The sequence below is a fragment of the Paenibacillus sp. OK060 genome, from assembly GCF_900101205.1.
Lineage (GTDB): Bacteria > Bacillota > Bacilli > Paenibacillales > Paenibacillaceae > Paenibacillus > Paenibacillus marchantiae.
In genome coordinates, this window is sequence record NZ_FNFR01000001.1 from 403,483 (window position 1) to 461,153 (window position 57,671).

Sequence of the window (57,671 nt, forward strand, 5' to 3'; positions counted from 1 at the left end):
TGGGTTACTTGTGGACTTTTTGGGTGAAGTATTTAAGAGGGAAGGCAATCAAGTCATTGGTTTGCGTGGAATGCCGCGTGTAGGCAAAACGGAATCCATTATTGCGGGCAGCGTATGTGCGATGAAGCGCTGGACGTTTGTTTCCTCCACACTTCTTCGTCAGACCATAAGAAGCCAGATGTCCGAGGACGAATTGAATCCAAACAATGTGTTTATCATTGACGGAATTGTCAGTACGATTCGTTCAAGCGAACGGCATTATAATCTGTTACAGGACATCATGACGATGCCAAGCACCAAGGTTATTGAACATCCGGATATTTTTGTGCAGGAGTCTGAATATGATTTTAATGATTTTGACATTATTATTGAACTGCGCAACAATCCGAATGAAGAAATTATTTATGATACGTTTACGGCCAGCTACACCGACGAACTGTAACGCTCCGTACGGGATCATGAAATAGATAAGCAACAACCATAGAGATAAACATAAGGAGGAGATGGCATGTCTGAACTGGGTCAGCAGTTAAGAGAGGCCCGGCTGCAAAAAGGGATGAGTCTTGACGATGTACAGGAAATGACTAAAATTCGCAAGAGGTATTTGGAGGCAATAGAGGCAGGAGACTACAAAGTGCTGCCTGGTAGCTTCTATGTGCGTGCATTTATCAAAACCTATGCGGAAACGGTGGGACTAAATCCTGATGAGCTGCTGGAGGGACATAAGAAAGATGTACCTGCAGAAGAAACGGAAGCAACCATGGAGCCGGTTATTCAAAAGCGTTCAAGCCGCCCGGTAGAGCGCAGTAACCGCTGGATGTCTGTTGCGCTGATGTGGACTTTTCCGGTATTAATTCTTGTGCTGTTGTACGTGTATGTAGTGATGAACAGGGATGATTCGGATACACAAGGGCTGGATCAGACGAAGATCACAGACAGCCAGCAGCAACCTCAAGATAAACCGGATGAGCCTACAGATAATGGCCAAGCTTCTAATCCTCCAGCGAATGAATCAGGTAGCGGAGAAACGAATGATGGCGAAGCAGGCGGTAACGGTGGCGGAACAGCAGAGGGGCAGACTGACGGACAGACGGATGGGCAAACGACGGGTGAAAATGAAGAGAACCCAACGGATAATACGCCAGCTTCTGTAACTGTTGCTGAAGACGGAAAATCAGGCAATATTACAAACTTCAAAGTAAACGGCAGTGCAGGGCAGCCTGTGACCGTTACAATTAAAGCAACGGGGCATAGTTGGCTGGAAGTATACAAGGGCGAGAACTCTAGTGGAGAAAAGTTAGAGTACGGCAACACCGCTGAAGGAGACAGTTATACTTTTGAATTGGACAGTGCAGGAATGTACATTAAGTCCGGTTACGCTGCAGCGACCACAATTGAGGTTGCAGGGCAGGTTGTGACAGACGGGAAAGCGACAAACCGCATTCGGTTAAGACTTGGTGAGGATACGTCCTCCGCAGGTACTGAAGGCACTACGACGAATGAAACAGGAAGCACTAGCGAAGGAAGCACCGGCACTAACGGCGAATAACCAAAGTTTCTGCGGGAGACACTAACCTTGTCTTAACTTGCAGTCAACTTTTGGTGAAGTGAGGTGGATGGCTGTGACAGTCAGCTGGATCGTAACAGGTTTGGGGATCATTGTCAGCCTCCTGGGTTATTACTTGACCCCAACTGCTTGGGGTTACGGTATTTTGGGTTTTGGACTTGCACATGTACTTCTGGGTGTGCTTGACATGTTCAGACAGCCTAATCGCAGCCGTTATTAGAATGGCAGCCGCACGGTAAGCATTTTTGGCAACCACCTCAAGTGGCAGCCAAAAATGCTTTTTTATTTTGAAAAACCTCATAAAATTAGACTTTTGCTTGGCGTATCCTCTATAATGTTACAGAACATATGATTAACTGAAAGGGTGACTGGTTTGAGTTCAGAAAATTCATTTGATATCGTGTCCAAAATGGACTTGCAGGAATTGACAAATGCCGTTACACAAACGGAAAAAGAAATTGGCACGCGTTATGACTTCAAGGGCAGCAAGAGCAGTCTGAAACTGGATAAGGATGCGTTAACGATCGTATCTGATGATGAGACCAAACTCAAGGCTGTTATCGATGTACTGCAATCCAAGATGGCTAAGCGGGGTTTACCTTTAAAAAACATTGATTATGCAAAAGTAGAACCAGCTTCTTCAGGTACAGTCCGCCAGCGTTTGAATTTCAAGCAGGGGATTGATCAGGATATCGCTAAAAAAATTAATATTCTGATTCGTGACTCCAAGATGAAAGTGAAGAGTCAGATTCAGGGAGATCAGCTCCGGGTAACAGGTAAAAGTAAGAATGATTTGCAGGCAGTTATGCAGTTGTTGAACGGTGCCAATCTACCTCTAGATCTGCAATATACAAACTTTAAGTAAGATCTCCTCATTGTAGCTAGGTATGTTTTTTGACACTGCAATTGGCGTATATTATACTAAGTGTGCATTGCTGGCAGATAAGCATCAAAGCCCAGTCATCATCGTTTGCTGACTTTGTGAAAAGCAGTACATCTTCTGAAAGTCACCGGAACGTTTAAAACGGTTTTGCGTTTGAACGGTTGACTTTATTTTTTGCGTTTTTACATAGTGAGAGCACTTTAGTGCTGATTGACAGTGAAACTGTAAATTTCATGTTCCGGATGATGAATACGGGATTAAGATGAATGTTTGGAGTAATGGAGGATAAGAGGGAGGGCGTCTTGTGAATTTACCCAACCGGATTACGCTTGCACGAATTTGCTTAATCCCTTTTTTGATGGTGTTCCTGCTTGTAGATTTTCCGTTCTATCCAGAGCCGTTGCAATTGGGAAGCTTATCGCTCCCGTATAATCAGTTGATTGCTGCTGTCATTTTTATCATTGCAGCAAGCACGGATGGAATTGACGGCTATCTGGCGCGGAAAAATAATATGGTCACTAACCTGGGGAAATTGCTTGATCCGCTGGCTGACAAGTTGTTGGTTACTGCGGTGCTAATTTCTCTTGTGGAAATGGGCAAGTTGGATTCCTGGATTGCTGTGGTCATTATTAGTCGTGAGTTTGCGGTTACCGGCTTGCGTCAGATTGCGTTATTGGATGGTTCGGTTGTTGCGGCAAGTGCCTGGGGCAAACTGAAAACCGTCGTGCAAATTGTGGCGATTGTACTGCTGTTGTTGAATAATTTCCCGTTCTCATTCACGGGTATTCACATGGACGTTATTGCCGTTTGGGCTGCAGCGATTATTACGATTTGGTCAGGCATTGATTACTTTATCAAAAACAAAAATTTGCTTCATTTATCGAAAGCGTAACGTTTGAGGTTAAATGGGTAAGTATGAAGAAATCATTTGTACGAAGGGCAATAGGAAATTATCCTATTGCCCTTTGATCACTCACCACGTGTACAGGAGGATGCTGAATGAAGGCAGAAATCATTGCAGTTGGCACAGAATTGTTGCTTGGACAAATTGTGAATACCAATGCTCGATATCTATCCCGTGAATTGGCTGCAATCGGGATAGATGTATATTTCCAAACGGTGGTTGGTGATAATCTAAATCGACTTAGTGACGCTATTCGCATCGCTCAGGGTCGTGCAGACGTCATTTTATTTTCTGGGGGCATCGGTCCTACACAGGATGACCTGACCAAGGATGCGATCGCGGCAGTCTTGAACCGCAAGCTGCATATAGATCGAATGGCCATGGACAAGATCGAGAGCTTCTTCCGAGATCGTAATGTAGACATGACCGAAAACAATCGTCGTCAGGCAATCGTTATAGAAGGCGGGACACCGCTGGCGAACGAAACAGGCCTTGCCGCAGGAAATGCGATTTCTGACAATGGCAAGCATTATGTAGTGATGCCTGGACCACCGAAAGAGCTAATTCCTATGTTTGAACAGGAAGTTAAGCCTTGGTTGTTCCAGCATGTACTGACAGAAGAAATGCCGATCTACTCGAAAATGCTGAAGTTTGCAGGAATTGGTGAATCGGCATTGGAAGACCGACTCCTTGATCTGATTGATACACAGACAGATCCTACCATTGCTCCTTATGCAAGTGAGGGAGAAGTTACGGTACGTGTATCTACAAAGGCTCCAAGTGAGAATGAGGCAAAGCTGAAGCTGGATGCAATGGAAGTTCAGATTCGGGAACGATTGCCAGAGCATCTCTACGCGAACGAGGATGTGCCTATAGAGTACACAATTGTAACGATGATGTCTGATATGGGTCTGACTCTTAGCGCGGCTGAGAGCTGTACAGGAGGGCTCGTCATGCAAAGTCTGACATCAGTTCCTGGCAGTGCGTCGATGCTTAAGGGCGGAATTGTATGTTACTCCAATGAAATTAAAGAGAAGCTGCTCCATGTGCCGCATTCCTATCTGGAAGGTGAAGATGCACCGGGCGCAGTGAGTCCGGAAGTGGCCAAAGTGCTGGCAGAGCAGATTCGAATGATTGGGGATGCCGACTTCGGTCTGTCAGTGACAGGTGTAGCGGGACCTGGTTATTCCGAACGCAAACCGCCAGGTCTTGTCTTCATCGCTCTGGCAGAGCGTGGTAAAGAGACAGAAATTCATGAACTGCGCATTAATGGCAATCGGGAGACGGTTCGGATTCGTTCAGCGAAAGCGATTCTTTACCGTTTGTGGCGCAAGCTTGTGGAGATGGACTAGTTAAGAGCTCGGATTGCATTTGCCAAGGCAAGCAAGTATAATAAAGGAAGACGGAAGAACCGTAAAATCAGGCTTTACAGCCTTGTTTACGGTTCTTTTTTCTGTTTAATGGAAAGTTTCCTTGAGGAAGAGGCGCCTCGGCCTTTACAAAAAAAACGAATGTATGTTCGAAAAAAAGCTTGGCAAACGTGTTAAAACAAGGTATCATTATCTTATAAACAGTAAAGGGTGTGAGCTTATTGTCAGACCGTCGTGCCGCGCTTGATATGGCGCTCCGTCAAATAGAGAAGCAATTTGGTAAAGGATCCATCATGAAACTGGGTGAGTCGACTCACATGAATGTGGAAATTATACCCAGTGGTTCCTTGGCTTTGGATATTGCATTAGGAACAGGCGGCTTGCCTAAAGGCCGTATTGTTGAAATATATGGACCTGAATCTTCTGGTAAAACAACCGTAGCATTGCATGCTATCGCTGAAGTACAAAGAGTGGGTGGACAAGCTGCATTTATCGATGCCGAGCATGCTCTTGACCCACAATACGCCAGCAAACTGGGTGTTAACATTGACGAATTGCTTCTGTCTCAGCCAGATACGGGTGAGCAAGGGCTTGAAATTGCAGAAGCTCTTGTACGTAGTGGTGCTGTGGACATTGTCGTTATTGACTCTGTGGCTGCATTGGTACCAAAAGCAGAAATCGAAGGCGAAATGGGTGATTCCCATGTCGGTTTGCAAGCGCGTCTGATGTCTCAGGCACTGCGTAAACTGTCTGGTGCAATCAGTAAATCCAAAACGATCGCGATCTTTATCAACCAACTTCGTGAAAAAGTCGGGGTTATGTTTGGTAACCCAGAAACAACACCTGGTGGTCGTGCCCTGAAATTTTATTCCACGGTACGTCTGGATGTACGCCGTATTGAGAGTATCAAATCAGGAAATGACATGATTGGTAACCGTACGCGTATTAAAGTGGTGAAAAACAAAGTAGCACCTCCGTTTAAACAAGCGGAAGTGGATATCATGTACGGTGAGGGTATTTCGAGAGAAGGCAGTATCATTGACATTGGTACTGAGCTGGACATCGTCAATAAAAGTGGTGCATGGTACTCATACGAAGGCGAGCGTTTAGGACAAGGCCGTGAGAACGCGAAGCAGTTCATGAAAGAGCATAAAGATATTGCTGAAATCATTGAACAAAAAATTCGTGTAGCCAGTAACTTGACTACTGCAGTTCCTGCGCCAACTAGCGAAGAGCAACAAAAAGAAGCAGCAGAAGAACAAGAACTATTTGAAATTAACGAGTAAGCCTCCCTTGTAGGAAGGGCCCTAGAGGGCCTTGCCCTCTGAACTCCCAAAGCTTGTCTGATTGAGCTTGCTCGATCTAGCTTGGGGTATGGTGTGTGCGCTCGCGCTGTCCAACAGCCTCTGTCCGAATGGGCAGAGGCTGTTGGCACGTTTACTATTAGGGAGAGGCCGGATATTGTTTCCGGCCTTTTGTATTAGCGTCTGATGTCTCTGTGAAGTTACGCTAAACGTATTCAGTGTAGCTGTGTTATCTCCGTCGGAGATGTATTCGAGGAGTCTTTTTTTTTGCTATGCACTTGTCAGTTAGGCCGTGCAGTTCAGACACACAAAATGACATGGAAGGGGAGACCGAAATGGATCAACATGAAGATGATTTATATGAAGAAGCCGAGCTGGAGGGAATCTCCCAATTCCCGGATAACGAAGAACTTACCATTACACGAGTTGAACGAACGAAGAGCAGGGAAGCTCGTTACCGAATTACCTTTGGTTTATATTCAATTACGGTGCTTGAAGATGTAATGATTAAATATCGGATGACCCGGGGAAATACGTTTCTGAAAAAAGACTTGGAAGATATCATCGTAGCTGACGAGCGACAGCGGGCGTATGTGCAGTCTTTGCGATATCTGGAGCATAAACCTCGGACACGCCACGAATTAAGTCAGAAGCTTCGTCAGAAAGAGTTTGCTGCACCGTTGATTGAAGAGGCCCTGGATCGGCTTGAGCGTGAGAATTTGGTCGATGACGAACTGTTTGCGAAGGAATGGACTCGTCAGCGTATGGAGGGCCAGCGGAAGGGAAAACTGTGGATAAGGCAAGAGCTGCGTCAGAAGGGCATTGCCAATAATCTGATTGCTGAAGCGCTGGAAGGTGTAAGTACAGATGCGGAATTTGAGACGGCTCTAACCGCCGGACGCAAAAAATGGAATCAGGTCAAAGGAGACATCCAGGAGAAGAAACGTAAAACGCTTCCCTTCTTGATGCGACGAGGTTTTTCCATGGATATGGTGCGTCGGGTCGTGAATTGTTTAATTGAAGAAGACGAGGTTAAAGACCCCGAAGAAGACGAAGCGTTGTTATGGGATTAGCAGACTGGACTCACTATACTGCATTCTCTTGACAATTTCTTTCGTCAAATACTAAAATGGACATGAGTCTGTAAGAAATGGACAACCCTTTTTCCTTCCAAAAAAGCGGTTTCTGTTTTTTAAGATTTATACCATTCATGATTATGGGTTCGCCAGAGACGGTGAATAGTACGTGGCAACATGTACACTTGAAATGAAAATCGGCGGGGGATCGCCGTGAGTATTCGTTATTCCCAAAAATATGTAAGGTTTGAAAACTGCAAATTGACCCAAGGAATGCCTTGGAGGAACCAACGAGGAGGTGAACAGTATGAATCCTGCAATCACGATCGCTCTCGTTGCAGCCGCGCTATTCATTGGGTTCGGAGTAGGATATTTTATTCGCAAATCTCTTGCAGAAGCTAAGATCTCCAGTGCGGAAGAAGCTGCCGTACAAATCGTGGAGAACGCGAAGAAAGAGGCAGAGGCACTGAAGAAAGAAACGGTGCTGGAAGCGAAGGATGAAATCCATCGCATTCGCGCCGAAGCTGAAAAAGACACTCGTGAACGTCGGAACGAAATTCAACGACAAGAAAGACGATTGTTGCAAAAAGAAGAGTCGCTGGATAAAAAATTGGAATCACTCGAACGTAAAGAAGAGCAAGTGGCTAACAAAGAGAAACGAATTGATGAGACACAGCAGCAGATCGAGATGATCTACAAAAACCAGGTGACGGAGCTGGAGCGCATATCCAACCTCACTATGGAAGACGCACGCAGTATCATACTGTCCAACGTAGAACAGGAAGTTCGTCATGAGACGGCTCAAATGATCAAGGACATTGAACAGCAAGCGAAGGAAGAAGCGGACAAAAAGTCCCGCGAGATTATTACACTCGCTATCCAACGTTGTGCGGCTGACCACGTGGCGGAAACAACGGTATCCGTTGTTACTTTGCCAAATGAAGAAATGAAAGGCCGGATTATCGGTCGTGAAGGACGTAACATCCGTGCGCTTGAAACCCTTACAGGGATTGACCTCATTATCGATGATACGCCAGAAGCTGTTATTCTGTCGGGCTTTGACCCGATTCGCCGTGAAATCGCCCGTACTGCCCTCGAAAAACTGGTGGCTGATGGACGTATTCACCCGGCACGGATTGAAGAGATGGTGGAGAAATCCCGCAAAGAAGTGGATGAGCGTATCCGTGAATACGGTGAGCAAGCTACCTTTGAAGTGGGCGTGCATGGTCTGCATCCGGACTTGATTAAAATTCTGGGCCGGTTGAAGTTCCGTACAAGCTACGGTCAAAACGTCTTGAAACATTCGATGGAAGTCGCTTATCTGGCTGGATTGATGGCCGGCGAACTCGGAGAAGACGTAACCTTAGCAAGACGTGCAGGTCTATTGCATGACATCGGTAAAGCGCTGGATCACGAAGTGGAAGGATCACACGTCGAAATCGGCGTGGAACTAGCGAAGAAATACAAAGAACATCCGGTTGTAATCAACAGTATCGCGTCCCATCACGGGGATTGCGAAGCGACTTCGGTTATTGCCATGTTGGTTGGCGCAGCAGATGCGCTCTCCGCAGCAAGACCAGGCGCACGCCGCGAAACGCTGGAAACGTATATCAAACGACTGGAGAAGCTGGAAGAGATTTCGGAATCGTTCGAAGGTGTCGAGAAATCGTATGCCATCCAGGCCGGACGCGAAGTTCGCGTTATGGTACAGCCTGAGAAAATCGACGATGCTGAAGCCTTCCGCCTCGCGCGTGACATCACGAAGATGATCGAGAACGAACTTGATTATCCGGGTCACATCAAAGTCACCGTCATCCGGGAAACCCGTGCGGTTGAATACGCAAAATAGAGCATTACGGAAAAGTGGCCGCAGTAGTGGGCCACTTTTCCTTTTGATAGCTTGTTAAAAGGCGTTTAATAAAAAAAATGGTGAGCAAGAGATAGAGGTCCTGCGAAGTTTCGGATGCTTTGAAGTAGGCTGCGCTTGGTAGGGATTAAGGAGGCAGTAAAATGAAAGTTTTGTTTATTGGTGATATTGTGGGGAACGTGGGGCGTAAGGCATTGAAGGAAAACCTTCCCTACCTCAAAACGAAGTATAAGCCACATGTGGTCATTGTTAATGGGGAAAATGCAGCGGCAGGCCGTGGAATCACCGGGGCAATTGCAAATGAGTTTTTCAACTGGGGTGTGCATGGCATCACCCTTGGTAACCATACCTGGGACAATAAGGACATATTTGATTTTATAGATGATGAGCCACGTATGATTCGTCCTGCGAACTTTCCGCCGGGAACACCAGGCAGAGGATACACCGTAGTCAAAGGAGAAGGCAAGGAGCTGGCGATTGTCAACCTGCAAGGCCGGACATTCCTGCCTGCTCTAGATTGTCCATTCCGCGTTGCCGATGAAATTGTGGATGAACTGCGTCAAGACCACAAATGCATTCTGGTCGATATGCATGCTGAAGCAACGTCTGAGAAGATTGCTATGGGCTGGCATCTGGATGGACGTGCGTCGCTGGTCGTAGGTACACATACACATGTGCAGAGCAACGATGATCGTATTTTGCCAGGAGGAACAGCTTATTTAACCGATGCGGGTATGGTAGGGCCGCGTGACGGCATATTGGGCATGGAGCGTGAAGCGGTGCTTCGCAAGTTCTACACCCAGCTTCCGGTACGATTTGTTGTGGATGATGGCAAATGGCATTTCCACGGTGTATTTGTGGAGATCGATGAAGCCACAGGTGCTGCAACACGCATTGAGAAAATTCGTCTGATGGAGGACGAGTGGCGCATGGAATAGGGGTATTGTCCCAATTTGCAGGGAAACCCGTCTAAAAAGAAGGAATTTTTTTGCCTCCCGCGAATAACATCTAGTAAGTGGAAACAAACATTCAACATTCCCAGGGAGGTACTTACCATGGAAGTATTAAAAGTTTCAGCAAAGTCCAATCCCAATTCCGTAGCCGGCGCTCTTGCAGGTGTTCTTCGTGAACGTGGAAATGCTGAACTGCAGGCAATTGGAGCGGGAGCACTGAACCAAGCCATTAAAGCGGTAGCGATAGCCCGGGGATTTGTAGCACCAAGCGGAGTTGACTTGATTTGTATTCCAGCTTTTACAGACATTGTGATCGACGGCGAGGACCGAACGGCCATTAAGCTGATTGTGGAGCCCAGATAATACATGCGTTTATGCATTGAACCTGTTTACGAAGTAGACAGGTTTTTTTGCGTTTTATTCCATAACATAACCGTTTAGAAGGAGAGATTGTGATGCACAACTGGCGAGTAGCCGATTTTCATTGTGATGCTTTGAGTAAAATGCTGATGAACCCTAGCCATTCATTTGAAAATGCTTCACAGCTGGATGTGAATCTGGAACGTATGAGAGAAGGTAACATTGGTTTGCAGGCCTTTGCAATCTATTTGCCCGAAGTGCTTGGCAGAGGAAAGTTTGAACATGTGATGGGCCAGTTGGACACGTACCGCAAGCGAGTGGAGATAACCAAAGAACGAGCTGAAGGCACGAATACATTGTTATGGCGAGAACAGCTTACGCAGATCGGGCAAACGGACAGACCATGGGGACTACTTACACTTGAAGGTGTCGATGGACTGGAGGGCAATCTCTTTTATCTTGAGTTGTGTTATCAAATGGGTGTGCGGATCGTTGGCCTTACCTGGAACTATGCCAATTGGGCAGCTGATGGTGTACTGGAGAAACGTGGGGCGGGACTTACGGAGAAGGGCAGAGAGCTGGTTCAACTGTGTAACCAAATCGGCATGCTGCTGGATGTATCACATCTGACCGAGAAAGGTTTCTGGGAACTTGCTGACCTTAGTGAACGTCCTTTTATCGCTTCGCATTCCAACAGTTATGCCATATGCCCGCATGTGCGTAATCTGAAGGATGAGCAGATACGGGCCATTATTGCCCGGGAAGGGCGTATTGGGCTGACGTTTGTACCGTGGTTTGTGAAGCAGGAAGGCGAAGTATGTATTGAAGATCTATTGCCTCATATTGAGCAGATATGTTCTCTGGGAGGGGAGCATCATCTGATGATGGGGTCTGATTTTGACGGAATTGCTACGTATATCCATGACCTTGAACATACCGGGCAGTATCCAAAGCTGATAGATACGCTGCTCAAGCACTACGACGAATCACTCGTTCATGGTTGGATGTGGGGCAATGCGATGAGTTATTTAGGAGAAAATTTTCCAAGGGAAAATTTGAAGGTGGAACATGGTAAATCATGATACCGTTGGTCCCCTGAAGAAAACGAGCTGAAAGGAATAGCCGTCCATGTTCAGATGGATTTACCAAATGCAGGGGATTAATGATTGCAAAATAAGTGTATTTCATGAATTTTCAGCAGTTCGTTTTCATTTCACTTCAAAAAGGGGTATAATACCATAGGATTGTTAAGAGCCTGGCTACAGGCCATAGATAAACAAGGAGTGAAATTCACAATGAGCAAAACTGTACCTGTGGGCGTATCTGCCCGTCACATTCATGTATCTCAAGAGCACGTTGAAATTTTGTTTGGTAAAGGCTACGAATTGACCGAGTTTAAACCTCTGTCCCAACCAGGACAATATGCTGCTAACGAAACAGTAGCGGTTATTGGTTCGAAAGGACAGTTTGATAAAGTGCGTATCCTTGGACCTGTTCGTCCGGAAACACAACTGGAAATCTCGATGACAGATTCTTTCGCTATTGGTGTTAAGGCACCTGTTCGTGAATCCGGAAGCATCGAAGGTACTCCAGGTATTACGATTAAAGGACCTGCTGGCGAAGTTACAATCGATAAAGGTGTTATCGTTGCTGCTCGTCATATCCACTTCCATACTTCTGATGCTGCTAAATGGGGCATTGAGGACAAACAATTGCTGAAAGTTCGTCTGGGTGGAGATCGTGGTCTGGTACTGGAAAATGTACTGGCTCGTGTATCGGATTCCTTTGCACTGGACATGCATATTGATACGGATGAAGCTAATGCAGCTGGCGCTCGTAACGGCGATACTGCTGAAATCATCGACTAATCACATGGAACAATCTTCAGCCGTGATCTTGGCGGTTTGAATGAACGTATAAACCTGAGTATATCCACGCGTCGCTACATTCGACCTGGGATAGCTCAGGTTTTTGTGTATTTTCGGGCTGTTTAGCAGACCTGCGCAGATTTCGGGATAGGCGAAGGGGCAGCGGCTTTGGATGTGGAACTACAGCCCAATTCATGTTATAATTTGCTGTAATGCTCTTTTGATGTATAAAGCGTGCAAATCACGTGAAACAAGATGAAATAACGATTTTTTATTAATAGAGGCTGTAAGGAGTGACCGAAGGAAATGGCTAAAGACTCAAAAAAGGATTACTCCCAATATTTTGATTTCTCCGATGCCAAAGTAATTTCGCAAGATGAATTCAGCAAAAAGATAAGAATCCGGGGCCGGGAGATTAACATCAAATCCGAACCTAATCATCGTCAGGAGAAACAACGGGGCAAGGAAGACGTCCAGGTGCTTTACGAAACAGCCGTACCCGAGGAACTGAAAAACGTGGGGAAAGGCAAACACTATATCGTATATACGTATGGATGCCAGATGAACGAACATGATTCGGAGACCATCAAAGGATTGCTTGAATCGATGGGCTATCAGGCTACCGAGGATCGCAAAGAGGCAGATATCATTCTGTTAAACACATGTGCGATTCGAGAAAATGCGGAAGATAAAGTGTTTGGTGAGCTGGGCCATCTGAAAACCCTGAAAACCGAACGTCCAGGTTTGTTACTGGGTGTGTGTGGCTGTATGTCGCAGGAAGAAGGCGTCGTGAACCGGATCATGCAGAAGCATGGTTTTGTGGATATGATTTTTGGTACACACAACGTACATCGGCTGCCACACCTGATTCAAGAAGCGCTGTTCAGTAAAGAAATGGTTGTTGAGGTATGGTCCAAGGAAGGCGACATCATTGAGAACCTACCGAAAAAACGTGAGGGCATGCGCGGCTGGGTGAACATTATGTATGGTTGCGACAAGTTCTGTACATATTGCATCGTCCCGTTCACACGGGGGAAAGAGCGCAGTCGACGTCCAGAAGATGTTATTGCCGAAGTTCGTGAACTGGCAAGACAAGGCTTCAAGGAAATCACGCTGCTCGGCCAGAACGTTAATGCTTATGGCAAAGACTTCACGGATCTGAAGTATAGCTTCGGTGACCTGATGGATGATATCCGCAAAATCGATATTCCACGGGTTCGGTTTACAACCAGTCATCCACGTGACTTCGATGATCATCTGATTGAGGTGCTTGCGAAGGGCGGGAACCTGGTGGAACATATCCATCTGCCTGTGCAGTCTGGTAGCACGGAAGTGCTGAAACGTATGAGCCGCAAGTACAGTCGGGAACACTACCTGAAGCTTGCTGACAAAATTAAAACTGCAATTCCAGATGTCGTGTTAACCACTGATATTATCGTTGGTTTCCCGGGGGAGACGGAAGAGCAGTTCGAAGATACGCTGTCACTGGTCAAGGAAGTTGGCTACGATTTTGCCTACACATTCATCTACTCTCCGCGTGAAGGTACACCTGCTGCGGTGATGGAGGATAACGTGCCGATGGACGTGAAGAAGGAACGTTTGAAACGCTTGAACGAGACGATCAACGCATACAGCCATAGCAGCAATGAAAAGCAGCGCGGCAAGGTTGTTGAAGTGCTGGTCGAAGGTGAGAGCAAACGGAATTCCAATGTTCTGGCAGGACGTACACGCAGCAACAAGCTGGTGCACTTTGAAGGACCTAAAGAATTGATCGGTACTTTTGTACATGTAGAAATCACCGATCCAATGACTTTCTATATTCGGGGCAACCTGCTCTCAGAGCCAGTAGCCGCCAATCAGTAATACACAAACCTAATAAGATGAATGTCTTTTTGCACTTGGCGGGTTACGGCCCAGCGTAGCGAAGGTGACGGAATCGATTCTGTAGAAGCGAAGCGTTCGCCTTTGTCTCCAAATTTTATCCACAGACTATTACAATCAGAAAAATTTGGAGACAACAGCGATCGAAAGAACGATCCGTAACCGCAGCGGTCACTCAAGCAGTTAACTAAGCTTAGTGCAACATCGAGTATTTCATCTTATATCATCTCATAGAATGGAGCGATTTCGAGTGGCGCAGGAAGAAGTGCAGTACAACCCTTATGGAATGCCTACCTACGATACGCGCAATCTGGTTATACGCGACGACATTATGGGAAAAGCCAAAGAATTGGCTGATATGCTTGGAACGAGCGAGGAAGTTAAACAGTTCCAACAGGCTGAGTCCAAAATTCGCGATCATGAGCGCATCCAACAATTGATTGCAACGATCAAGAAGAAACAAAAGGAAATCGTTGCTTTTGAAAGCTTCAAAAATGCAGACATGGTCAGCAAAATTGAACAGGAAATTGAGGATCTGCAGGCAGAGTTGGACGGCATTCCACTCGTTACGGAATTTCAGCAAAGTCAAAGCGATATCAATTATTTGCTTCAGCTTGTTATTTCTGTAATTCGGGATACCGTCTCCGAGAAAGTGAACGTGGAGGCAGGTACGGATTCACCTCCGACCAGCTGCGGGTAAGTGAACGGAAGGGTGCGGACGCAGTCCGCGCCTTTTTTGATCATCTCAGACTCCACGTGGTGGGGTTATTTTGTGTGGTGGCCTGATCAAGACAACTTCACTGGATAAGACCTGTTCCGTAAGAGCAGGCTTAATATAATAACGAAGCACTTTAGATCAACTACGAAAAGAACCAATGCTGGTAAAATCATCAACAACATACATCATGGGCTTTATACTTAAAGTGCACTAAAGGGGAAATCAATATGGGTATTTTGGACAAAATGGTTGCAGAAGGAAACGGAAGATTTTGGGGCTTTCTCGGTTGTCGGTTTATTAAAGGTGACGGAGAAGAAGTACAGATCGCGCTGACAGCGGGCGAACATCACACCAACTCCATGGGGATTATTCATGGTGGAGTGCTGACGTCCCTGATGGATCAGGCGATGGGCATGGTAGCTACAGCGGCAATGGCAGTAGACAGTTGTGTGACCACCAATCTGAATGTTCATTTCTTGGCACCTATGAAACAAGGGGAATTAATCGTGACATCAACGATCCTTCATCAAGCGGGGCGTAGTGTGACGGCACAATCTGAGGTACGGGATGCATCTGGAACGTTGGGATGTATGGCAACAGCTACATTCCGTATAGCGCGAGTAAAAGCGCAAAACACGGAATCTCAAGGTTGACAAAAGATATTATTATGTCATAATGAAAATATCAAAATGAGAATAGTCGGTGGTGCCCATGAGCGAAAACTACGAACAATTCAATGCTGAAAGCGATGAACAGGCAGCACGTGCCTATAGTTCCAAGAAATATCGTACACCCGATGGTGTTCCTGCGGATATCGTCATGTTTACCTTGACCAAGCGGGAACGCAAGACGGTAACCAAGACACTCCCAATCCGGGAGTTGAAGGTCATGCTGATCAAACGCAAAGGATGGCCTTTTGCGGGGAGATGGGCGTTGCCCGGTGGATTTTGTCAGGAAAATGAATCCATCTATGGTGCTGCAAAGCGCGAGTTGATGGAAGAGACAGGTGTGGACGGCGGACATCTGGAGTACTTGAATGTATATAGTCAGCCTGGGCGTGACCCCAGAGGATGGATTATCTCACATGCGTTTTTTGCACTGGTAGAGGAATGGATGTTGGAACACCGTCAGGCGGCAGATGATGCTGAGGATGTTGGATTATTTACGATTCAGGAAGCTTTGCAAGAGCTCGAGCTTGCCTTTGATCACCGGACGATTATAGAAGATGCGTACCGGCGTATTCAACAGCAAATGCTGGAAACGACGATTGCACGACAGTTCCTGCCTCGTGATTTTACACTAAGCGAGTTATACCAAGTGATTCAGAGTGTTGTACCTGACTTTGAAGAACCGAATTTCATTCGGAAGATCACTTCTACACGCAGCCGCAAAGGCATTGTGGAAGAGGTTCGGGATGAGGAGGGCAACCTGCTAAGCTCCAATCAATATTCACAGCGTCCGGCCCAGCTATACCGTTTTACGGAGCTTGTACCTCGTCTTTCCATCTATACTTAATTCGCAAGCGAATCATGATGGATTGAATCAGGATCAACCTATTCTCAAAAAGGGAGTGTGGACGATGAAAGCACTGATTGTAATCGATTTTACACGTGATTTTGTGACAGGTTCGTTGCCTGTAGGCCAGCCTGCTGTGGAGATTGAGGAGACGATTGCAGCAATAACGGAGGCTTATTGCAATAACAAGCATGAGGTTGTTATGGCCGTGGACTTGCATGAAGAGAATGATCCTTACCATCCGGAAACGGCCCTTTTTCCGCCCCATAACATTAGAGGTACGGAGGGAAGACAGCTTTATGGTCGTCTAGCCCAGGTTATGGAAGAACGGGAATCTCAGATTCGATGGATGGATAAAACAAGATACAGCGCATTCTGCGGTACAGATCTGGAGCTGCGCCTGCGTGAACGTGGAATAACAGACATTGCACTGATCGGTGTATGTACGGATATTTGCGTACTGCACACGGCAGTGGATGCTTATAATAAAGGTTTTCACATAACGGTATATGAAGACGCCGTGGCGAGCTTCAATCAAGCGGGACATGATTGGGCGCTTGGACATTTTCGTTCCAGTCTTGGGGCCCAGGTGGTCAAAGCGAGCGATACCGTTCTCGCAGGCTTGAACCAGTAAACCAACCTGTGATTATATCCATCATATCCTGTTGAACAAGTGTTATGTTGCTGGGGAATATGGTGAATAGGAATAAACCGGAGACTTATGCAATGGTACGTAACCAGAATCATGAATCATGAGCAATGAGTCTCCACATGTTGACCCGTGTCTGCAAGGCTAGACCTGCCGACACAAGCGGAAGTCAGAGAGGATGAGACAAATGCAGACGACTAGCCTGGCTTTACATACGGATAAATATCAAATCAATATGATGTACGCCCACTGGGTGAATGGAACTCACAAACGGAAAGCGGTGTTTGAAGCCTATTTCCGCAAGCTTCCTTTTGGCAACGGATATGCCGTATTTGCCGGATTGGAACGCATTGTGAATTATATCAGCCAGCTTCGGTTTACGATGGAGGACATCAAATATTTATCTAAACAAGAGGAAAATTACGATCCGGTCTTTCTGGAAGAGTTGCTCCAGTTTTCATTTCAGGGGACGATTCATTCCATGAAGGAAGGGGCGCTCGTTTTCCCTGATGAACCGCTCATTCGGGTAGAAGGCTCCATTATGGAGACACAACTGGTGGAGACGGCGATACTTAACTTCATGAATTATCAGACGTTAATTGCAACGAAGGCTTCCCGGATCAAACAGGTGGCAAGTCAGGACACGTTGCTCGAATTCGGAACACGACGTGCCCAGGAAGCGGATGCGGCCATTTGGGGGGCGCGTGCCTCGTATGTGGCAGGATTCCATGCAACGTCTAATATGCTGGCTGGAGAGCGATTTGGAATTCCGACAGCAGGGACACATGCCCATTCCTGGGTGCAGAGTTTTATGAGTGAGCAGGAGGCGTTTGACGTCTATGCCAAAGTGCTGCCAGATCAAGTGACACTGCTGGTCGATACTTTTGATACATTGAACAGTGGTGTACCCCATGCAATCAAGACCGCCAAGAAGCTGGAGAGCCAGGGCAAAAAGATGAACGCCATTCGTCTGGATAGCGGGGACCTTGCGTATCTATCCATTCAAGCTCGGCAGATGCTGGACGACGCCGGACTGGATTACGTGAAGATTGTAGCTTCCAACGATCTGGATGAAAATACAATTTTCAACCTTAAGGCGCAAGGAGCTCGCATCGATACATGGGGAGTGGGCACACAACTAATTACCGCTTCCGACCAACCTTCTTTGGGTGGCGTGTATAAATTGGTGGAGCGTGAAGTGGATGGTGCCATGCTGCCTACGATCAAAATTTCGGCCAATCCCGAAAAAGTCTCCACACCAGGTAAAAAAGAAGTCTTCCGGATCATTGATCCGAAACATGGCAAGGCGATTGCAGATTATATCTGCTATCCAGGAGAAGAGCAGCCGCTACAGGGCGGGCCGCTCAAGCTGTTCAACCCGCTACACCCTTATCTGAAAAAGACGGTAACCCGCTACGAAGCAGTAAATATGCTGGAACCGATCTTTGTGAATGGGCGCAAAGTGTATGAGCTGCCTACCCTGGATGAAATTCGAAGTTATCACCGCGAGCAGATGGATCTCTTCTGGCCGGAATATCTGCGGAAACTCAATCCTGAGATTTACCGCGTAAATATCAGCCCTGCGGCCTGGAATATGAAGCAGAAGCTCATTGCTGAGCACGTGCAATCCACCGAAGAATAAATCAAATAAAGGGGCATAACCGGAAGGACGTAGACCGGGTTATGCCTTTTTGGTTTCTTCTTTCTTGCTGATTGTCCCGCATGACGAATGGATGGTGTGTGAAACATCATGGACAGACAGTCCTTGAACTGCGGTATACTATACCTTCAACGGACGCAGGTTTACAGGGAAATGAAGCAGTTATTTCTCGGGAAAGCGCAGGAGACGTCAAATACTGCATCTTTCCGAGCTTACCTTTCGACAGGATCTGTTTCTATGGCTGTTTCAATTGCGTATCTGCCGGGGATGAATGAAAGAGGAGGTGCAACCATGAAATGGATTTTGGCACTGACCTGGCTGGCTTTCATTGCGTACGCCTGGATTTGGGTACCTGGGCAGCCTCTTGGGAGTGACCCTGTGTTTAAAGAGCTGGTCACACTGCAAAGCAAAGAACCTTGGCTACTAACGGTATTTTCGTGGCTTGGGATTTATCCGGCTATTTTCGCTTGCCTGCTGTTAAGAAGGTCAGGGAAAGCGAGAGGATCTCGTGTACCGGCGTGGCCTTTTGTGTTGCTGTCTTTTGGTTTGGGAGCCTTTGCGTTGCTGCCTTATTTTGCGTGGTCCTCGCAAACACACAGAGGTTCGGGATACGAACGCCTCTCCTTTGGTAGTAAGCGTGAATCGGGTATTGGACGTGTGGCAGCTCATAAGCTGACCCATGTGGTTCTGCTGCTGCTTACATTGGGCACAGGCTTCTATGCAGTGACTCAAGGCAATCCTGATGTATACATGGAAGCGTTCAGGGAGTCTTCCTTTGTACATATTATGACAATTGATTTCGTCATCCTAACTTTGCTTTCCGTGATCGCATTGTTCAGGGATGCTTTTAACAATCGTCGTTCTCGCGGGTGGGCAGTTGCAGGGGTGATCCCATTGATAGGTCCGCTCATTTATTTGATGACCAGCCGGAGAGATTGAGTTCGACGGATGTCGCCCTTATACTTGTTTAAATTGAATGCGAACAATTCATGATATGAATAGAAAAATAAGTAAATTTATAACTGAGGAGAGGATAACGAATGAAGAATACTTTTCCTGCCTATGTCGTGCGTAAAGAAGAACAGGGTGGCGTGAAGGCTGCTATGGAGCAGCTGACGAAAGAGGACTTGCCTAATGGTGACGTAACCCTACAGGTTCAATACTCAAGCGTCAATTTTAAAGATGGTCTCGCCACAACTGAAAAGGGCGGTGTGGTTCGCGAATATCCGATCGTACCGGGGATCGATCTTGCAGGGATTGTAGAGGAATCCGTGAGCGGTCGGTTTGCACCGGGGGATCGGGTGATCAGCACAGGCTTCGAACCGGGCGTTTCTCATTTTGGAGGGTACAGTCAATATGCGCGTCTGCGCAGCGAATGGCTTGTTCCTCTGCCGCATGGACTCAGTGAGAAGGAAGCGATGGCAATTGGAACGGCAGGGTTCACTGCGGCACTTTCGGTAGATGCTTTGTTGCGGGCTGGAGTGACTCCGGAGATGGGCAATATTCTTGTGACCGGAGCAACCGGAGGAGTAGGGAGTATGGCAGTAGCTATTCTGGCGAAGCTGGGATTTGAAGTGACAGCAAGTACAGGCAAAAAAGATCAACAGGAGCAGCTGCTTCGGAATCTGGGTGCCTCACATGTCATTTCACGCGAAGAAGCGGACGCGTCAGCCAAGGGAGCAATGGGCAAACAGCTCTGGGCAGGTGTTATTGATCCTGCAGCAGGTCCTGCACTGGCCGAACGTCTGAAACAGATTCAATACGGAGGCGCTGTCGCCGTATCAGGCTTAACCGGAGGGGCTGCGTTCGAGTCCACCGTATTTCCGTTTATTTTGCGGGGGATTCAATTGATTGGGATTGATTCAGTCTATTGCCCGATGGAACGGCGGGAACGGATATGGAAGCTGCTTGGCGGAGAATGGAAGCCGGATCGGGCGCTGGAGCTAGGGATTCAGGAAATCTCATGGGTACAACTGCCTCAGACACTCGAAACGATCCTCAAGGGAGGTGCTGTAGGTCGTACGGTAGTTAATACGATGTCCGATACGCCTGCCGAATAAGATCCTTTTCTCCTAGACATGCTAACTCTACCTGAGAGCGTCACCGTGCATGTGGCGGGAAAGGAAGGATGAGTATGCGTGTTAACGGAAAAGGATTGCATTATAGATCTGGGCGTGTAAAGTCTGGGCTGGTTAGTATGGTCGTGGTGCTATGTACAATATCGGTAGTAGCGTGTTCAGCATCGAATGTGGAGCAGGAACGGAAAATATATACCCGACAAGCGACAGATGAAGGAAATGTTCGGGCAAAGAGTCAGGGTCACGGGTTAAATGGTCCATTAATTCAGGAGCTGGATGAAGCTTTTGCTGCAAAAGGCATAAAGTTAATGAATAATATGTCCGCTGATGATGGTGAGGACGGAATCTCTTATATGTACCTGCTGAATGGAAGTGGCAGACATATTGTAAAGGTCCAAATTTTCAGTGATGCCCCTACAAGAGTAGCCCGGATGAACGAAATGTACGGTAATGATGGCGATGAGGCTGTGATGGAAAATGTACTTGGCAAAACAACGATTCGCAGCAAAGACTACGTGTCACTGGTCTATACGGCTTCAGGTGGAGAAAAGGACGATTATGAAGAAGACGTCATGCAGATATTCCAGCATGTGCTTGAGCAACTGAAGTAATCGACTCCACTAAAATAAATCTGATAAACCCGTCTGATTATTCAGACGGGTTTATATATTTCACGCATGACATGCCTCAGTTCAGGCAAAATGAGTTTTTCCATTGCCAGTTTGACAGCTCCCTTGGAGCCCGGCATGGAGAATACGGCCGTACGCCCAATCGTACCGGCTACGGCCCGGCTAAGAATGGCAGCAGAACCGATATCCTCGGTATAGCTGAGGAAGCGGAAGATTTCTCCAAACCCCGACAGCTCCTTATCGAGTAGTGAAGACACTGCCTCGTATGTTGTATCTCGGGGTGCAATTCCGGTCCCACCGCTGAGCAGCACGGCTTCGATATCGTCACGAACGGCTGCATCCTGCAGGATGCTTCGAATGGTTTCAGTTTCATCCGGTGTAATGATATATTCGACGATCTGGTAGCCTGAATCGGTCAGCAACTTATGCATAAGTTGTCCGCTTGTATCAGTGTCCTTGGTACGGGTATCTGAAACGGTTACAATCATACAGGATACCGTGTCAGGGGCTTCCTGACGATGTTGTTCCACTGAATTGGTCATAATACATCCTCCTCCAATCAACATGTTCTCATAGCATAGACCATTCAGTAGAATGAGGCAATGGACTTGCGAATAGAAGGCCAGGATTGCGCAAAGATTGCAGGATAGTGTACACTCGCTAGGATAGAGATAGACCAGTACCATTGGATAAATTGAGAGGTGAACAACGATGAGTGAATTAAAAACAAATGAATCATCCATACCAGTATATATATTGTCAGGCTTCTTGGGCAGTGGCAAAACGACACTGCTTGTTCAACTGATTGAACATTGGCAGCAACAAGGTCTCCGGCCCGCCGTTGTCATGAATGAACTGGGTGAAGTGAATCTGGATGGTCAGATTGTTGATGCTTCCGTGCCCATGACGGAAATGTTGGGAGGATGCATTTGCTGTACCGTGCGCGGTGACTTGGGGCTGCAACTTGCTGATCTTGTGCAGGAGGAATCGCCTGATGTCATTATCATCGAAGCAACAGGAGCAGCCAACCCGATGGAGATTCTGGATGCAGTAACGGAAACATCCCTCTATATGCGACTTGAACTGAGAAGCCTAATTACTGTAGTAGATGCCGCGCATCTGTCAGGGCTGTACCAGGAGCAGAAGGGACAAACCTTCAAGCTGATGCAGGAGCAGATTCGCTGTGCGTCTGTACTTCTCCTGAATAAAACGGATCGGGTGAATCAGCAGCAGTTGGCAGATCTGCGGGACCTGTTGGCCCGCTGGAACGGTTTTGCTCCGGTACTGCCTACGGTGAAGTGTGAAGTTGATATGGATGTGCTGCTCCGCAGTGGAGACAATGTGCATGCTTATCAATCTGTTGAGGAAACTAGTAAAAACGCGGAGAAGGAACATCACGTGCATTCTGAGGCTTGTGCAGAGCATGGATGCAGCCAGGATCATGGACATGAACATCATGAGCATGTGGATCATGATCACGAAGGACATCAACATTCTCATGGGAATGTCCATGCACATCCTCATGACCACAACCTTAGTCATAGTCATCCCCATGCTTCGCATGAGCATGTTATGGTGTATACACACTATTTCACCCAGCCGGTGAACAGTGAGGCTTTTGAGCGCTTGATAGCTGAGTTACCACGCGACGTGTACCGGGCAAAAGGGATTTTATCTTTTAGCGATACGTCCAGTCGGTTCTGGTTCCAATATGCTTACCGGGAATCGGATTATATGAAGATCACACCTCAAGGGGATGTGCCTAATGTCGCTGTGTTTATAGGTGAACATTTCGATCAGTCGGTTATTCGCAACCAATTGCTGGAATTAGAGGCGGCAAATCAGGTTTAATGATTCAAGGTTCCTCCAGACGGGGTATTAAGAAGCATAGCAAACTTAGTCTGGGAGGTAACTTTAAATGACACAACAACAATATCAACAATGTATCGATGCTTGCCTGGAGTGTATGAATGCTTGCAATGTATGTTACATATCGAGTCTGAAAGAATATGATCTGGCGATGCTGCGTGATTGCATTCGTTTGGATCGGGAATGTGCAGAGATCTGCAATTTTGCTGCTCAATCCATGACACGCGGAAGTGATTTCATCGCCGAAATTTGCGAACTATGTGTGAAAGCATGTGAAGCTTGTGCTGCTGAGTGTGGCAAACATCAACATGATCACTGCCAGGCTTGCGCAGAAGCTTGCCGCAAATGTGCGGAGGCTTGCCGCATGATGGCCGCGGTTGCGTAAATATAACTCCATTGAATTAAATTGGGTTAAAAATAAAAAGCCTGAGTAATGTGCCAGATGCCAGGCTAATCCCCTCACAGAAGACAACGTAATAAGACATCCGATAAGATGTACTTCAACGTTGTCTGCTGGAGGGGATTTTTTATGGATACAGCATAGTAACGTTCTTCTCCACCAGATGGGGTGAACCTCTATCGCCAGCAGGCTCTCCATTGGGGAATGCATGTAACAGGTTGCCAAAGCAGAGCTTGATCTGTATAATGATGGCAATGAATTGAAACGATGAATATCCGTGATCGGGAGAGTAGCCAGAATCCATGCATAACAGCGAGCCGGGGCAGGTGGAAGCCGGTATGACATGACCTGAGTGAAGCGCACCCGTGAGATGGTTGTCCGAAGGCATGTTTGCATCCTTGAGAGGGTGCAGAGCATGGACTAGAGGGCAATCCGGCAGGCGACCGTTAATCGCAACGAGCGGAGCACGTTGTGAATGTACTAAGATGTACATTTGCTGCAGGCTCACCTAGAGTGGTACCGCGGGAACTGTGAAGATCAGCTCTCGTCTCTGATATAGAGACGAGGGCTTTTTTTGTTTTCTATAGCATGGCTAAATACGATAATGATTAGGAGTGTTCAACATGTTGATGAATCAGGCAGCAGCACAACTTGCTCCGTTAACGGGATTGAAGCAAGATGAGGTGTTGAGATTACTGGAGGTTCCACCACAGGCGGAGATGGGAGATGCGGCGTTTCCCTGCTTTATTCTGGCCAAGTCGTTGAAAAAAGCACCCGCGGTTATCGCCGCTGATATCGCAGCCGAATTACAGACCGTTGGGCTGGATGCTTCGCCAGCAGGACCCTATGTAAACATACGTTTCAATCGGGAAGATCTGGCGCCGAAGCTGCTGCAAGAACTGGGACATAAAACATTTGGCAAGTTGCAGCTGGGGGCAGGTGCACGCGTCGTGATCGACATGTCGTCGCCTAACATTGCCAAGCCGTTCGGAATCGGTCATCTGCGCTCCACCGTGATTGGGGCAGCATTGTATCGGTTATATAACGAGGCAGGCTATACTTCGGTCAGTGTGAATCATCTGGGGGATTGGGGAACGCAATTCGGCAAGCAGATTGCAGCCTACAAACGTTGGGGTAATAATGAAGCGCTACAGGCTGCGCCAATTCGTACCTCATTGGAGCTGTATGTGCGTTTTCACGATGAGGCGGAGAATGATCCATCTTTGGAAATCGAGGCACGAGATTGGTTCCGCAAGCTGGAGCAAGGGGATGAAGAGGCGCAGCGGTTATGGACCTTTTTTGTAGAAGTGAGCATGAAAGAATTCAATCGGATGTATGAGCGTCTGAATGTACAGTTTGACCATACGCTGGGTGAGAGCTTTTATAACGACAAGATGGGTGCAATAGTTGAAGAACTGAAAGCAAAAGGATTGCTCGAAGAGAGCGAAGGCGCATTGGTGGTACGTTTGGAGGAGGAGAATATGCCACCTTGCCTGATTATCAAAACCGATGGAACAACCATCTATCCAACACGGGATTTGGCAACAGCCGTTTATCGTCATGATGTGATGAAGGCAGATAAAATGCTGTATGTAGTCGGGGGAGAGCAGAAGCTTCATTTCCGTCAGGTCTTTGCGGTATTATCCCGGATGGGGTATGCATGGTCTGAGATTTGTGAACATATTCCGTTTGGCTTGATGCGTTTCGAAGGACGGAAGATGTCTACCCGCCGGGGAAAAGTCGTCTTTTTGCAGGAGGTATTGGATGAGGCGGTTGCTCGGGCATTACAGATTATTCAGGAGAAAAATCCGAATCTGCCGAACTCGCAGGAGGTTGCGGAAGCGGTTGGTGTAGGTGCGATTGTATTCGGAGATCTGCGCAATAACCGGTTGAACGACGTCGATTTCTCGCTCGAAGATGCGGTGAGCTTTGAAGGCGAGACAGGACCTTATGTGCAATACACACATGCCCGGATTAACAGTGTGCTTGCGAAGGCAGCAGAGGCGGGGCGTGTGGAAAATGAAAATCAATTAGAGAATGTTCCTAGCAGTGTTAGTAACAATGCTGCGGCCAACACTCAGAATAAGCCGGTCATGATCGGTGACACTTCATGGGCATTGCTGAAACTGCTGGCGGATTATCCGCGGTATCTGGAAAAAGCAATTCATCGCAACGAGCCTTCGGTCATTGCCAAGTATGCGATAGATGTTGCCCAAGCGTTCAACCGCTTTTACCATGCGGAACGAATTGCGGATGCGCCGGCTGACGTCAAACCCTTCCGGGTGGCGTTAACAGAGCGTACGGCGGAGCGTCTTGCCTACAGCCTATATTTACTGGGCGTTCAGGCCCCTGAACGGATGTGACTCTATGGGATGGAGGACAAGTAGATTATTCGATAAAGCAGGAAAAGCAACAGCAGACTTAAACGGACGAATCATATCGCTACAACAGGTGAGCAAACGACTTGGGGATGTGCAGGTATTGAATGATATCAATCTGGAAGTAGGTCAGGGGGAGTGCATCGTCCTGGTGGGCAGGAATGGCTCAGGCAAAAGCTCGTTGCTGCGTGTGCTGGCGGGTATGTTACTGCCTGACTCAGGCTCGCTGCGCAAGCCCAGGCATGGACGGATTATGTATGCACTGGATGGACTGCCACGCCTGCCCTTCACCCCAAGAGAGTATCTGTGGGAAATGGGACGTATTCGAGGCATGCGCCCTGAAATATTGCGACAACGGATAGGCGAATTGAGTGAGCTGTTATTCGTGGGCACGGCGCTGGATCAGAACCTGCCTCAGTTATCCAAAGGTACTTTGCAGAAGGTGAATTTGATTCAGGCTTTGCTGCCTGGACCTGATGGGTTATTGCTGCTTGATGAACCATTGTCCGGTCTGGACGTTCCGGCACAGGAAGCAATTGTAGCTTTGCTCAGACAGTGGAAAAAGGAAGGAAGCCAGATCGTTACAGCTTGCCATGAGCCATTGCTGATAGAACGTCTCGCAGATCAGGTCATCGTGTTACAGAAGGGAACGGTGCTGCGTCGCTGGAGTCAGGAAGATTTGCAGCAAGCTGGTGAGCCCGCTGTGAGTATCCAAAGTGTGATGGAAGGGCTGGAACAATCCGTTATCAAATCGCTGCTTGTTGATCAACCGGGAATCATTGCATGCCATCGCTGCATGGTTCGTCAGGATTATGGTCGAGAAGTATGGGATTGGAAGGTGTCTCGCAGTTCGGCAGATCGGATTATTGGAATGATTCTGGCAGCTGGCGGTTCCATTGTGTCTGTACAGCCGGAAGAGAGCCGATTAAATATGGAAGGATTGATGGAGGGGCGGCACCCGGGTGAGGTTATAAGCAGGGAAGTTGCTGAGAACCTTTCCTCCATATCTACGGCAGGAGGCGACCTCCAATGATCTACTTGACTCGTTATTTGTTAAAACATTACATACGTTCACAGAAATATGTTGCGCCGGTGATCTTTTATATCATTACGATGCTGCTTATCTATTCCTACAAACCTAATCCGGTTGCGGACAGTTATAGCGTTACGGCCATGCTGCTCTTTTTTGGTGCGGCCTGGCTGGGCTTGACGGTATTGAATACGGAACCTGCGGGGCAGTATCAATTGCTTGTTCTGCATGCAGGTAGCAAACGCAAGGTTGTCTTCGCACAATTAATTTGTGCGTTGACCATGCAGTTCGGCCTGACTGCAATTACCGTGTTATATCCGGTTGTTACGGGCATGTTTGGGAGGCTACCGAGTACTGGAGAGTGGATCATGGCTTGGGCCGGACATTTGGCGTTGTCGCTCTTGGGGCTGGGGCTCAGTGTTTTCTTCCAAAAATCATACATTCCCATGCTGAGCCGCAGCATGCCTCCTTTCATTGTGATGATGTTATTATCGTTTGTCCAAGGTTCATTAAGCGGACGTTTGCCTGAATCCATACAGTGGGTTGTCAAGATTCTGCCTCCGTCATTTTATTTAGTGCGTGAGATGATGTTATTTGAAGAATCGAAGTTGGGGGCTGTTGTTCTGACAACAGTGTGGGCTATACTCTTTGCCATAGTTCTACTCATCATTCATATATGGTTATCGGGAAGAAGGGATATACGGAGTTAGAGGCTATTATTCCACTTAACTTGAATGTTGCTCCATGTTTCGTTACCATAGAGGGACGTTAGAATGGAATGTATTGTACGGAGATAAAGGGGGCTCGCTTATGCAAAAGACAGACATGCAGCATGGTGACATGCTGGACAGCGAACACTCCAGAGAATTGTTTGCATATTATGGATTGGCTGTATATTATGGACAGGCGCTTGAACAGCAACTGGTCAATCTAATTTTATTAATGAAAATGTCCCAGGGCAAAGTTGTTTCCGAAGAAGATCTGGAAGATCTGTACGAACGGAAGATGAGCAGTTCACTCGGACAACTCATTCATGAGGTGCGTCATCATTTTACTTTTTCGGAGGAAGAGACTCGTCAGTTGAATGAACTATGGAAGCAGCGTAATAGCATTGTACATCACTATTTTAAGGAACGAATTCATGAGACATTCAGTCCTGAAGGACGATCACGTATGATCAAGGAGCTGGAAGATTTCAAAGACCGTGCACAGGAACTGGAGATTAGTCTTCAGCAGTACACAGGTGCCTGGATTGAAGAGCTGGGGCTGGATGCTGAATCCGCGGCAGCGCTGCAGACACTCGAACGAATGCATGCAGAGAGCATGCACGCCCGGGCACTGGAAGAGGATGAATCATTGTGATGGAAGGCAAGTCCCGGATACGTAAACTAAAAAGCAGACACTGGCTTGTAATCTCCATTGCATCGCTAGTACTGATAGGAGTCATATGGACAATAACTACAGCATCGCTCATCTGGGCCTACACCGATGAGGAATCATCCAGACAGAGTGATGCAGCCATTATCCTTGGTGCAGCCGTAGAAGGGGACAACCCATCACCCGTATTTCGCGAACGTATTGAGCATGCCATTTTATTATATCGCCAGGGGACGATCAGCCATCTGCTCTTTACTGGTGGTTCTGGCAGTGCAGGAGAGCGTGCCGAAGCCGAAGTAGGACGAGATTATGCTGTTGCACATGGTGTAGATCCGGCAGATATTCAAATGGAGACGGAGTCGAGAATTACGGAGGAGAATCTGGTCAACTCGCTTAGCGTAGGAGAAGAGGCAGGGTTTCGCACCTACACCATTGTAAGTGACCCGCTACATATGAAACGGGCGATGAAGCTCGCTAGCGGACTCGGCATGGATGCCGTCCCGTCCCCAACACGAACGACGGCTTACCAGACCTGGCGCAGCCAATTTCCTTTTCTGGCAAGAGAAACAATATTATATATGGGATATATGGTCAAAGGATGGATAGACAATCCGCAGCAGCACGGAAAGTGACTGGTCTGCGCGATTGTCTTTTTTTGCTCATGTTGATGCGGCGTTTCTATGTTCCGGGATAATTAATCGCTGCACTAACCAGTGCAGCCACCCCAAAACCGATGAACCACCAAGGCCAGCGCCGATGATTGTTTTTACGTATACCGATGAACAAACTGATGATCCCCGCAAGTAATACCACGGTAGCCAAGCTGCTGCCAACAATCCAGCCGATGCTCATATGTTTACCTCCTCTATATGGAATGTTAAGAAGAGCTCCCTATGGTGAGCTTCCCACCTCTGACCTCTGCTTGAAATGGATAAATACCGTTACGATACGTATGTTGATTATGATTGGATTGAAGCGGGAGGTCACTGCTGAATCGGCCCCCAGCCTGCTTGAAGTCTAACTTGAATCCATCGTTATCTGCTGGGATTCGCACTTCAACGTTACAACCTGTGGAGCGGCTATCCAGAGATTGAAGCATCGTTGAGGAGTGAATAGTGAGTTGGCTGCCTGCCACTTTGGATTGAATATGGGTGAACTGACCGGATAACTGAACAGGTGAAGAAGTGGATTGCAGTTGCATATGTTCGGCATGGAGGTCTGTTGCTGTCACCCGACTGCCCACGGATCGTAGACGGATATGCTGGGCATGGCCAGTTAAGATGAGCTTGCCGGATGTACAGTCACAATCCCATTGTTCCGAAGAAACGTTATCTACAAGAAAGTGAGAACCAACTCCGTTGATCGATAGCCTTTTCAAGACCGCAGGCGGCAGTACAATGTGGAGCGATGTGCGGCGAAAGTTAATGCCCAGCGGAAAAGCTTGTTTTCGTCCATCGATCAGATGTAATAAACCGTGGCTGACGTTAGCTTCAAAACATCGAGTTCTTGGAAAACGAGCGGAGCCCCATTGAGTAACACGAATAACCGCTTCTGTACCTTGGCTGATATGCACTTCGCCTTGCATCCATTCCAGAGAAAGGGCGAGAAGGGGTTCTTCGGACAACCATTCCTTGCAAATCATATGTCTATTAGGTTTCAAAATGGTTATCCCTCATTTCTGTCATCCTCTTCATCCAGAATAGGATAAGCGCCCATCGCAGCATGTTGGTCTAGAATACGTTCAATTAGCGATTCACTCACAATATCGGCACCAAGCATGTTCATCAACCGCTGTAAAAAATAAAGACGTTGCTTCGTTTCGGTCGAATTGCGGTCAAACAGTGTTGGATTAATCCATATATTGACCAGCATCATGAATACTTCTGCACAAGCTTCGGGATCTTCGGTATGGATAGATCCATCTGTAATGCCTTCACGCAAAATTGCTGCAATCACCGGTGCATCGATTCGCACGGCTTGTTGAATCCCTCGTACAATGAACACTGGATTTTTGATCTGGGCTCGAAGTACGCGATCCAAGGAATGAGCCTGTTGATCAGAGACGACATGCTCCAAAATCTGAACTAACTTGTCTCGTGCTGGGGTGGTCGTTGTATTTGTAACTAAGTGATCCAGCATTTGAGCCGTATAGTTGAACTGTTGCTCCATGACCGCCTCCAGTATTTCCTCTTTGGATCTAAAGTGATGATACACAGCTCCCTTGGACATGCCTAGGGTAACAATGATGTCCTGGATACTCGTCTTTTCAAATCCTTTATCTGTGAACAACTGCGCAGCGACGTTCAGAATCTGCTGTACCGTCTGCTCAGGGTGCTTGTTTCTGGCCATAATAACCTCCTTATATTTTAGATACCGACCGTTGGTATGTATAATACAGAGAGATGTTTCCATTGTCAATAAGAGGAAATCAGAAGGAGTGAATACACGAAGGAAGTTTATATCGATCAAATCTTGAGTTTAATGAGAAAAGGTAAGATCAAGAAAAGATAAATAAGAGCGGAGAACAGTAAAGTGGGACCAGAGTAAAGTAGATTGAGCAACCAACATTCTTTCGGATTTTGGGTTATGGACAAAATAAAACCGATCTGCCGCAGACCAAGAGGTCCGCGGGCATATCGGTTGGTTGTTGAAGTATATTTACATTAATTCCCGTTTTACTTACACGCCGCCTCCAGCAAAGGAAGAAGTGGTTCGAATAGCCTCGCCCAGTGGGTTGTTTCCATTCGTATCCGGTGCGGCTTGAGCACCTTGCTGTAGCTGATACATCTGATAATAGCGACCTTTAAGTTCCATTAATTCATCATGAGCACCTTGTTCAACGATCCGTCCGCGATGCAGAACCAGAATCTGGTCTGCTGAACGAATGGTGGACAGACGGTGGGCAATGATGAAAGTGGTCCGTCCTTTTTTGAGGACTTCGAGTGCATTTTGAATCAATGCTTCCGTTTCCGTATCAATGTTCGCCGTAGCTTCATCGAGAATCAGGATGGCTGGATCGAATGCCAGTGCACGAGCAAAGGAGATCAATTGCCGTTGTCCGGCAGATAATGTACTTCCTTTTTCGATAACCGGCTCGTCGAATCCTTGCGGAAGATGGGCGAGAATTCGCTCTGCACCTACATCGCGCAGCGCCTGTTCAATCTGTGCACGAGTAATCTGTTCATCTCCGAGACTGACATTGGAAGCAACGGTACCCGTGAACAGGTATGGATCTTGCAGTACAATGCCCATGTGTTCGCGAATCCACTGTTTAGGAAGATCCTTGACGTTCTGACCGTCGATCGTGATCTTGCCTTTCTGTGGATCATAGAACCGGAACAGCAGGTTGATGATCGAGCTTTTACCGGAACCGGTATGGCCCACTAGGGCGACCGTTTGACCTTGTGATGCTTTGAACGAGATGTTATTCAGAACATAATCTTTTTTATAAGCAAAGGATACATCGTCAAACACGACATTTCCTTTGTATCTCGGCATTGAGCCATCGGTTACCGGTTCACCTTTCTCATCCATCAGTTCAAATACACGTCCGGCCGATACCATAGAGGAGTCCAGGTTCGCGAGTTGGTTCACCATACCTGTAATTGGCTGGAACAAACGTCCGAGAACGTCAACGAATGCATACAGCACACCCAGTGAGATGATACTCGTACCGTCCAGCACACTGGAACCGAAGTACCACAGAACAACTGCAAAAGCGATATTCCGCAGGACGTTAACTAGGTTGTGTGAGGTGAAAGCGTTCAGGTTAAGCATTTTATTCTGGTGTTTCATATAATCATCATTCAGATCCTCGAACTCCTGCTTGGTCTGTTTCTGATGACGGAATACCCGGATAATGGACATCCCTTGAATGGACTCGTTAATAATCGCATTAATCTCGCTCAGACGTGAACGAATAATCGTATTGTAACGAGTGGCGATTTTACGATAAAGCACAATCCACAGAACCAGCATCGGCACAACGAACAGCGAGATCAATCCGAGGCGGAAATCCAGCAGGAAAAGCGCAATGTACACCCCAGTAATCGTAATGATGCCTGAGAAAAAGTTCGAAAGAACCGCAACGAACAGATCCTTGACGGCTTCGGTATCGTTGGTAACCCGAGAGACCACTTTACCTGCGGGCAGGTTATCGAAAAAGTGTACCGGCAATCGCTGGATATGTGCATACACATCGTTACGAAGTCTTTGGATGACTTTGTTGGCAGATGATTGCAGCCAGTATGTTTTACCAAACTCCATAATGACTGAGATAACAAGGAAGATCATGTAATACACAATCAGTTGATAGATGCTTGGCATTTCCGGTTTGTAAAAGGCATAGAGTTCACCAGCGGATAAAGGCACCGCCGCATATTGACCCGTCACTTCGCCTGCGCGTGTAACTGTCAGTGTTCCGTCCGCGTAGGTTCGATCTCCATCGGGGGCACTTACGGATTCATTCACAAAATAAAAACTTCTACCGGCTTGCAGTACGCGTACCTCGGTACCTTTCGTTTCATCCGGTTCAAACCGGCCTTCACGTTTGTAGTTCTTTCCATTGTAGACCGCCGCTTCGCTTGAAGCTGTAGTCTCATAGAAAGGTTGCTCAATAGCGAGCAAATGATTGTCGATCATGGACTTGGCGATGAAAGGGCCGGCAAGTTCAGCCGCAACTCCAATCGTAAGCATAATTAAAGCGGCAATAAACGTACCTTTGGCTTTTAGGGCGTATTGAAGCAGCCGTTTGCCTGTATTAGACTTCAAAGCGTTGACCTCCTACGTGGACAAATTAGACTCCACCTGCTGCCGTTCATACTGTTCACGGTACCAGCCGTTCATAGCAAGCAGTTCCTGATGGGTTCCTTCTTCCGTTATTTTCCCTTGCTCCAGTACGATGATTCGGTCAGCGTGTTCAATAGCGGACAGGCGGTGAGTCGAGATCAGCGTTGTTTTGCTCGAGCGTTTATTTCGTATATTTTCAATGATTTTAGCTTCAGTTCGTGCATCGACGGCAGATAGAGCATCGTCCAAAATCAAAATGTCTGGATCGGCGATAAAGGCACGCGCCAGCGATACACGCTGTTTCTGTCCACCGGACAGCGCAATTCCTTTTTCACCAACGAGTGTGTCCAGACCATCGGATAAAGTGCCCAGATCTCCGTCAAAGGCTGCGGTGCGAATCGCTTCCATAATCACATTATCATCAGCACCCGGCTTGCCGAATTGAATGTTCTGACGGACTGATTTGGAGAACAGCACCTGTTCTTGCGGAACATATCCAATCCAGCTGTGCAGGTCATCTTTGGCGATATCCTGAATCGGATGACCGGAGATGCTTAACTTACCAGATCCAGCCGGGTATTCATGAAGCAATTGTTTGAGCAAGGTGGACTTGCCGCTACCTGTACGTCCCACGATCCCCAGTGTCTGCCCACGTCGAAGTGAAAAGCTGACATGACTGAGATTATCGATGGTAGAACTAGGATAACGGAAGGTAACATCCTGCATAGCGATCTCTTCCGGATTAGTAATATGAGCAGGTTGCTCAACATCTTTCACGGCAGGTTCTACAGATAGCGTCTCGTTAACCCGATCGAGTGAGGCACTACCACGCTGCATCAGGTTAATCAATTCGCCAATCGCAAACATTGGCCAGATCATCATCCCCAGGTACATATTGAACGATACGAGATCCCCTAGGGTAATTTCATTATGAAAAACAAGATAAATGCCGTAGGCAAGTGCAATCACATAACTGAGTCCAACACATAACCGGATGGTAGGTTCGAACAGTGCATCCATCTTGGCAACGGCCAGATTTTTGCGGTACACATCTTCAGTGACATCAGCGAACCTTTTCTCATCCAGACGTTCCTGAACATAGGCACGCACGACTCGAATGCCGGCAATAGACTCAAGCACCTGATCGTTCATATCCCCGAATGCATCCTGTGCCAATGTGTATCGTTGATGGACGGCTTTACCATAGATCATCATGGCGATGGCTATAAAAGGCAGAGGCAGAATTGCGGCTAGGGTCAGTTTCCAGCTAACCAGAAAACCCATGGCGAATAATACGGTTGCCAGAAAAGCAGTGGAGTCTGTTAACGTCAGCATGCCGAAGCCTGCTGTGGTAGCAATGGAACGAAGATCATTTGTGGCACGCGCCATCAGATCGCCGGTTCTGTTTTTCTCAAAAAAGGGCGGGGTCATTCGCAGCAAATGGTCCATAAAGCGTGACCGCAGCAAGCGTTCAACCAGATTGGCACCGCCAAACAGTTTGTGCATCCATATGTACGTTGTCAGATAAATAATGATGACCGATCCTAGAATAAGTAAAATGTAACGTGTAAGTGAGGCGCCGGTGATGGAACCGCGTACAATCTCGTCAATGGCATTGCCCAGAAGACGAGGTGGCAGCAGTTCGATGATGCCCACCATAATAAGCAAGGTGACACCAATGAGGTATCGTTTGCGCTCCAGCCGGAAAAACCAGGCTAGATTTTTAAGTACAGAGAACAAGTGGTATCCCTTCCTTTCAAGTTCGTGAAATGCATGTTCCGTTCATGTTTAGCCATTTGAGCCCACAAAAAAAGACATACCGCACGCAGGCGGTATGTCTTGGGTATCATTCATACGGCAGCATGGCTCCGAGAGCAGAGCCACCACCGTAGATAAAGTTCGATTGTGAGAGTGCAAAACAGCAAACCTGATTAGAGGCTTCTGTGATGCGGTCTTATGAACGGAATAACGATTTCATGGGTGCTCCGGTATTTAGTTGTATGCTGAATTGATGTAGATCGTCATTGTTAAACACCGTAACCACCCTTTCTTTTTTGGTAATAAATTGCATGTAGATCTCGTATGTTTGCATCTTAACACCGACTTTTACAATCTGTCAAACGTTTTTCAAAAACAGAAGATGCTGCGCATTATGATGGAATTATGACAAGTGAATGAACTTTTTTTGCGTATTTGGGGTGGTTGAGGTTTGTAATCAGGCCATTGTAGCGATATGATGGAACATATATATAGAGAAGGAGCTGACACCAAATGAGTACCATACATGTATCTGACCGCGCTGCTCGCTGGTATAAGGAAGAACTGAATTTGAACGAAGGAGACAGCATTCGCTTCTTCGCCCGTTATAGCTCCGGCGGAGGTCTTCATCCAGGCTTCTCCCTCGGAATCGCCGTGGAGGAACCGAGACATCCTGCTGATCAAACGAAGGTATCGGGTATCCAATTCTTTATGGAAGATCATGATTACTGGTATCTGAAGGGTCATCAACTACATGTAGATGTCGTTGAAGAAGGACAGGATATCGAATATCGCTACACCGAGATTTAACGTAATATCTCTGCGTATATAGAATGGCTCATCACCGGTCGCACCGATTTTCGAACAGGAGGAGATACGACATGAATCCGCCAGCCCGAGATTTGGCCCAGTATATCGCGAATCGCTCTCATATTGTTGTTAAGGCGGCGGTTCGGGCCGAGAATGAACAAGGTGAATTATTGCTGATCCAGCATGCTGAACACGGACATTGGCGTATTCCTGCGGGACAGATGCGCCCGGGAGAAGCCATTGAGGACACCGCGCACAGGGAACTGTGGGAAGAGACGGGGTGGACCACCAATCATATGACACTTGAAGGTTTGCATTCCGGTCCGAATCTGAGACATTTGCATGCCAGTGGGGATGAAGAATATTTTGTCATTGCCATGTTCAGGGCACAAATTGTTCAGGATTCGCTCGTAGAATCCCGAGTAAATAGCGAAGCAGGGCTGAAGTTTTTTGATCTCAAATCATTGCCCAGGCTGAATGATCTTAGCCGCTTACTGCTCAGGTTTTCCGAAATAGAATAAACACAACAAAGAAGACGCCTTTCCTGAAGGGAAGGCGTCTTCTTTGTTGTGGCAATCAGTAATCTATGGCCTAATATCCATGATTACGATGATCATTCTTGTGAAACAGCAGGCCCCGGTCCTAACTAGACTTGATCAAGCGGTTCTTCATCATCCATCGCAAAATCAAAGTCGTCAATATCAAAGACCTGCACAAGAGATGCCGATTCAATAATACGTGCGATCAATTCGACCTGATCGGTAAGTATGGGGGTATCCAAACGCTGTGAAGTGAGAAGCAGTTCAGTCTCAATGGGATCAAAATATTCACCATATTGTGCGGTATCAACCGCATTAATGATGGCGATGGAGACCTGATCACCAAACAGAATGGACGGACTCTTAGCCCAGGGAATAGCCAGGGCGCGCTCTATTTTTTTCTTATTCAACGGTTCTTCAAAATAAGAAATCATTTCGTTAATCTTGGATTTCACATGCTGGTCATCCGCCGGATTATCCATCAAAGGGTCAGGGCTGGTCTGAAATTCATATAACTCAAGGATGGTGGTGTAAGGAACAATATATTCAACAGGCGCCGGCGGCGCGAGTAATTGACCGTAAATAGCCACCATCACGGCTTCTGTTACAAACTGACGTGACATGGTTCCTGAATCCTCCTGCGGCCATTAATAGTTGCGAGGTGAATCAATTTTCTTTTTGTATGAAGGATCATCAAATTGATTTCTCTGCTATGGACTTGAGTGCTTGAATTGCATGAATAGAAGTATATCATACAACGATGGGAAAAACAGCCAGTCAGCAGAAGGATGTCAAGTCCCAACTTTTATCATGATTTTCCGAGCAGTAAGGATAAAATTCCTGCTGCAATCAGGGGACCGACCGGTACACCCTTGAACAAGGCAACCCCAAGCACCGTACCAATAAGCAGCCCGGCAACGACGGTAGGCTGTGTACTCATCAGCGTAGCTCCTCGTCCGCCCAGATGAGCGACAAGTAATCCTACACCGATGGCGAGCAGCGACTTCCAGTGCAGAAAAGACTCTCCAATCGTCTGCAAACTGATCTTGCCGCTGGCGAGAGGTGCCATAACACCAATGGTCAGGATGATGATACCGATCGTAAGTCCATACTTTTCCAGCCACGGAAAAGCCTGATTAAGGTTCAGCACCCGCAGCAACAACAGAAATACCATGGCTACGGTTACGGGTGTATTACTGCTGATAATACCTAGCGCGGCAAACACGAGCAACAGCAGTGAGGTCATATCCATCGATTTCATTCCCCTTCGGTCTGCCCGCGATGACGACCTACAATATGTTCTGCAATATATCTTCCATGCCAGCGTCCGGATTCAATAAACACTTCATTGGCATTGCGGCCTGATGCAATTACTCCACCAACGTATATGCCTGGTACGCTGCTCTCCATTGTCTGTGGGTCATATACGGGTTTATCCATATCCTCAGACATCTCCACACCTACGGAAGAAAGCAACTTGCGGTCAGGGCGGAATCCGGTCAAGGCCAACACAAAGTCGTTGTCGAGTTCACTTGTGGATCCATCAGAATGCAGCAAACGAATGGAATCGTCCAAAATTTCATTTACACGTGAGCCAAGGTGCAGTGAGATTTTTCCTTTTTGCACCATGCTTTCGAACAATGGACGAACCCAGGGTTTAATATGTTCCGAAACACCGCTCCCACGATAAACCATGTCAATATGTGCACCGACACGAACCAGTTCCATGGCAGCATCGACAGCTGAATTACTGCCTCCAATAATGGCGACACGTGTACGTGTGTAAGGATGAGCTTCACGGAAATAATGAGTGACTTTATCTTTGTCTTCTCCGGGAATGCCAAGATAGTTAGGATAGTCAAAATAACCTGTAGCAACAACGACATTTCGTCCTTCATGAACGATTGTCTGCCCACGCCGATTGACCGTATGTATCTCGAACGTGCCATCGTCTTTGCGTTTGATTTCTTGGGCTTCCTCATAGTTATGAACACGCAGGCCGAAATGTTCGGCTACCTTGCGATAATAGGCGAGTGCCTCGTAACGAAATGGTTTGTCGTTCGGTGTGCTGAACGGAACATTCCCGATCTCAAGCAATTCCGCTGTACTGAAAAACTGCATATGGGTTGGATACAGATAAATAGATTGGACGATATTGTACTTCTCAACAATTACAGCGGACAGTCCCAGCCGCTCGCATTCAATGGCAGCAGATAGACCGCATGGGCCTCCGCCGATAATAATGACATCTTCCATGTTCTTAATCCTCCTTATTTCAAGCACTATAATCCTACCGTAAATATGGGTTTAATGCCAGTTCAAGAAGGATACGGACGTAAAGAATTGATCTTGATCCTGGGGAATTGACTTAGAAGAGGAAAAAGACTAGTATCAAATTAGATGATTATCTAAACGAAAGCGAGTTGAACGAAATGCAACTGGAGAAGATTGTGGCTTACCATAAAGCCCTGGCTGATCCGACCCGACTTCGGATGCTGCTGCTGTTATCCCAGGGAGAACTGCATGGTCAAGCGCTTGCCGAGAAGCTTAACTTGTCTCAGCCAACCGTTACGCATCATGCATCCAAGCTAAGAGAAGCGGCGCTAATCAAGGAACGCAGAGAGAAAAATACGGTGTTTTTCTCACTCAACCCCTATTTTATCCGGGAGCACGCGCAGGCTTCAGTTGATTTTATTTTTAGACAAGAGGAGGTTGCCGATATGAGTGATGTGAATGAGACGCTGAAGGCATCGGTGATGCGGAATTTCTTCTCGAAGGATGGACGATTGCGTCAGATCCCGGCTCAATACAAGAAAAAGCTGATTGTACTGGGTCATTTGGTAGAGCAGCTTGAATTCGGACGGAAATATACGGAGAAAGAGATTAATGCATTCATTCAAAACTATCATGAGGATTTTGCCACTATTCGTCGGGAGTTTATCATGCACCAGTTCATGTACCGGGAAGATGGGATCTATGAACTGAATCCGAAGGAAATGTGGACACGGTGGGATCAAGTAAATTAAGTGAAAAATAATTAGACTTGACAAAAGCGGTTGAAGCTGTGTAACATGATGGATAATTCTACAAGGGAGGCGATGTTAAATGACAAATCTAATGGCAGTATACGTTAATTTGAATATGAACAGCGTCTCCGGAACGGATCAATGCATGTAATTTTACGGCAGTTGGGCAGTATTGTTCGCAATATTGTCCATATGTACGTAACACAGAATAACATGCACAGATGAAGCCACGGGTGACGTACCCGTGGCTTTTTTGTATGCCGAAAATGGGTTGTTTCTGGATAACGAGTATCGGATTGTCGTAATGATGCGTCCGATATGAATGCCATACAAACAATCATCCATTCGGCTAACTTCTTATTGCCGCGGGTGCAGTGCTGCTCGTGGCTTATTTGGTTTTGATGCCGGAACGGAGCGTTCACTGTTGATTGTTGTCAATGTCAATGAAGGATAACACACCATTTATCGGGAGGAATTTTTATTTTGAATAACACGATGGAGAAATACGGCTGGTCTGCAAAGTGGCAGGAGTTGTGGCAGCAGACGGGTATGGAAGAACAATTAAGAAAACCAGCAAGAATTATTGTGGATCATGGGCAATTGCTTCGCCTGATTACGGCTGAGGGAGAATGCTGGGGACGGGTATCCGGTCGGATGCGTCATGATCATGAGGAGACGGGCATTGTACCAGCCGTTGGGGATTGGGTCGCTGTTACAGGGCAAGCTGGAGAAGAAGCCATCATTCACAGCATTGTGCCACGTCAGAGCAGGGTATCCAGACAAGCCGCTGGTCCAGTGACCAAAGAGCAATTGATTGCGGCGAATGTGGATACATTGCTGATTGTTGCCGCTCTTAATCATGATTTTAATCTGAGACGGCTCGAAAGATACATTATGATGGCCTGGAATGGTGGAGTCAGACCAGTCATCATTCTAAGCAAAAGTGATCTGAGCGAGAATGTGGAAGAACAAATTTCGCTGGTGGAAGGCATTGCTCCGGGGATTGAAGTGTTGGCGATATCGGCTGTTCAGGACCAGGGCAAATCTTTACTTGAAAAATTTCTGTCTCCAGGCACAACTGTTGCCTTGACGGGTTCTTCCGGTAGTGGCAAGTCTACTCTGGTCAACTGGATGATGGGCGAGAGTGTACAGCTCACGCAGGCCGTTCGTGAGGACGACAGCCGTGGACGACATACGACCACTCATCGGGAAATATTTGTACTGCCGCAGGGAGCGGTATTGATTGACACGCCGGGAATGCGTGAACTCAATCTGTGGGATGAAGGTCAGGATGGTTTGTCACATGCCTTTGGTGAAATTGAGCAGCTTGCAACGGAATGCAGGTTTCAGGATTGCACGCATACCCGGGAAGCCGGTTGCGCCGTGAAAGAGGCTATTCAGGAAGGTTCATTGGATGAAAAAAGGCTGGGCAACTACTTGAAAATGCAAAAGGAACTGAAGTTTCAGCAGCGCAAGGAAGAGGCCGCATCCAAACGACGGACTGCTTCAAGCAAACCCGTCAGTTCCCGCAAACCGAAACATGTCCGCAGTACAAAAGACTGGGAAGAGGCCTGAGGCCTGGTGGGCATCCCTCTGTATCCTGCATAGGATAGGTAAGGAGGGATGTCATCATGCCAGATTACAGCATCATCGTAGACCTGTCGGATCACATGTTATATCTTTTGGATGGCCCGCAGGTGGTTAAGGGTTATCCTGTCGCTATAGGCAAGATACTCACGCAGACGCCTAATGGCGTGTTTACGATTATTAACAAACAAGAGAACCCAGGGGGACCATTTGGCGTTCTTTGGATGGGGTTGTCGGCGCCGCATTATGGGATTCATGGAACCAATGATCCTTCGTCCATTGGTAAGTCCGTTTCTCATGGATGCATACGCATGTATAACTCGGATGTGTTGGATCTGTCTTCCAAAGTGTCAGTGGGCACACAAGTAACGATCCGGCCCTAGGGCCGGATTTATCCAAAGAAGGGGTTCTAAAGTCACGGCGTGGCCGAGAGAAAGGGAGTAATAACATGCGAATCAGACCAGCGCGTGAAGGGGATGCGGAAGCCGTAGCCCATGTACATACAGAGAGTTGGAAGACGACATATCGAGGGATCGTGCCGGATGATTTTTTGGACAATCTGACTACGGAATCAAGGTTGTCCCAATGGGAACGAAATATCCGTTCTGGCGAAAAGGATCAGATTCTGGTGGTAGCTGAACAGGAAGATGGGAACATTGTCGGATTCGCCTGCGGTGGAAAGGAACGTGAAGGCAAATTGCCTTACGATGCTGAGTTGTATGCTATTTATTTACTGAAAGAAGTGCAACAAACGGGTATAGGTCAGCAACTGGCGAGACACGTCGTTCGTTATCTCCATTCCCTGGACATGAGGAACTTGTTGATCTGGGCACTGGAGCAAAATTCAGCCTGTCGTTTCTATGAAAAAATGGGCGGAATCCCTGTCCAAACACAGTATATCCGGATTGGCGGACAAGATCTGTTAGAGGTTGCTTATGGTTGGGAGGACTTGACTCTTTTTGGAGAAAAGACGGTTCCCGGTAGTTGAATAAATGCAAATTTGGCTGAATGTGTTGGGCATTGAGGAGCATTTTCCCGTCAGAGGATGAAAGGATTCAGCTATTTTTCACGTTTGCGCAATCCTTAACAAGGTTAATGAACTACTACACTGCTTTGAGGTGAGACATTCAATCTTGTTTGGGAGGCGTTATTCAGATGACTTTAATGGAGACAGAACATACAACATGGACGAAACAATTTATTAATGGCGAATGGGTAGAAGGCTCCGGCGAGAAAATAGTGGAAAATAAAAATCCGTACACGGGAGAGGTCATCGCAACCTGGCGATCCTCGAACAAGGAAGATATAGATCAGGCATATGAGGCGGCCCGAAAGAGCTCGGTGGAATGGAAGAAATCCCTGCCGGCGGTAAAAGAGGGTGTGCTTCGCAAAGTTTCGGCTTTAATGGTAGAGCGCAAAGAAGAAATTATAAAATTGCTGATTACGGAATCCGGGAGCACACGCATCAAAGCCGAGGCGGAGTTTGCTTCTGCGAAACGGATTGTGGATGAAGCTGCTTCGTTCCCTTACCGGATGAAGGGGGAGATTCTACCTTCAAACACACCAGGGAAAGAGAATCGTGTTGTGCGGGAGCCCAAGGGAGTTATCGGCGTTATCGGTCCTTGGAATTTTCCTTTGCACCTGTGTCTGCGTTCCGTAGCTCCGGCTATTGCTTTGGGTAATGGAGTCGTTATTAAGCCTGCGTCTGATACGCCGATTACAGCTGGTTGGCTTATTGCTGATCTATTCGAGCAGGCTGAATTGCCTGAAGGTGTACTGAATGTGGTTGCTGGGAGCGGGAGTGAGATTGGGGATTATTTTGTAGCACATCCGGTAGCCAAAGTCATTTCCTTTACAGGCTCCACAGAGGTGGGGCAGGGCATCGGCAAACTGGCGGGTGAGCATCTGAAAGAAACTGCGCTTGAACTTGGCGGCAACAATGCGATGGTTGTCCTGGAAGATGCGGATATCGAACGTGCTGCAGAGTCTGCGGTGTTCGGTAAATTCCTGCATCAGGGGCAGATCTGTATGGCACTTAATCGTATTATTGTGCATGCTGATATTTACGATAAGTTTGTGGAGTCCTTTGTTAACAAAACGAAAAAAATTCAGGCTGGTGATCCTGCTGATGCCCAAACGCTGGTAGGTCCGCTCATTCGTGAGAAGGAAGTGGAGCGCCTGCTGGACTTGATTAAGAGAGCCGAGGCAGAAGGTACAAGATTGCTGCTGGGTGGCACTAGCAAAGGCAATGTGCTGGAGCCCACCGTGCTCGCGGATGTGAAACCAGAGCAGCATATTGTGCAACAGGAACTGTTTGGACCTGTCGCGGTATTAATGAAAGCGCAGGATGAGCAGGAGGCCGTGCGTTTGGCGAATGATACGCCTTATGGATTGAGCGGTTCCGTATTCACCGGAAATCTGGAAAGAGGGTATCAAGTTGCCCAGCAGATTGAATCGGGCATGGTGCATGTAAATGATCAATCCGTGAACGATGAGGCTCATGTGATGTTTGGTGGTGAGAAATCATCGGGTATTGGTCGTTTCGGTGGCGATTGGGCTATTGAAAAGTTCACGCGGACACGCTGGATCAGCATTCAGCATCAATATCGGGATTATCCGGGAGTGCAATAGTTCGACAGTGAACATGGATTAGAAAATACTTTATTTTATAATCAGATAGGGTTCGGGAAAGAGTGACAAAGATTGCGCAGAGTCCGCCTCATGCTTGATGGGGCGGCCTTTTGCATGTTTTTACACATTTGAAAAATAGGTGAGGAAATGGTGTGGAAAAGCTGTTTGGTATACCTGTAATCTGGTTATTTATGGATACACGGGCAGAACAGATCCGTAAATCCAATAGGTAAAGGGGCCTGAACTTCATGTCCATTGACCGTTTCATTCTGAGAAAGCTGAATACTTGTCAGGAAGAAAATACACGTGATAATCTGGTTCGGTTGTTTGTCATTCGAATCCAAAAGGCCGAAATGGAAGAAGAACACGAAAATGCTTATGTCGTCAGCCGATTGCATTAGAAATAGATAAAAGAGATTCTGTACACAAAAAAAGGAAGCTTGTCCTTAGCGGCAAGCTTCCTTTTCCTTATGTTCGCGAATGAATGAATTCGCAGTTTCCATGTTGAATTAAACAACTGACTCATCTTAATAAAGCGATAAGGCGAGGGAGTCATTTTCGCTACGGCTGTGAAGAATGGCTTCACCACCGACAATCTCAATACTAATCAATGATTGCAGACATTTCTGTAAAGCACGTTTACCATTGCTAATTTTGTTCTCAAGTGCACTGCTAAGCAATCGTAGTGTCTTTTGTACAGGTTGTTTGTTTTCTTGATTGAAATATACAGGGATTGATTTGTTTTGAAAAGTTATTAGTGTTCTCACTAGAAATCACCTCACGAGAGTTATTTCTTACTGGTTATATTAAATTCCAATGCTTAAAATTACCTTAAAATCAGCTTATGAAAACATAAAGGTGTGCAATGTTTGAAAAGTGTTCACAATTCAATTGTGGGCGAAGCATTAAAAAGTCCCGAAAAATCAATTTACAGATTCCATTTATATGGAAGAAAGACATGTAGTTTCGCATCCTTGCAATAATTAACGTGACTACTGCCTCGAAAGTTCTGAGTCGAATGGACGATATTTTAATATATACGTGGGTCATATGTAACAAAATTACAGGTTGCACATTGCAAACAGGGTGTTTATGTAAGAAAATAGGGATGGAATATCGTTTCATCTGCATTTTTTTGATTTAATTTGACACTAGGACAATTTACATATGAGACCATGGGAGGGATTATTTTGATTCTTACCGTGTATTCCGGCCGGGAGGAAGGCGAGTGGTTCGACATCGAGGTCCCGGATGAATGTACTATTGAACATCTGAAGACATTGCTGGGAGTCCGCATCTTCGGGCAGGCACCGGGAGAGGGCATTCAGTACATCCTTGAAGCCAAATTTCCGGAAGGATTGTGGTTCTCGCCACAGAACGCACAACAGTTAATGGAAACAGGGCTGCGTCAAGGAAGCTGTGTGCGAATCCAGCGGGCGTTCTCTACCACTTCTGAAGAAGCACCTGTGTATGGAAGACGTTCATTGTTTCAACAGGACAGCAACGAATGAACAATCTAGACGTATATATTGATTACGGCAATGAAATATAAGGAGGTCTTCTCTTCGTGAATGTGTTATATCAGCGTTCTCCAAGAATGACACCGGTTCTCAAGGAAGAAAGGCTGGAAATTCTGAGGCCTCCGGCAGAACCAAACAAACCTACGTTTTCAATGATTTCTATTATTGTACCGATCATGATGACGATGGTCAGCATCGGTTTCTACGTATATATCAATATGAGCGGCAAAATGAACAATCCCAATTATATGATGTTTCAGATGATGACGGTTATGATGATGCTTACGTCATACACGATTCCGTTTTTTGTGTATCTGAGCAACAAGAAGACCTATCGCAAAAAGCTGGAAGAGCGTACTACTATGTATCGAGCACAACTGGAGAAGCATCGTGAAGAGCTGAAGGAAGCTCAAGCGGAGCAAGTGAAGAGTCTGTACGAAATTCATGGTGATCCGAATGTATGTCTTCAGTTGGTGAAGAATCGCAACAGTTCGTTATGGGAACGTTCTCCTGAAGATGATGATTTCCTGCAGGTACGAATTGGCACAGGCGAGATTCCGTTTCGGATCAAACTTCAGGTTCCTCGTGTGGACGGTTACGAAAAGGATGAGTTAATTGAAGCGGCTCATGAATTGGCAGCTGAATTCGAGACGGTGCCCGAAGCATCGATTACACTGCCTTTATTTCAATCGAAAGTGATGGGTCTGGTCGGCAATCGTGAGGAAGTTCTTTCTTCACTTCGAGTGATTATCTCACAACTGACCGTTCGTCATTCACCGGATGAATTGAAGATTGCTGCCTTTTATGAAGAAAAGGAATCGAAGGAATGGGATTGGCTACGCTGGCTGCCCCACATTTGGGATGAAGATCAAGGACAACGCTATATGGCCGACAGGCACAGCGGTGCGCATCAATTGGCGGACAGCTTGTTTTCCGTGTTGAACCGTAGGCGCAATAATAAGGAAGATCGCTACAAGAAAACCGTGCAAACTCCATGTTATGTGGTGGTTCTCTCGGATACTCAATTAATAGAAGAAGAGCCGCTGCTTCCTCTGCTGCTGGAATCAGCTCAGGAGATCGATGTATGTACCATCATATTGGCAAACCGTAAGGAATCGCTACCCATGCATTGTCAGTTAATTATGGAGGCTTCCAAAGGCAAAGGGCTTTATATCAAAAAAACCGAGGATGCCGACGTGATCAGGCAAGCGTACACGCCAGATGTGATCTCCAGAGAGTCCGCAGAGGCGCTCTCGCGTTATATGTCACCGATCCGTCTGAAACGATCATCCGCTTCGGATATACCACAGGTGCTTCCGTTGTTCGACATGCTAAGTACATCACGAGTAGAGGATCTGGATGTGGTCGCACGCTGGAGCCAGACACGATACCCGGACACACTTCCCGTACCTATGGGCGTGCGAGCTGGGGGTAAGAAAATTGCGATTAACTTACATGATAAAATTGAACGTCAGGGCCATGGCCCGCATGGCCTGATCGCAGGGACAACAGGTTCAGGCAAAAGTGAAGTTATCCAGTCGATTGTGGCCTCTTTGGCTGCCGAGTTTCATCCGCATGATCTGGCTTTTATGTTAATTGACTATAAGGGCGGCGGGATGTCGAATACATTTGTGGGCTTGCCTCACGTCGTCGGCACGATCACCAATCTGGATGGGAATTTGATTGAACGAGCCAATATCTCACTGCGGGCCGAACTGGTCAGAAGGCAAAAAATATTAAATGATGCAGGAAATCTCCAGCACATTGATGAGTACTACAAAATTCTGCGTTCCAGACATGAACAGCCTCTGCCGCACTTAGTTATCATCATTGACGAGTTTGCGCAATTGAAGCGGGATCAGCCGGAGTTCATGGATGAATTAATCAGCATAGCGGCCATCGGCCGGACACTAGGTGTACATCTTATACTGGCAACTCAGAAGCCTGCAGGTGTGGTCGATGATAAAATCTGGAGCAATTCGCGTTTCCGTATCTGTCTTCGCGTTCAAAGCGAAGGGGATAGTCGGGATATGATCAAAATTCCGAATGCGGCCTGGATCACCAAGCCGGGTCGTGGATACTTCCAGGTAGGCAGTGATGAAGTGTTTGAGGAAATGCAATTCGCCTGGAGCGGTGCGCCATATAATCAGCAGGAAGATACAACGACGGTACTGCCTGTTATGGAAGTTCGTTTGAATGGGAAACGTGAGCCACTATTGACTGGAGAGCGCAGAGCTGTGCTCAAAGGGGAGGATGTGCCCAAGCAGCTTCAGGTATTCATTGATTATGTGGCGGAAGCGGCAGCAGAGGCGGGGATCACCCGATTACCGGGACCCTGGTTGCCACCCTTGCCTGAGACCCTGGAATGGGAAATTCTCAACGACTGGCAGGAAGAAGAGAATCGTGAGGCATTGCTTGACGGGGGTGCCAGTGGCCTGAAACCTGTAGTTGGACTGCTGGATGATCTGCCTAATCAACGACAGCAGCCGCTCGCACTTCCGGTGGATCAGGGACATCTGGTTGTATACGGTATGCCTGGTCTGGGGAAAACGACGTTTGTGCAAACCTTGCTGATGTCACTGGCCCGTTCTAAGCGGACTGAACCTTGGCATGGCTATATTATTGATATGGGCCGGATGATGAAGGATTTTGCTAGTTTGCCTCAGATCGGTGGGGTAATGATGTCTGAAGAGGAAGATCGGATCAAGCGGTTATTCCGGTACATCCTGAAACTGTCGGCACAACGCAAGGACATGATCTCGGAAGCCGGGGTTAAGACAATATCAGCCTACCGTCGCACAGCCCATGCAGCTGTGCCGCAAATTGTAGTTGTTATTGATGGTTATCTTTCTTTCCGAAATGCGTATCCCGAGGAGAATGAACTTCTGGAAACGATCCTTCGTGAAGGCGGCAGTCTGGGAATCACATTTATCCTCACGGCCAACCGTGTTACGGATGTATTTGAGAAATTCAGAAGCAATATTCCCAATGCGGTTTCGTTTGAATTATCTGATCCAAGCGACTATTATTACGCAGTGGGTCGGCCGTCCAAGGCACCTAGCCAGCTTCCACCAGGAAGAGGACTGGTCAAAGGACAGGTTCCTCCATTGATGTTCCAGGCGGCGTTGCCGTCATCCGGAGCAGATGAAGGCAAACGTTCTTCCGCTCTGCGCCGCACGATTGCAGAGATCAGAGAAAGCTGGAACGGAGAAGAAGCGCCGCAGATTGCGCCGCTCCCGGAAGAGGTTAAGCTCAAAGATGTGCTTATCCGTACAGGAACCTTCGGGCAAGTTGGAGACGTATCATCCTTAACAGTACCCGTAGGTTTGCTAACCGATGATCTGGAACCCTTCCAGTTAAATTTGCGTGAAGGGCCACATTTCATGGTTACGAGTCCGATGGAAGGTGGCAAAACGACATTTTTGCTGACCTGGATGTTATCCCTTGCCTATCATGCGTCTCCTGAAGACGTGCAAATATACACGGTAGATATGCGGTATGGTTCCGGAGGACTGGGGGAAATCAGCAGTTTACCCCATGTCCGTGGACATGTATCCCGTGAAGAACAGCTTGCACCTGTGATCCAACAGTTGTACGATGAAGTTCTAAAAAGAGGCGAGTTAACCGGTGGACCGGAGATCGTTCTCGTTATCGACGATGCGGATACGTTATCCAAGCAATTAAATGATTTTAATGTGAAGGATCAATTGGGAGCGATCGTTCGTCAAGGAAGGGATCGAGGCATACATGTGATTCTGTCAGGAGTTCCGGCAGACTTCCCAACCTTTGGTTCTGACTGGGTGAACGATGTGAAGGCTTCCCAGAGCGGATTGTTGTTCGGGACTTTAGACCCTAATGATCTCTCGTTCTTCCGTATACCTTATTCGGAATCCGGAGGGAGTTCAACTGGGCTGAAGGTACTGCCTCCGGGTCAAGGTTATTATGTTAAACGTAAATATTCCAGGGTTAAAGGTGCAATTCCATGTGATGGCACCTGGAAAATGACCGATTGGATTTCTGAAATTCGTGACCGATGGCATGTTGTAGTTTGAGGGGAGGTGGCTCATAATGTTGACGGTTCATGATTCCAAGCAAAAGGTAGTCACTTTGCAAATAAAAGAGCTTTTTTTCCTGGCCGGTATTCTCGGTTCAGACCGATTGCTTGGCGTGGAAGATCCGTTCCGCGGATATATGGCGGAAGACATTGCTTTGGAGTGGGAACGTGTAAAAACATCCCTGCTCGACAAAGGATATCTGATTCAGGATCAGGACAGCAATGAGTTGATCATGACACCGACCGTATTCTCCAGGGTAGCCATTGCGGGACTGTCCGACAGGGCTTGCTGGATTCGCTACACGCACAGCGGCAAGTCGTATGAAAGTTATGTGCACTGCACGGATGAACGGGTCGTTGAAGTATCCCGTGTTGCAGACGAACCGGATTCGTTCCGGCTGAGTGATTTGGGGAATGTTCGTGAAGCGATTGATTTTCTGATTCAAAGGATGAATTGGAGTGGTCATTCTCCGGCGGAAAAGCCGGCTCTGATGTGCTCCAAGAAAAAATTCTATGATGTGATGAATGATCTGAAGAACAAAGAATTACAGGCAGTGGCTGATGAGTTAGTACAAGAGACGAGCGATCCCGAGGGATCACTTGCACTTGCGCGCTGTCTGGTGAACAAGGAATCAGAAGGGGAACTACGGTTGCTTGTATGGAACGGAGAAGGATGGAAATCACAGTCTGCGGCTTTCGCTGCAAGTACGGTATCCAACTGGCTGTTTCGCATGAGTACATCGGCTTCGGATGATTGGCTTGTTGCAGCGCTGACGACGAGAGAACAGTTTCACGAGATGCTGCTGGACTGGCTTAAACAGCCTGCAGGGGAAGAGGAAAGGTGATGGTAAATGCGCATTCGTGTGGAACCGGATGTGCTTCGGGCACTGAGCAGGCAGATTCAGTATGCGGCGGAGCAAATACAGCAAAAGATGACAGTATTGGATCAGGCCATTCATTCGCTGGAGTGGGATCTTGAAGCCCGCGCCGCGATCATGAATGAATGGAATCACAGTAAGCGACTCTGTGAAGCAGCAGTACGTCGTTTTATGGACTTGAGCGTACAGCTGGGACGCAAGGCCTTGTTATTCCAGCAAGTGGACATGGAGTATCGTACAGTGTTGAGTCATGTGAACACAGCCTATGGCAATGCGGTCAATATGTTGAATGTTCTTCAGACGGAGCGTGCAGGAGAGATTATGCCTGCGCATTCGGCAACTGCTGCTGTTGTATCCGATCCATTTTCCGCGGTAGCGGCAGTGTACCGTGTACAGGATGCCGCACCGCCTGATGGCTCACCGGCGACCCTGATTCAGGCCATGCAGCCTGAACCTGTGGCGTGGAGATTCACAGATCCCTCCTTTCGTGGGAGAAGAGGAACCGAACCTGTGGTTTCCTGAGCTCACGGGTACAAGGCTGAATAAGCAAGACAGCAGAAAGTGAATTTTTTTATAAATAGGCTGTTAGGCGAAGTTTCGAATGCCAAAAATGGGGTAAATAGGATTAGGTCCTTCGGCTTTTGTCCGATCGATCCTTGTATAGTACAATTTGAACAAGTGAATTTAATTGCACAAACCAAGGAGGAATTTACAAATGGCAGGACGTATTTTAGTTACCCCAGAACAGCTTGATCAGGTTTCCAACCAATTTAAACAAAGCGGTGAGCAAAGTCAGCAAATCGTTTCTACATTGACTCAATCCATCACAAGTATGGAAGGACAATGGGAAGGTATGACGAAACAACGCTTCTTCCAGGAATTCCAGGAAGCCAGCAAACAAATGCAATCTTTCGTTCAAACGCTAAATAGCATCAGCGCGGAACTGACGGCTATTGCCAACAAATTCCGTACGGCAGACCAAGCTCGCTAATCTGCGATACATAGTTCGGGCAGGTTCCATATCCGAATTCGCCCAGAATCATATGCAGGAAGCAAGCTGAAGATTTACAACTACAGCAAAAACCGGGCGTTTTCACAACACCCGGTTTTTGTTGCACTATGACAGAATGACAGAGAGAGGGATGAGTATGTCTTTTCAACCAAATCCCGGGGATGAAGTGGTGATTAACGACATTGCCTATATCATTGGGCAGCATCCGGCTGCACCTGGTCTGGCTTACGCCCAAGCTGGAAGGCAGGGTATCGTCTATCAGTTGTTACCCCGTAACGGTTCCGTAAGTGGGGCCAAAGCACTAAAAGTATTTTTCCCTAAATTCCGTATTCCGGCTATGGTGTATCAGTCTGAGCATATGGAGTCTTATAGTGAACTGCCAGGTTTGCAGGTATGCAAGCGTGATGTGCTCACTCCGGAAAGAAACGGAGCGCTTATTGGAGAACATCCTGATCTGTTGTACGCGGTATTGATGCCGTGGGTACATGGTCTGACCTGGTTCGATGTAATCAGCGATCAGAAGCAGCTGACAGCAGAGGAGAGTCTGAAGCTGGCGAGAGCTCTGGCCGGGATCGGCTCGGCCATGGAACAGCGTGGGCTGGCTCATTGTGATTTGTCCGCACCCAATGTGATGATTCCGTTTTTTTCCGAAGTGGAGAACCTGAGAGGGGTTTCAGCAGTTGAACTGGTAGATGTTGAGCAGATGTATGGTTCCAGAATGGATCGTCCGGATGCTTTGCTTGCCGGTTCACCGGGGTATGCGGCCCATCGGACAGTGCACAGCGGTTTGTGGAGTGCGTATGCCGATCGTTTTGCCGGAGCAGTTATCATTGCTGAGATGTTAAGTTGGTCTGATGCAGCGATTGTGGAGAAAGCATGGGGAGAAAGTTATTTTGACCAGCACGAAATGCAGACAGTAAATGAACGTTATTATGCCATGAGAGAGTCGCTGCAGAAGCGCTGGGGCTCGAAGGTGTCCGATCTGTTTATTCGTGCCTGGGAGAGTCATGATCTCAGCAGTTGCCCTACGTTTGGCGAATGGTTTGTGGCGCTGGCTGCTGTGGACATCCATCTGGCAAGTGCAGCATCTGTTGTAGAATCTGAAGTCAAGGCTTCAGACCAGACAAATGCAGTCGAGACGAACCAGATCAAAGGGACAGGAGCAGCAAGCGGTATATCGGATAAGCAGGGAAATACGGATCAGAACGTGCCCGCTGTGGAACCTTCTCCTGGTCAGGAAGCGGTAGTGAATCGTCTCTTCCTTCAGGCGAGAGCATTGGAGAATGAAGGCAAACCGGCTGCGGCGCTCGAAGTGTATCGTTCACTACATCATTTCATTCCGGATAACAGTGCGATGCAGATGGAAGTTGAGGCTGCGATTCAAGAGCTGGACGCGAAGCTAAATCCCAAGCAGGATGATGCAGCTCAGCCAGCCAAGATTCCTTTTTACCGATCCAAAAAGTTTATGATTTCTTCGGCGGTGCTGATTGTTCTGTTAGCTGGAAGCGTGCCAACGGTTAAAATATTGGCTGATCAGGCCGAGGTTAAACAGAAGGAGCAGGAGGCGGCTGCCAAGCAGGCCGAACTAAAGGCTGCGGAAGAGGCCGAAGCTGCGAGGGTGACTGCTCTGAAGCAGCAGGAAGAAGAAAAGAAACAAAAAGAAGCAGATGCGGCGAAACTTGATGCAGAGGAAAAGAAAAAGCTGGCTGAAGCGGAGAAAAAGCAGGCAGAGGCCAAGAAGAAAGAAGAAGAGCGTAAAGCGCTTCAGGCCAAGTATGATAAGCAAGCGAAATATGAGGCTTATCTTGCCAAGCAGAAACAAGAGAAGCTTGAAGCAGCCAAGAAGGCTGAACAGGAAAAGTACGACAAACAGGTAAAATATGAAGCCTATCTAGTCTGGAAAAAAGAAAATGACGCTAAAATTGCGAAGCAGGAAGCCGAGCGTAAGGCAGCAGCCGAGGCTCAACGCAAACAGGAAGTAGCCCAGAAAGCTGCGCTCAAGAAAAAACGTGCCCAGAATGTCGTCACACTGATTGCCCATTACAATAAAACGTATAATGCGCAAAAAGGCAGAAAAATTGAGAATGCGGAATCATACGCGCGTGATTTCAAAAATCTGTACAACACCGACGCGACCTATTTCAAAGGTGTCGGTAAAGTGGCAGCACGAATGAATGCGATCAATAAATTCCTAAGCAATACGGATTATACATTACCCAACTTGTAAAATAATGTGAACGACGGAGGTGACACATCCCAGATGAACTACACAATTCAAGCATCCCAGCGCACACCTGCACTGATTATCTATTTAATTGATATTAGCGCCTCCATGAATATGGTTCTGGACAACCGTCGGCGGATTGATGTCGTCTATGATGCCTTATCTCTGGCTATTCGCCAAATGGTGTTTCGTTCGACCAAGGGAAACCGATTGACACCCCGTTACAGGATCGCGATTCTGGCATACAGCGATGATGTGTACGATCTGTTGAACGGGATTAAGGGCATCGACGAGATTGCTGCTGTGGGTTCGTTGCCGGACTTAACGCCGAAAAGATTCTCGGATTCAGCGAAGGCTTTCCTGCAAGCCGAGAAGATTCTACAGGCTGAAATTCCCAATATGCAAGATTGTCCTGCGCCGCTTGTATGTCATATGACTGATGGGGTAGCTACAGGTGAAGATCCGGAGCCCATTGCCAAAAGAATTATGGGTATGAGTGTGCCTGATGGCAATGTACTCGTCGAGAATATTTTTATATCCGATCATCTGCTGGAAGGCCCTATTCCGGAGCCCCGAAGATGGAAGGGAATATCCCAGGAGACGGTCCTTCAGGATGAACATGGGGAGAAGCTGCGCAATATGTCCTCGGTTCTGCCGGAAAGTTATCGTGAAATGCTGGTTGAGGCAGATTATTTGCTTTCACCTGGTGCACTGATGATGCTTCCTGGTACTTGTGCAGAACTGGTATCCATCGGGTTTCAGATGTCCGCTGCTACGCCTGTGAGATAGGAGGGGAAATCATGAGAGCGATGCGTTTGGCAACATTGTCTGCTGGAGATAAGGGAAGCCGTGCGGACCATTATCAGAGCAACTTTCGCTATGTGAGTGTCCAGACGGGGGAACAGCCGTTGACCCGTTATCAAGGTACATTCAAGTGCAGGTACGGTTATGGAAGAGCGGCGGAGACCGTTAATCAAGGAGACACCGGACAGGATTTTGCTGCTGTTCGCATGAATGGTAATGTGTGTACTTTCGTATTATGTGATGGGGTAGGCATGAGTTACCTTGGTGATTTTGCTGCACGCTTTCTGGGAAACGCCTTGTTGGAGTGGCTGGAAACGACTCAGCATCCTTCTTTGGATGTTATGGAACGTCTGCTTCATGATTTGACCAGTCCGGCATCCGAACAGCTGGAGAAGTTGCAACCTTTGGAAAATTCGCCTGTACTGCTGCGGGAAGTTCTGATGGAGAAGCGGAGCAAGGGAAGTCAGGCCATGTATGTGTGTGGACGCATCGAGCTCACGGCAGGCAATCGAAAAAGCAAGGTGTGGCTAGCCTGGCAGGGGGACTCCCGCATCCGTCTTTGGCGTAACGGTCAGGAGGAATCGGCAGCATTTCAGGTGAACTGCCTTACGAATGAACGTTGGTCTACACTGGAGGGTCCGGTTGGTGGCAAACCGCATATCTATGAGGCTAAACTGTCTGCCAATGAAGTAGTTCGTCTTCAACTGTACACGGATGGCCTGAATGACCTAGATGCGATTCAGGCTTATATACCGGATGAGCACATCCAGGTACTGCTGGATGCCAGTCATACGGGTGGGCTTGAAGATGATGCCGCTTTCATTGAGCTGGAATGGTGAGATCGGGTGAAGCATTACAGGATGATCTAATCATGCTGCTAAAAATGGTGAGCATCACCTACGAAAAAACTTGTCCGTATTGATTTAAAAGACACTCTTTTTGGGTAATCTTGTGAAGAATCTACTTACAGATATTGCATGAACGTACATTCTTACATAATTACTGAGCGAGAAGGAGTGGAATGGATAATGACACAACATAACGGCAAGTCACGGTTCGAAGGCAAAGTCGCCATTATTACTGGTGCTGGTTCGGGAATTGGCAAAGCGGCAGCGCTCAAACTGGCGAGTGAGGGAGCACATGTTGCGCTGCTTGATCTGGTTAATGATCGGATTTCGGAGACGGAAGCCGAAATTAATAAGCTGCGTGCAGGTGCGGCAAGAGCTTTCGATGTAGATATTTCCGATCCTGCACGGGTGGAAAAAGCAGTCCTGGAGACCATCGAATTGTTCGGCGGTCTGGATATCGTTTTTGCCAACGCAGGTATTAATGGCGTATCGGCACCAATTGAGGAAATTCAGGTTGAGGATTGGCAGCAGATTATTACGACGAATCTGAACGGGACTTTTTTTACGATCAAATATGCACTGCCTCATATGAAGAAACGTGGTGGCGGCAGTATCATTATCACGAGCTCCATTAACGGTAATCAGCGCTTCTCCAGCTTCGGCATGTCGGCGTACAGTACATCTAAGGCGGGGCAGGTTGCTTTTGCGAAGATGGCTGCGCTGGAATTGGCGAAGTTCAAGATTCGTGTCAATGTCATCTGTCCTGGAGCGATTGCAACGAATATTGACCAAAGTACGGTCAAAACGGATGAGTTGCAGCAAATTGTCATTCCAATGGAATTCCCGGAAGGCCAGCAACCGCTTGCGGACGGACCGGGTCAGCCAGAGCACGTCGCTGATCTGGTAGCGTTCCTGGCTTCTGCGGAGTCCAGACATATCACAGGTGCGGAAATTGTCATTGACGGTGCAGAGTCGCTGCTGAGCTAAATGAGCATTTTGTATTCATCCATAGAGCTACTTTCAATCAGCGTTGTGAGCGAGTTAAATGGAAGGATGTAAAATGTTGAAATGGATGTATGTATGAAGTCGTTCCTCTGGAACGGCTTTTTTTGTTATAATGCTAACATTCGAATAGACACGTGGAACATTAATTAGGAGAGATGAGATGAAGACGGATTTACCGATACAACAGATTATTCCTGAACTAAGGCAGTTATTTCAGGAGAAGGATACAGGTGTGTTAATTGCGGAGCCGGGTGCGGGTAAAACGACCGTAGTACCGCTGGCACTGCTGGAGGAGCCATGGGTTACTGGACGGAAAATCATTATGCTGGAGCCCCGCAGACTCGCCGCTCGCTCGGCAGCTGCACGAATGGCAGCTTCACTAGGTGAAAAAGCAGGACAGACCGTAGGGTATCGGGTGCGGATGGATACGCGTGTAAGTCAGTCTACTCGCATAGAAGTGGTGACGGAGGGTGTATTGACCCGGATGCTTCAACAGGACCAGGGCCTGGAAGACACCGCGATGATTATCTTTGATGAATTTCATGAGCGGCATCTACATGGTGACCTTGGTCTGGCGCTTGCGCTTGAATCCCGGGCCATGCTGCGTCCTGATCTGAAACTGCTGGTGATGTCGGCCACGCTGGACCCTGTTCCTGTCTGTGCGCTGCTTGGTGAGGGGACCAGATGGATTGACTGTCCTGGACGAACGTTTCCGGTGGAAACCCGATATGTATCCAAACCGGCATCTGAGCAGATCGAGACTTTTACAGCTCAGGCCGTCGTTAAGGCACTGGTAGAACAGGAAGGGGATGTGCTGGTTTTCCTACCGGGCGCAAAAGAAATTCATCGCACAGAGCGAGAGCTGTCAAACCTCATTCTTCCTGCTCATGTTGAGGTACATGCTCTATATGGCAGCATGCCTGTAGAACGGCAGGATGAAGCTGTGCGACCCGCAGATGAAGGTAAACGGAAGGTTGTACTGTCCACGTCCATTGCTGAATCCAGTCTTACCTTGGCTGGAGTTAAAGTCGTGGTGGATGCGGGACTGAGCCGTGCCTCGGTATTCTCGCCGCGGACCGGCATGAGTCGGCTCGTCACCCTGCTGGTGTCCAAGGCGTCAGCCGATCAGCGGCGGGGGCGCGCAGGGCGAATTGCTCCGGGCGTGTGTTACCGGCTATGGAGCGAAGAGGCCCATGGCGTGCTGCCTGATGCAGCAAAGCCTGAGATAGCCTCCGCGGACCTTGCGCCGCTGGCGCTGGAGCTTGCCGCCTGGGGTGTCCAGTCCCCTGCAGAGCTGCAGTGGCTAGACATCCCGCCTGCCGCAGCCTACGGCCAGGCACAGGCGCTGCTGCGCCAGCTGGGCGGCCTGGATGACGCAGGCCGCATCACGCCCTTCGGGCGGCGGATGAACACGCTTGGCGTGCATCCGCGACTGGCCAGCATGCTGCTCCGCGCGGCGGAGCTTGGGCTGGCCAGCTACGCCAGCATGCTGGCGGCACTGCTGCAGGAGCCTGCCGGCCTCCGCAGCAGTGGCAGTGCAGGCGCGGGCACCGATCTGCGCCCGCGCGTGGAAGCGCTGCTGACTGCGGACAGCAGCGGCATGCCGCAAGCGGCAGCGTCTGTCGCAGACGGTGCTGCCGTGCGGCGCATGCTCCAGGAGAGCCGCCAGCTGCGCTCGGCGCTCGGCCCGGCGGCCGATCCGGTACGGCCGGATGAGGACAGCTGCGGATGGCTGCTGTCCTTCGCTTATCCGGACCGGATCGGGCAACGCCGGGAGGACGGCCGCTATCTGCTGAGCAGCGGCCGTGGGGTACGGCTCGCAGCGACAGAATCGCTGAGCCGTTCAGCCTA

The 57,671-nt window shown here is 47.7% G+C and carries 59 protein-coding genes (2 of these 59 only partly in view); 48 read left to right on the forward strand and 11 right to left on the reverse strand.

Features of this window, described 5'->3' with window-relative positions; genetic code table 11:
- From BLS14_RS01770 to BLS14_RS01870, 22 genes are all read left to right on the forward strand, one after another.
- On the forward strand, positions 1–442 hold the 3' portion of the coding sequence (locus tag BLS14_RS01770; protein ID WP_024630282.1) for a DUF3388 domain-containing protein. It extends 326 nt beyond the left edge of the window; the window shows 442 of its 768 coding nt (coding positions 327–768); its start codon lies off the left edge, out of view; its stop codon occupies positions 440–442.
- Between the two features lie 66 nt (positions 443–508).
- A complete protein-coding gene (locus BLS14_RS01775; protein ID WP_090949135.1) occupies positions 509–1,549 on the forward strand; it encodes a helix-turn-helix domain-containing protein in 1,041 nt (346 codons plus the stop codon).
- A 37-nt stretch (positions 1,550–1,586) separates the two neighbouring features.
- On the forward strand, positions 1,587–1,787 hold the full coding sequence (locus tag BLS14_RS32420; protein ID WP_143764708.1) for a hypothetical protein: 201 nt from the start codon (positions 1,587–1,589) through the stop codon (positions 1,785–1,787).
- Between the two features lie 153 nt (positions 1,788–1,940).
- Positions 1,941–2,432 carry a YajQ family cyclic di-GMP-binding protein gene (locus BLS14_RS01780; protein WP_017689115.1) on the forward strand — a complete coding sequence of 164 codons (492 nt, stop codon included), beginning with the start codon at positions 1,941–1,943 and terminating at the stop codon, positions 2,430–2,432.
- A gap of 322 nt (positions 2,433–2,754) precedes the next feature.
- On the forward strand, positions 2,755–3,342 hold the full coding sequence (pgsA, locus tag BLS14_RS01785) for a CDP-diacylglycerol--glycerol-3-phosphate 3-phosphatidyltransferase (RefSeq protein ID WP_063566359.1): 588 nt from the start codon (positions 2,755–2,757) through the stop codon (positions 3,340–3,342).
- Between the two features lie 107 nt (positions 3,343–3,449).
- A complete protein-coding gene (locus BLS14_RS01790; protein WP_063566358.1) occupies positions 3,450–4,706 on the forward strand; it encodes a competence/damage-inducible protein A in 1,257 nt (418 codons plus the stop codon).
- Positions 4,707–4,945: 239 nt separating this feature from the next.
- Positions 4,946–6,010, forward strand: a complete 1,065-nt coding sequence (gene recA, locus BLS14_RS01795; protein WP_053783851.1) for a recombinase RecA — start codon at positions 4,946–4,948, stop codon at positions 6,008–6,010.
- Positions 6,011–6,363: 353 nt separating this feature from the next.
- Entirely contained in the window at positions 6,364–7,101 is a 738-nt protein-coding gene (locus tag BLS14_RS01800) for a regulatory protein RecX (RefSeq protein ID WP_090949138.1), read from the forward strand.
- A gap of 310 nt (positions 7,102–7,411) precedes the next feature.
- Complete coding sequence (gene rny, locus BLS14_RS01805) at positions 7,412–8,953, forward strand: ribonuclease Y (protein ID WP_053783853.1); 1,542 nt, start codon at positions 7,412–7,414, stop codon at positions 8,951–8,953.
- Between the two features lie 161 nt (positions 8,954–9,114).
- Positions 9,115–9,909: a TIGR00282 family metallophosphoesterase gene (locus tag BLS14_RS01810; protein WP_024630289.1), complete on the forward strand. Its 795-nt coding sequence runs from the start codon at positions 9,115–9,117 to the stop codon at positions 9,907–9,909.
- A 117-nt stretch (positions 9,910–10,026) separates the two neighbouring features.
- Positions 10,027–10,287 (forward strand): stage V sporulation protein S, encoded by a 261-nt coding sequence (locus tag BLS14_RS01815; protein WP_019005392.1) that lies wholly within the window; start codon positions 10,027–10,029, stop codon positions 10,285–10,287.
- A 92-nt stretch (positions 10,288–10,379) separates the two neighbouring features.
- Positions 10,380–11,366: a dipeptidase gene (locus BLS14_RS01820; RefSeq protein ID WP_090949139.1), complete on the forward strand. Its 987-nt coding sequence runs from the start codon at positions 10,380–10,382 to the stop codon at positions 11,364–11,366.
- 213 nt (positions 11,367–11,579) lie between these two features.
- Entirely contained in the window at positions 11,580–12,152 is a 573-nt protein-coding gene (gene pduL / locus BLS14_RS01825; protein WP_053783855.1) for a phosphate propanoyltransferase, read from the forward strand.
- A 306-nt stretch (positions 12,153–12,458) separates the two neighbouring features.
- On the forward strand, positions 12,459–14,015 hold the full coding sequence (gene miaB, locus BLS14_RS01830) for a tRNA (N6-isopentenyl adenosine(37)-C2)-methylthiotransferase MiaB (protein ID WP_090949141.1): 1,557 nt from the start codon (positions 12,459–12,461) through the stop codon (positions 14,013–14,015).
- Between the two features lie 253 nt (positions 14,016–14,268).
- Positions 14,269–14,733, forward strand: coding sequence for a YlbF/YmcA family competence regulator (locus BLS14_RS01835; RefSeq protein ID WP_371121198.1), 465 nt, complete (start codon positions 14,269–14,271; stop codon positions 14,731–14,733).
- A gap of 245 nt (positions 14,734–14,978) precedes the next feature.
- Complete coding sequence (locus tag BLS14_RS01840) at positions 14,979–15,404, forward strand: PaaI family thioesterase (protein ID WP_063566353.1); 426 nt, start codon at positions 14,979–14,981, stop codon at positions 15,402–15,404.
- A gap of 58 nt (positions 15,405–15,462) precedes the next feature.
- Complete coding sequence (locus tag BLS14_RS01845) at positions 15,463–16,266, forward strand: NUDIX hydrolase (RefSeq protein WP_062326181.1); 804 nt, start codon at positions 15,463–15,465, stop codon at positions 16,264–16,266.
- Between the two features lie 64 nt (positions 16,267–16,330).
- Positions 16,331–16,900, forward strand: a complete 570-nt coding sequence (locus BLS14_RS01850; RefSeq protein WP_090949143.1) for a cysteine hydrolase family protein — start codon at positions 16,331–16,333, stop codon at positions 16,898–16,900.
- 202 nt (positions 16,901–17,102) lie between these two features.
- Complete coding sequence (locus BLS14_RS01855; RefSeq protein ID WP_063566350.1) at positions 17,103–18,557, forward strand: nicotinate phosphoribosyltransferase; 1,455 nt, start codon at positions 17,103–17,105, stop codon at positions 18,555–18,557.
- A 309-nt stretch (positions 18,558–18,866) separates the two neighbouring features.
- Positions 18,867–19,514 (forward strand): hypothetical protein, encoded by a 648-nt coding sequence (locus BLS14_RS01860; protein ID WP_090805442.1) that lies wholly within the window; start codon positions 18,867–18,869, stop codon positions 19,512–19,514.
- 101 nt (positions 19,515–19,615) lie between these two features.
- Positions 19,616–20,635, forward strand: a complete 1,020-nt coding sequence (locus BLS14_RS01865) for an acrylyl-CoA reductase family protein (protein ID WP_090805445.1) — start codon at positions 19,616–19,618, stop codon at positions 20,633–20,635.
- A gap of 74 nt (positions 20,636–20,709) precedes the next feature.
- Positions 20,710–21,264: a hypothetical protein gene (locus BLS14_RS01870; RefSeq protein WP_090805448.1), complete on the forward strand. Its 555-nt coding sequence runs from the start codon at positions 20,710–20,712 to the stop codon at positions 21,262–21,264.
- A 41-nt stretch (positions 21,265–21,305) separates the two neighbouring features.
- On the opposite strand, the gene BLS14_RS01875 is transcribed toward BLS14_RS01870, so the two are convergent.
- The gene (locus BLS14_RS01875) at positions 21,306–21,827 is read right to left on the reverse strand and encodes a MogA/MoaB family molybdenum cofactor biosynthesis protein (protein ID WP_090807431.1); all 522 of its coding nucleotides are present in this window, start codon (positions 21,825–21,827) and stop codon (positions 21,306–21,308) included.
- Positions 21,828–21,993: 166 nt separating this feature from the next.
- Here BLS14_RS01875 and BLS14_RS01880 point away from each other — a divergent pair, with 166 nt between their 5' ends.
- Together BLS14_RS01880 and BLS14_RS01885 are read left to right on the forward strand one after the other, a co-directional pair.
- The gene (locus tag BLS14_RS01880) at positions 21,994–23,133 is read left to right on the forward strand and encodes a CobW family GTP-binding protein (RefSeq protein WP_090805451.1); all 1,140 of its coding nucleotides are present in this window, start codon (positions 21,994–21,996) and stop codon (positions 23,131–23,133) included.
- A 67-nt stretch (positions 23,134–23,200) separates the two neighbouring features.
- Entirely contained in the window at positions 23,201–23,536 is a 336-nt protein-coding gene (locus BLS14_RS01885; protein WP_063566344.1) for a four-helix bundle copper-binding protein, read from the forward strand.
- Between the two features lie 142 nt (positions 23,537–23,678).
- On the opposite strand, the gene BLS14_RS01890 is transcribed toward BLS14_RS01885, so the two are convergent.
- Positions 23,679–24,044 carry a hypothetical protein gene (locus tag BLS14_RS01890; protein ID WP_139295599.1) on the reverse strand — a complete coding sequence of 122 codons (366 nt, stop codon included), beginning with the start codon at positions 24,042–24,044 and terminating at the stop codon, positions 23,679–23,681.
- A gap of 130 nt (positions 24,045–24,174) precedes the next feature.
- Between BLS14_RS01890 and argS the strand changes: the two genes are divergently transcribed.
- The 5 genes from argS to BLS14_RS01915 all read left to right on the forward strand — a co-directional run bounded on the left by argS (position 24,175) and on the right by BLS14_RS01915 (position 28,968).
- Positions 24,175–25,914, forward strand: a complete 1,740-nt coding sequence (gene argS, locus BLS14_RS01895) for an arginine--tRNA ligase (protein ID WP_090949146.1) — start codon at positions 24,175–24,177, stop codon at positions 25,912–25,914.
- Positions 25,915–25,918: 4 nt separating this feature from the next.
- On the forward strand, positions 25,919–26,962 hold the full coding sequence (locus BLS14_RS01900; protein WP_090949148.1) for an ATP-binding cassette domain-containing protein: 1,044 nt from the start codon (positions 25,919–25,921) through the stop codon (positions 26,960–26,962).
- Positions 26,959–27,669, forward strand: a complete 711-nt coding sequence (locus tag BLS14_RS01905) for a hypothetical protein (protein ID WP_090949150.1) — start codon at positions 26,959–26,961, stop codon at positions 27,667–27,669. Before BLS14_RS01900 ends, BLS14_RS01905 begins: the two co-directional genes overlap by 4 nt.
- A gap of 100 nt (positions 27,670–27,769) precedes the next feature.
- The gene (locus BLS14_RS01910; protein ID WP_090949152.1) at positions 27,770–28,321 is read left to right on the forward strand and encodes a hypothetical protein; all 552 of its coding nucleotides are present in this window, start codon (positions 27,770–27,772) and stop codon (positions 28,319–28,321) included.
- Positions 28,321–28,968 carry a YdcF family protein gene (locus BLS14_RS01915; protein ID WP_090949155.1) on the forward strand — a complete coding sequence of 216 codons (648 nt, stop codon included), beginning with the start codon at positions 28,321–28,323 and terminating at the stop codon, positions 28,966–28,968. Before BLS14_RS01910 ends, BLS14_RS01915 begins: the two co-directional genes overlap by 1 nt.
- 46 nt (positions 28,969–29,014) lie before the next feature.
- Here the strand turns inward: BLS14_RS01915 and BLS14_RS32425 are convergent, their stop codons facing one another.
- From BLS14_RS32425 to BLS14_RS01935, 5 genes are all read right to left on the reverse strand, one after another.
- Positions 29,015–29,188, reverse strand: a complete 174-nt coding sequence (locus BLS14_RS32425) for a hypothetical protein (RefSeq protein WP_162842452.1) — start codon at positions 29,186–29,188, stop codon at positions 29,015–29,017.
- A 25-nt stretch (positions 29,189–29,213) separates the two neighbouring features.
- Positions 29,214–29,996, reverse strand: a complete 783-nt coding sequence (locus tag BLS14_RS01920) for a DUF4097 family beta strand repeat-containing protein (RefSeq protein WP_139295600.1) — start codon at positions 29,994–29,996, stop codon at positions 29,214–29,216.
- 5 nt (positions 29,997–30,001) lie between these two features.
- The gene (locus tag BLS14_RS01925; protein ID WP_063566337.1) at positions 30,002–30,685 is read right to left on the reverse strand and encodes a TetR/AcrR family transcriptional regulator; all 684 of its coding nucleotides are present in this window, start codon (positions 30,683–30,685) and stop codon (positions 30,002–30,004) included.
- A gap of 330 nt (positions 30,686–31,015) precedes the next feature.
- Complete coding sequence (locus BLS14_RS01930) at positions 31,016–33,106, reverse strand: ABC transporter ATP-binding protein (RefSeq protein WP_090949157.1); 2,091 nt, start codon at positions 33,104–33,106, stop codon at positions 31,016–31,018.
- A gap of 12 nt (positions 33,107–33,118) precedes the next feature.
- The gene (locus BLS14_RS01935; RefSeq protein WP_072732433.1) at positions 33,119–34,864 is read right to left on the reverse strand and encodes an ABC transporter ATP-binding protein; all 1,746 of its coding nucleotides are present in this window, start codon (positions 34,862–34,864) and stop codon (positions 33,119–33,121) included.
- A gap of 531 nt (positions 34,865–35,395) precedes the next feature.
- Between BLS14_RS01935 and BLS14_RS01940 the strand changes: the two genes are divergently transcribed.
- Complete coding sequence (locus BLS14_RS01940) at positions 35,396–35,692, forward strand: HesB/YadR/YfhF family protein (RefSeq protein WP_024630313.1); 297 nt, start codon at positions 35,396–35,398, stop codon at positions 35,690–35,692.
- A gap of 71 nt (positions 35,693–35,763) precedes the next feature.
- Positions 35,764–36,213 carry an NUDIX domain-containing protein gene (locus BLS14_RS01945; RefSeq protein ID WP_063566334.1) on the forward strand — a complete coding sequence of 150 codons (450 nt, stop codon included), beginning with the start codon at positions 35,764–35,766 and terminating at the stop codon, positions 36,211–36,213.
- A gap of 125 nt (positions 36,214–36,338) precedes the next feature.
- Here BLS14_RS01945 and BLS14_RS01950 read toward each other — a convergent pair whose 3' ends face one another.
- The 3 genes from BLS14_RS01950 to BLS14_RS01960 all read right to left on the reverse strand — a co-directional run bounded on the left by BLS14_RS01950 (position 36,339) and on the right by BLS14_RS01960 (position 38,487).
- A complete protein-coding gene (locus BLS14_RS01950; protein ID WP_072732434.1) occupies positions 36,339–36,854 on the reverse strand; it encodes an ADP-heptose synthase in 516 nt (171 codons plus the stop codon).
- A gap of 185 nt (positions 36,855–37,039) precedes the next feature.
- Positions 37,040–37,483 carry a DUF441 domain-containing protein gene (locus tag BLS14_RS01955; protein ID WP_024630316.1) on the reverse strand — a complete coding sequence of 148 codons (444 nt, stop codon included), beginning with the start codon at positions 37,481–37,483 and terminating at the stop codon, positions 37,040–37,042.
- Between the two features lie 5 nt (positions 37,484–37,488).
- On the reverse strand, positions 37,489–38,487 hold the full coding sequence (locus BLS14_RS01960) for a YpdA family putative bacillithiol disulfide reductase (protein ID WP_090949159.1): 999 nt from the start codon (positions 38,485–38,487) through the stop codon (positions 37,489–37,491).
- A gap of 176 nt (positions 38,488–38,663) precedes the next feature.
- Between BLS14_RS01960 and BLS14_RS01965 the strand changes: the two genes are divergently transcribed.
- The 7 genes from BLS14_RS01965 (at position 38,664) to BLS14_RS32430 (ending at position 43,876) form a co-directional block, all read left to right on the forward strand.
- The gene (locus BLS14_RS01965) at positions 38,664–39,257 is read left to right on the forward strand and encodes a DUF2087 domain-containing protein (RefSeq protein WP_063566331.1); all 594 of its coding nucleotides are present in this window, start codon (positions 38,664–38,666) and stop codon (positions 39,255–39,257) included.
- Between the two features lie 322 nt (positions 39,258–39,579).
- Positions 39,580–39,711 carry a hypothetical protein gene (locus BLS14_RS32980; protein ID WP_256336116.1) on the forward strand — a complete coding sequence of 44 codons (132 nt, stop codon included), beginning with the start codon at positions 39,580–39,582 and terminating at the stop codon, positions 39,709–39,711.
- A gap of 29 nt (positions 39,712–39,740) precedes the next feature.
- Complete coding sequence (gene rsgA / locus BLS14_RS01975; RefSeq protein ID WP_256336117.1) at positions 39,741–40,832, forward strand: ribosome small subunit-dependent GTPase A; 1,092 nt, start codon at positions 39,741–39,743, stop codon at positions 40,830–40,832.
- Positions 40,833–40,888: 56 nt separating this feature from the next.
- Positions 40,889–41,227: a L,D-transpeptidase gene (locus BLS14_RS01980; RefSeq protein ID WP_063566329.1), complete on the forward strand. Its 339-nt coding sequence runs from the start codon at positions 40,889–40,891 to the stop codon at positions 41,225–41,227.
- Between the two features lie 65 nt (positions 41,228–41,292).
- Positions 41,293–41,832, forward strand: a complete 540-nt coding sequence (locus BLS14_RS01985; RefSeq protein WP_090949161.1) for a GNAT family N-acetyltransferase — start codon at positions 41,293–41,295, stop codon at positions 41,830–41,832.
- Positions 41,833–41,999: 167 nt separating this feature from the next.
- On the forward strand, positions 42,000–43,475 hold the full coding sequence (locus tag BLS14_RS01990) for an aldehyde dehydrogenase family protein (RefSeq protein ID WP_090949163.1): 1,476 nt from the start codon (positions 42,000–42,002) through the stop codon (positions 43,473–43,475).
- 248 nt (positions 43,476–43,723) lie between these two features.
- Positions 43,724–43,876: a hypothetical protein gene (locus BLS14_RS32430; RefSeq protein ID WP_170867771.1), complete on the forward strand. Its 153-nt coding sequence runs from the start codon at positions 43,724–43,726 to the stop codon at positions 43,874–43,876.
- Between the two features lie 126 nt (positions 43,877–44,002).
- Here BLS14_RS32430 and BLS14_RS01995 read toward each other — a convergent pair whose 3' ends face one another.
- Positions 44,003–44,242, reverse strand: coding sequence for a hypothetical protein (locus BLS14_RS01995; protein WP_063566326.1), 240 nt, complete (start codon positions 44,240–44,242; stop codon positions 44,003–44,005).
- A gap of 423 nt (positions 44,243–44,665) precedes the next feature.
- Here BLS14_RS01995 and BLS14_RS02000 point away from each other — a divergent pair, with 423 nt between their 5' ends.
- The 10 genes from BLS14_RS02000 to hrpB all read left to right on the forward strand — a co-directional run.
- Entirely contained in the window at positions 44,666–44,986 is a 321-nt protein-coding gene (locus BLS14_RS02000; protein ID WP_063566325.1) for a hypothetical protein, read from the forward strand.
- A gap of 56 nt (positions 44,987–45,042) precedes the next feature.
- Positions 45,043–49,047, forward strand: a complete 4,005-nt coding sequence (essC, locus tag BLS14_RS02005) for a type VII secretion protein EssC (protein ID WP_090949165.1) — start codon at positions 45,043–45,045, stop codon at positions 49,045–49,047.
- Between the two features lie 16 nt (positions 49,048–49,063).
- Complete coding sequence (locus BLS14_RS02010; RefSeq protein ID WP_063566323.1) at positions 49,064–49,894, forward strand: hypothetical protein; 831 nt, start codon at positions 49,064–49,066, stop codon at positions 49,892–49,894.
- A 6-nt stretch (positions 49,895–49,900) separates the two neighbouring features.
- Positions 49,901–50,449, forward strand: coding sequence for a WXG100 family type VII secretion target (locus BLS14_RS02015; RefSeq protein ID WP_063566322.1), 549 nt, complete (start codon positions 49,901–49,903; stop codon positions 50,447–50,449).
- A 193-nt stretch (positions 50,450–50,642) separates the two neighbouring features.
- Positions 50,643–50,918 (forward strand): WXG100 family type VII secretion target, encoded by a 276-nt coding sequence (locus BLS14_RS02020; protein WP_017689071.1) that lies wholly within the window; start codon positions 50,643–50,645, stop codon positions 50,916–50,918.
- A 157-nt stretch (positions 50,919–51,075) separates the two neighbouring features.
- Positions 51,076–53,166 (forward strand): serine/threonine-protein kinase, encoded by a 2,091-nt coding sequence (locus tag BLS14_RS02025; protein WP_063566321.1) that lies wholly within the window; start codon positions 51,076–51,078, stop codon positions 53,164–53,166.
- A 33-nt stretch (positions 53,167–53,199) separates the two neighbouring features.
- Positions 53,200–53,952 carry a vWA domain-containing protein gene (locus tag BLS14_RS02030; RefSeq protein WP_064639011.1) on the forward strand — a complete coding sequence of 251 codons (753 nt, stop codon included), beginning with the start codon at positions 53,200–53,202 and terminating at the stop codon, positions 53,950–53,952.
- An 11-nt stretch (positions 53,953–53,963) separates the two neighbouring features.
- The gene (locus BLS14_RS02035; protein WP_090949168.1) at positions 53,964–54,806 is read left to right on the forward strand and encodes a protein phosphatase 2C domain-containing protein; all 843 of its coding nucleotides are present in this window, start codon (positions 53,964–53,966) and stop codon (positions 54,804–54,806) included.
- Between the two features lie 189 nt (positions 54,807–54,995).
- Positions 54,996–55,802 carry an SDR family oxidoreductase gene (locus tag BLS14_RS02040; protein ID WP_063566319.1) on the forward strand — a complete coding sequence of 269 codons (807 nt, stop codon included), beginning with the start codon at positions 54,996–54,998 and terminating at the stop codon, positions 55,800–55,802.
- Between the two features lie 178 nt (positions 55,803–55,980).
- Positions 55,981–57,671 carry the 5' portion of an ATP-dependent helicase HrpB gene (hrpB, locus tag BLS14_RS02045; RefSeq protein ID WP_090949170.1) on the forward strand. 826 nt of this gene lie beyond the right edge of the window, so 1,691 of the gene's 2,517 nt are visible here — the first part of the coding sequence; the start codon lies at positions 55,981–55,983; the stop codon falls past the right edge of the window.

What these genes read in the sequence shown, in the direction of transcription:
- BLS14_RS01775 (WP_090949135.1), top strand. Translation starts at nt 509, where the DNA reads ATGTCTGAACTGGGTCAGCAGTTAAGAGAGGCCCGGCTGCAAAAAGGG.
- BLS14_RS01790 (WP_063566358.1), top strand. Translation starts at nt 3,450, where the DNA reads ATGAAGGCAGAAATCATTGCAGTTGGCACAGAATTGTTGCTTGGACAA.
- BLS14_RS01800 (WP_090949138.1), top strand. Translation starts at nt 6,364, where the DNA reads ATGGATCAACATGAAGATGATTTATATGAAGAAGCCGAGCTGGAGGGA.
- rny (WP_053783853.1), top strand. Translation starts at nt 7,412, where the DNA reads ATGAATCCTGCAATCACGATCGCTCTCGTTGCAGCCGCGCTATTCATT.
- BLS14_RS01810 (WP_024630289.1), top strand. Translation starts at nt 9,115, where the DNA reads ATGAAAGTTTTGTTTATTGGTGATATTGTGGGGAACGTGGGGCGTAAG.
- BLS14_RS01815 (WP_019005392.1), top strand. Translation starts at nt 10,027, where the DNA reads ATGGAAGTATTAAAAGTTTCAGCAAAGTCCAATCCCAATTCCGTAGCC.
- BLS14_RS01820 (WP_090949139.1), top strand. Translation starts at nt 10,380, where the DNA reads ATGCACAACTGGCGAGTAGCCGATTTTCATTGTGATGCTTTGAGTAAA.
- pduL (WP_053783855.1), top strand. Translation starts at nt 11,580, where the DNA reads ATGAGCAAAACTGTACCTGTGGGCGTATCTGCCCGTCACATTCATGTA.
- miaB (WP_090949141.1), top strand. Translation starts at nt 12,459, where the DNA reads ATGGCTAAAGACTCAAAAAAGGATTACTCCCAATATTTTGATTTCTCC.
- BLS14_RS01835 (WP_371121198.1), top strand. Translation starts at nt 14,269, where the DNA reads ATGGAGCGATTTCGAGTGGCGCAGGAAGAAGTGCAGTACAACCCTTAT.
- BLS14_RS01840 (WP_063566353.1), top strand. Translation starts at nt 14,979, where the DNA reads ATGGGTATTTTGGACAAAATGGTTGCAGAAGGAAACGGAAGATTTTGG.
- BLS14_RS01845 (WP_062326181.1), top strand. Translation starts at nt 15,463, where the DNA reads ATGAGCGAAAACTACGAACAATTCAATGCTGAAAGCGATGAACAGGCA.
- BLS14_RS01850 (WP_090949143.1), top strand. Translation starts at nt 16,331, where the DNA reads ATGAAAGCACTGATTGTAATCGATTTTACACGTGATTTTGTGACAGGT.
- BLS14_RS01855 (WP_063566350.1), top strand. Translation starts at nt 17,103, where the DNA reads ATGCAGACGACTAGCCTGGCTTTACATACGGATAAATATCAAATCAAT.
- BLS14_RS01860 (WP_090805442.1), top strand. Translation starts at nt 18,867, where the DNA reads ATGAAATGGATTTTGGCACTGACCTGGCTGGCTTTCATTGCGTACGCC.
- BLS14_RS01865 (WP_090805445.1), top strand. Translation starts at nt 19,616, where the DNA reads ATGAAGAATACTTTTCCTGCCTATGTCGTGCGTAAAGAAGAACAGGGT.
- BLS14_RS01870 (WP_090805448.1), top strand. Translation starts at nt 20,710, where the DNA reads ATGCGTGTTAACGGAAAAGGATTGCATTATAGATCTGGGCGTGTAAAG.
- BLS14_RS01880 (WP_090805451.1), top strand. Translation starts at nt 21,994, where the DNA reads ATGAGTGAATTAAAAACAAATGAATCATCCATACCAGTATATATATTG.
- BLS14_RS01885 (WP_063566344.1), top strand. Translation starts at nt 23,201, where the DNA reads ATGACACAACAACAATATCAACAATGTATCGATGCTTGCCTGGAGTGT.
- BLS14_RS01890 (WP_139295599.1), bottom strand. Translation starts at nt 24,044, where the DNA reads ATGTACATCTTAGTACATTCACAACGTGCTCCGCTCGTTGCGATTAAC.
- argS (WP_090949146.1), top strand. Translation starts at nt 24,175, where the DNA reads ATGTTGATGAATCAGGCAGCAGCACAACTTGCTCCGTTAACGGGATTG.
- BLS14_RS01900 (WP_090949148.1), top strand. Translation starts at nt 25,919, where the DNA reads ATGGGATGGAGGACAAGTAGATTATTCGATAAAGCAGGAAAAGCAACA.
- BLS14_RS01905 (WP_090949150.1), top strand. Translation starts at nt 26,959, where the DNA reads ATGATCTACTTGACTCGTTATTTGTTAAAACATTACATACGTTCACAG.
- BLS14_RS01910 (WP_090949152.1), top strand. Translation starts at nt 27,770, where the DNA reads ATGCAAAAGACAGACATGCAGCATGGTGACATGCTGGACAGCGAACAC.
- BLS14_RS01915 (WP_090949155.1), top strand. Translation starts at nt 28,321, where the DNA reads ATGGAAGGCAAGTCCCGGATACGTAAACTAAAAAGCAGACACTGGCTT.
- BLS14_RS32425 (WP_162842452.1), bottom strand. Translation starts at nt 29,188, where the DNA reads ATGAGCATCGGCTGGATTGTTGGCAGCAGCTTGGCTACCGTGGTATTA.
- BLS14_RS01925 (WP_063566337.1), bottom strand. Translation starts at nt 30,685, where the DNA reads ATGGCCAGAAACAAGCACCCTGAGCAGACGGTACAGCAGATTCTGAAC.
- BLS14_RS01940 (WP_024630313.1), top strand. Translation starts at nt 35,396, where the DNA reads ATGAGTACCATACATGTATCTGACCGCGCTGCTCGCTGGTATAAGGAA.
- BLS14_RS01945 (WP_063566334.1), top strand. Translation starts at nt 35,764, where the DNA reads ATGAATCCGCCAGCCCGAGATTTGGCCCAGTATATCGCGAATCGCTCT.
- BLS14_RS01950 (WP_072732434.1), bottom strand. Translation starts at nt 36,854, where the DNA reads ATGTCACGTCAGTTTGTAACAGAAGCCGTGATGGTGGCTATTTACGGT.
- BLS14_RS01955 (WP_024630316.1), bottom strand. Translation starts at nt 37,483, where the DNA reads ATGGATATGACCTCACTGCTGTTGCTCGTGTTTGCCGCGCTAGGTATT.
- BLS14_RS01960 (WP_090949159.1), bottom strand. Translation starts at nt 38,487, where the DNA reads ATGGAAGATGTCATTATTATCGGCGGAGGCCCATGCGGTCTATCTGCT.
- BLS14_RS01965 (WP_063566331.1), top strand. Translation starts at nt 38,664, where the DNA reads ATGCAACTGGAGAAGATTGTGGCTTACCATAAAGCCCTGGCTGATCCG.
- BLS14_RS32980 (WP_256336116.1), top strand. Translation starts at nt 39,580, where the DNA reads ATGCCATACAAACAATCATCCATTCGGCTAACTTCTTATTGCCGCGGG.
- BLS14_RS01980 (WP_063566329.1), top strand. Translation starts at nt 40,889, where the DNA reads ATGCCAGATTACAGCATCATCGTAGACCTGTCGGATCACATGTTATAT.
- BLS14_RS01985 (WP_090949161.1), top strand. Translation starts at nt 41,293, where the DNA reads ATGCGAATCAGACCAGCGCGTGAAGGGGATGCGGAAGCCGTAGCCCAT.
- BLS14_RS01990 (WP_090949163.1), top strand. Translation starts at nt 42,000, where the DNA reads ATGACTTTAATGGAGACAGAACATACAACATGGACGAAACAATTTATT.
- BLS14_RS32430 (WP_170867771.1), top strand. Translation starts at nt 43,724, where the DNA reads ATGTCCATTGACCGTTTCATTCTGAGAAAGCTGAATACTTGTCAGGAA.
- BLS14_RS02010 (WP_063566323.1), top strand. Translation starts at nt 49,064, where the DNA reads ATGTTGACGGTTCATGATTCCAAGCAAAAGGTAGTCACTTTGCAAATA.
- BLS14_RS02015 (WP_063566322.1), top strand. Translation starts at nt 49,901, where the DNA reads ATGCGCATTCGTGTGGAACCGGATGTGCTTCGGGCACTGAGCAGGCAG.
- BLS14_RS02020 (WP_017689071.1), top strand. Translation starts at nt 50,643, where the DNA reads ATGGCAGGACGTATTTTAGTTACCCCAGAACAGCTTGATCAGGTTTCC.
- BLS14_RS02025 (WP_063566321.1), top strand. Translation starts at nt 51,076, where the DNA reads ATGTCTTTTCAACCAAATCCCGGGGATGAAGTGGTGATTAACGACATT.
- BLS14_RS02030 (WP_064639011.1), top strand. Translation starts at nt 53,200, where the DNA reads ATGAACTACACAATTCAAGCATCCCAGCGCACACCTGCACTGATTATC.
- BLS14_RS02035 (WP_090949168.1), top strand. Translation starts at nt 53,964, where the DNA reads ATGAGAGCGATGCGTTTGGCAACATTGTCTGCTGGAGATAAGGGAAGC.
- BLS14_RS02040 (WP_063566319.1), top strand. Translation starts at nt 54,996, where the DNA reads ATGACACAACATAACGGCAAGTCACGGTTCGAAGGCAAAGTCGCCATT.